The organism is Aeromonas sp. 25-248 (genome assembly GCF_053005425.1).
This window is the reverse complement of the sequence record NZ_JBRKTB010000003.1, coordinates 1-56,229: the sequence shown is the minus strand read 5'-3', so window position 1 is coordinate 56,229 and position 56,229 is coordinate 1. Positions and strand designations below refer to the sequence as shown.

Here is a 56,229-nt window from a genome sequence, read left to right as displayed (position 1 = left end):
CGCCATCCAGACCATGCGGCCATAAGAGAGGCGCAGCAGGGGAGCGAGGGCCGAGGTGAGCATGAACAGGAATGCGGCCTGGCCATTGGGGGTGGCGACCGACGGCAGGTTGGTGCCGGTGTTGATGGCCACGGCCAGCAGATCAAAATGCTCGCGGCTGATGGCGCCGTTGATCAGGGCGGTCTTCACCTCGTTGATGTAGACGGTGCCGACGAAGACGTTGTCACTGACCATGGAGAGCAGACCGTTTGCCAGGTAGAAGAGGGCAAGCTGATCCTCCGGCTTGGCCGCCAGTACCCACTGGATCACCGGCTTGAACAGCTGTTGATCGATGATGACAGCCACCACGCTGAAAAAGACGGTGAGCAGGGCGGTGAACGGCAAAGCCTCCTGGAATGCCTTGCCAAGCGCGTGTTCTTCAGTCACGCCGGTGAACGCCGTCGCGAGCACGATGACCGTCAGGCCGATCAGCCCAACTGCAGCCAGATGGAGGGCGAGACCCGTGATAAGCCAGGTGGCAATCAGCGCCTGGACGATCAGCTTGGCCTTGTCCTGCGGGGTACGTTGTGCGTCTTCGTCGCGCTCGTAGGATTCCATGATGTGACGCACGGGCTCGGGCAAGCGGGCGCCATAACCGAACCAGCGGAATTTTTCGACCAGGATGCAGGTCAGCAGGCCGCAGATGAAGACCGGAATGGTGACTGGCGCCATGCGAATGGCAAATTCACCGAAGTGCCACCCGGCCTGTTCACCGATGATGAGGTTCTGGGGTTCGCCGACCAGGGTGCAGACGCCCCCCAGGGCGGTACCGATGGCGGCGTGCATCATCAGGCTGCGCAGGAAGGCACGAAACTCGTTCAGATGCTGGCGGGAGAGCTCGTCAATCTCTTCGTCATCATGATGCAGATTGCCGGACTCATCCCGGGAGGCCACCTTGTGGTAGATGGCGTAGAAACCGGTGGCGACGCTGATGACCACGGCGATCACGGTCAGGGCATCAAGGAACGCGGAGAGGAAGGCAGACACCAGGCAGAAGGCGAGAGAAAGCAACGTTTTGGAGTGGATGCGCACCAGCATCTTGGTAAAGACGTAGAGCAGCAACTGCTTCATGAAGTAGATGCCGGCCACCATGAAGACCAGCAGCAGAAGCACTTCGATATTGGCCACCAGCTCATGCTTTATCTGGTTGGCGGAGGTCATGCCGATGAGCACGGCTTCGATGGCCAGGAGTCCGCCCGGTTGCAGCGGATAGCACTTGAGGGCCATGGCCAGGGTGAAAATAAACTCGACAACCAGCAGCCAGCCGGCCAGGAAGGGATCAACGTAGAAAATGATCGGGTTGATCAGCAGGAATAGAACGATGGCAATTTTGTACCATTGCGGAGCATTGCCCAAAAAGTTCTTTGTAAACGCGCGCCCTAGGCTGATTGGCATAATGATGGTTCTCTGTTCTGTTGTTGATATCTGCGTCTATGCAGTCGAGCCCGACCCGAGCCGAACATCCGGATATTCACCTGTATCAGATTGATTGCACATGATTTTAATCAAGGGAGCGATAACTATAAATAAGCTCGCTGAACTTGCCCAGCGAGCAAACGCTTATATCCCCATCATTTGGTGTTGGTTGACTCCCCACTTGTTGCTGTATACATATTCTTAACAAAAAGATCGGGGTAATGTGAGCAGAGGACCGACCTTCTGCTTGCCAGCATGACCGGCTTTGCTATTATTCGGGGGCCTTTTTACGCACTACAACAGAGTCATTACATGGTCATTAAAGCGCAAAGCCCTGCCGGGTTTGCCGAGGAATACATCATCGAGTCCATCTGGAACAATCGCTTTCCTCCTGGATCCATTCTGCCGGCGGAGCGCGAGCTGTCCGAATTGATCGGCGTGACTCGCACTACCTTGCGTGAAGTGTTGCAGCGCCTTGCCCGTGATGGCTGGCTCACCATCCAGCATGGCAAACCGACCAAGGTCAACAATTTCTGGGAAACCTCCGGTCTCAACATCCTGGAGACCCTGGCGCGTCTCGATCAGGACAAGGTGCCGGATCTGGTGGCACAGCTGCTCTCTGCCCGGACCAACATCTGCACCATCTTCATCCGTGGCGCCATTCGCAACAACCCGGAACAGGCCGCCGAGATACTGCGTGGTGCCGATGATGTGGAGAACACGGCCGAGGCCTATGCGGACTTCGACTACCGTTTGCATCACCAGCTTTCGTTTGCCTCGGGCAACCCCATCTATGCCTTGATCCTCAATGGTTTCAAGGGCTTGTACAGCCGGGTTGGCCGCTACTACTTCTCGGACAAGCAGGCGCGCGAAACCGCAGATGCCTACTACAAGACGCTGCGCAAGCTGGCCGAAACCAAGGATCACGAAGCCGTGTTCATGACGGTACGCCAGTACGGCATCGAGTCTGGCAAGCTTTGGACCCGTCTGCGTCAGGACATGCCAAGCAACCTGTGTGACAACTGATTGCCCTGACCCAAGAAAAACGCGCCTGATGGCGCGTTTTTTTATGCCCGGTACTGACGTCAGGTCATGCTCTTGCGGTCCGGACAACGGCCGATGATATCTGCGGATAGCTCGCCATTGTCCTGCTCCAGCACCACATCGAAGCCCCACAGCTGATGCAGATGCTTGAGCACCTCATGGCGTGACTCGCCAAGGGGGATGCGGTTGTGGGGAACATAGCGCAGAGTCAGAGAGCGATCGCCTTTCACTGCCACGTTGTAGACCTGAATGTTGGGCTCCAGGTTGCTCAGGTTGTATTGAGCGGACAGGGTGCTACGCACCAGCCGGTAGCCCTCTTCATTGTGAATGGCGGACACCTTGAGATAGTTCTTCAGATCGTCGTCATCGATGGCAAAGAGCTTCATGTCGCGCATTACCTTGGGACTAAGGAACTGGCTGATGAAGCTTTCGTCCTTGAAGTTCTGCATGGCGAAATGCAATGTCTCGACCCAGTTGGTGCCAGCGTAATCGGGGAACCAGTATCTGTCTTCCTCGGTCGGGTGTTCGCAGATGCGACGCAGGTCCGTGAACATGGCAAAGCCAAGGGCGTAGGGGTTGATCCCCGAGTAATACCGGCTGTTGTAGGGGGGCTGATAGACGACGTTGGTGTGGCTGTGCAGCACCTCCAGCATGAAGCGATCGCTGATTTTTCCCTCGTCATAGAGATGGTTGAGAATGGTGTAGTGCCAAAAGGTGGCCCAGCCCTCGTTCATCACCTGCGTCTGCTTCTGCGGGTAGAAGTACTGACTGATCTTGCGCACGATACGCACCACCTCGCGCTGCCAGGGCTCGAGCAGGGGGGCATTTTTTTCGATGAAATAGAGGATGTTCTCCTGAGGCTCGGCAGGATAGCGCCTGTCTTCCACCCCGGCAATCTTGTGCTGCTTGGGCAGGGTACGCCACAGCTCGTTGACCTGGGTTTGCAGATAATCTTCCCGTGCCTTCTGGCGTCGCTTCTCCTCGGCCAGAGAGATCTTCTGGGGCCGCTTGTAACGATCCACCCCGAAGTTCATCAGGGCATGGCAGGAGTCGAGCAGCTTCTCTACCGCATCGATGCCGTGTTTTTCCTCGCACTCGGTGATGTAGTTCTTGGCAAACAACAGGTAGTCGATGATGGAGGAGGCATCGGTCCAGGCCTTGAACAGATAGTTGTTCTTGAAGAAGGAGTTGTGACCATAGCAGGCGTGGGCCATGACCAGCGCCTGCATCGGCATGGTGTTCTCTTCCATCAGATAGGCGATACAGGGGTCCGAGTTGATGACGATCTCGTAGGCGAGTCCCATCTGGCCGCGCTTGTAGTTGCGCTCGGTATGGATGAAGCGCTTGCCAAATGACCAGTGTTGATAGCCGATGGGCATGCCCACGCTGGAGTAGGCATCCATCATCTGCTCTGCGGTGATCACCTCGATCTGGTTGGGGTAGGTGTCCAGCTTGTAGAAGCGGGCGACCCGTGCGATCTCCTGGTGATAGGTCTCCAGCAGATCGAAGTTCCAGTCAGGCCCGTCATCCAGTGGCGCTATCTTTCTTGCGGTTTCTACCATATGTGAACCCTCAAGCCGCTTGCTTCTTGAACAATTCCCGGAACACCGGATAGATGTCCTCGACCTTGCGAATGTGCTCCATGGCGAAGTGGGCGTATTGCTCTGCCACCGCCTCATATTCGTGCCACAGGGTCTGGTGGGCGCGGGTAGTGATCTCGATGTAGGAGTAGTAACGCACCCGCGGCATGATGTCGCGCATCAGGATCTCCCTGCACTGGGGTGAGTCATCGGCCCAGTTGTCCCCATCGGACGCCTGCGCCGCATAGATGTTCCACTGGTTGGCGGGATAGCGTTCGTTGATGATGTCATTCATCATCTTGAGCGCGCTGGAGACGATGGTGCCGCCGGTCTCCTGGGAGTAGAAGAACTCGTGCTCGTCCACTTCCTTGGCCTGGGTGTGGTGGCGAATGTAGACCACCTCGACATTCTTGTAAGTCCGGCTCAGGAATAGATAAAGCAGGATATAGAAACGCTTAGCCATCTCCTTGGTAGCCTGATCCATGGAGCCGGAAACGTCCATCAGGCAGAACATCACCGCCTGGCTCGAGGGGACGGGCCGTTTGACGAAGTTGTTGAACTTGAGGTCGAAGGTGTCGATAAAGGGGACTGCATCGATCCGCCGCTTCAGCTCCCTGATCTCTTTTTCAAGTTGCGCCATTTCGGCGAAATGGTCGTTGGGCTCGCAAGCCAGCTGGGCCAGGCGCTCCTCCAGTTCACGCAACTGACGTTTCTTGCCTGCCTGCAGCGCCATGCGCCGCGCCAGCGAATTTTGCAGGGAGCGCACCACGTTGATGTTGGCAGGCACCCCGTTGGAGGTGTAGCCGGCCCGGTAGGTCTTCATCTCCATCAGCTGGTTGAGCTGGGTCTTTTGCAGCCGCGGCAGTTCCAGATCCTCGAACAACAAGTCCAGATACTCGTCTTTGGAGATCTGGAAGACGAAATCATCGACGCCCTCTCCTTGATCCGAGGCCTGGCCCTCGCCACTCCCCTGGCCGCCGCCACCCCCTTTGGGCCGGTCAATCTTGTCACCGGAGACAAACTGGTCGTTGCCCGGATGCACCATCTCCCGTTTGCCGCCATGACCCTGATGAAAATGGGGTTCCCCGATGTCCTTGGTCGGGATGCTGATGCTCTCGCCCTTGTCCACGTCCTGAATGCTGCGCTTGGAGACAGCATCCGAGACCGCTTGTTTTATCTGCTTCTTGTAGCGGCGGATGAAGCGCTGCCGATTGACAGCGCTTTTGTTTTTGCCGTTGAGCCTGCGGTCGATAAAATGCGCCATAACTCCCCCTTGAACACGGCAGGGTCAGGATGACTTGCGTACCCTGAGATACCACTCGGAGAGCAGCCGCACCTGTTTACGTGTGTAGCCTTTCTCCATCATCCGTTCGACAAAGTTATCGTGCTTCTTCTGCTCCTCAGCCGAGGTTTTGCTGTTGAAGGAGATAACCGGCAGCAGCTCTTCCGTGTTGGAGAACATCTTCTTCTCGATCACGGTGCGCAGCTTCTCGTAACTGGTCCAGTTGGGGTTACGGCCTGCATTGTTGGCCCGGGCACGCAGCACGAAGTTGACGATTTCGTTGCGGAAATCTTTCGGGTTGCTGATCCCGGCAGGTTTTTCAATTTTCTCCAGCTCGCTGTTGAGAGACGCTCTGTCAAACAGCTGGCCGGTTTCTGGGTCACGATACTCCTGATCCTGGATCCAGAAGTCGGCGTAGGTGACGTAGCGATCGAAGATGTTCTGACCGTACTCTGAATACGACTCGAGGTAGGCGGTCTGGATCTCCTTGCCGATGAACTCGACGTAGCGCGGAGTCAGGTAGCCCTTGATGAACTCCAGATAGCGATCGTGCAGCTCTTGCGGGAACTGCTCGCGCTCTATCTGCTGCTCCAGCACGTAGAAGAGGTGCACCGGGTTGGCGGCCACTTCCGCGTGGTCGAAGTTGAAGACGCGGGAGAGGATCTTGAACGCGAAGCGGGTGGAGAGGCCGTTCATGCCCTCGTCGACACCGGCATAGTCGCGGTACTCCTGATAGCTTTTCGCCTTGGGGTCCGTGTCTTTGAGACTCTCGCCGTCATAGACCCGCATCTTGGAGTAGAGGCTGGAGTTTTCCGGCTCCTTGAGTCGCGACAGCACCGAGAACTGGCCCAGCAATTCCAGAGTACCCGGTGCGCATTTGGCCTCGGTCAGCTCGCTGTTGAACAGCAGTTTTTCATAGATCTTCACCTCTTCCGAGACGCGCAGGCAGTAGGGCACCTTGACGATGTAAACACGGTCGAGGAAGGCTTCGTTGTTCTTGTTGTTGCGGAACTGCTGCCACTCGGATTCGTTGGAGTGGGCCAGCAGGATGCCGTCGAAGGGGAGGGCGGAGAGCCCCTCGGTACCGTTGTAGTTTCCCTCTTGCGTCGCCGTCAGCAGCGGGTGCAGCACCTTGATGGGGGCCTTGAACATCTCGACGAACTCCATCATCCCCTGGTTTGCCTTGCATAGCGCACCGGAGTAGGAGTAAGCATCGGCATCATCCTGGGCGAAGTGTTCCAGCATGCGGATATCGACCTTGCCGACCAGGGAGGAGATGTCCTGGTTGTTGTCGTCCCCCGGTTCGGTCTTGGCGATGGCGATCTGATCGAGGATGGAGGGGTTCACCTTTTCCACCTTGAACTTGGTGATGTCGCCACCAAACTCGTGAAGGCGCTTGGCGACCCAGGGAGACATGATGGGACGCAGATAACGGCGAGGGATGCCGTACTCCTTCTCGAGGATTTCGCCATCTTCGTCGATGTCAAACAGGCAGAAGGGGTGATCGTTCACCGGTGAGCCCTTGATGCGATAGATGGGCACTTTTTGCATCAGGGATTTGAGTTTCTCTGCCAGCGAGGATTTACCGCCGCCAACCGGTCCGAGCAGATAGAGGATCTGTTTCTTCTCTTCCAGGCCCTGAGCGGAATGTTTGAGATAGGAGACAATCTGTTCGATGGCCTCTTCCATGCCATAGAAGTCTTTGAAAGCGGGATAACGCGCGACGACGCGGTTGGAAAAGAGACGGCTGAGACGTGGATTGGTCGAGGTGTCGATCATTTCCGGCTCGCCGATGGCGGTCAGCAGACGTTCGGCGGCAGAGGCGTAGCAGGATTTGTCCTGTTTGCACATATCCAGAAACTCCTGGATGCTGTACTCCTCCTCTCTGGCCTTCTCATACCGCTGTTGATAGTGCTCGAAGATGCCCATAACTTAGCCCTCGTTATAGTCGCTTGCCCTGAAAAAGAGTGGATCACTACTTTTGTTCTGTTTACCTCATAAGCCTAGTCAACAGCCCCCAGTAATCCATCGCCATCATTGGTTTAAGTTTGTGCGGGAGCTTCCCGATCCTCGTGCGGGAAGAAGCAGTAAGTGACATACCTATGTTACTGACTGTTAAATTATTTTTGCCACGACAGTGATGCAAATGTCAAAGACATAAAAAATAAATCTTTGCGTGCCAGAGGGAGAAAATGGTGACGCTCTGTTTTGTCAGGGGGCGGTGCCAGCAAGGGCAAGGGCGGCAGGGAATAGAGGGTGAAAGTTCATGTCGCTTACGTCAACGTAATGTCATTTGTTTAGTGCTTTTGCTCTAATTTTTACATTGACGCTACATTGTGGCTGCTCTAGATTGGCCCTGTGTCGAGCAGTCATCGCTTTAGCAAGAGAGTGGGTGATTGTGCAGATACTAAGCTCTGTTTAAGCACGTTTCCGTTGGCTTGACCCTCGCATCCGCGAGGGTCTTATTTTTTCAGCGCCTGAACGGCGCCAAACCTGCAAGCTCAGGATTCGGCGGGATAGAGGGCTGACACCGCCGCCAGCACCTCGGCGAAGGGATGGTCCGCCAACTGGCCAAAACCGGCCAGATCCCTGGCCTTGAGACGGGTCGTCAGCGGGGTGGCGATGCCACACAGGAAACGGGTCAGGATCCTGGGATGGCGCTGATGGCAGAGGGCGATCAGCGGGTCGCACCAGGCGCGCAAACCGTGCTCGTTGGGCAAGCCCGGTGATGCAAGCGGCGGCAACACGGCGATCTCTCCCCGGCAGATGGAACAGTGCCCGCACCGCTCGGGGGCCGCATCGTCGGCAAAATAGCGGGCAAGCTCATGGCTGAGGCAGGTGGTCGAGGTGAAAAAGGCCAGCAGCGCCTGAAGGCGGGCCAGTTCGCTCTGCTCTTTCTTTTCAAACAATCCATGCAGCTCTTCGGCCAGGGTCGCGGTATCGATTTGCTGGCTCAGCACCCGATAGACCTCGGTCATCTGCTTGCTTTCAAGCTCGATCCAACCCTGCTGCTGCAGGTAGTCCAGCGCCGTCGCGGCGCGCTGGCGTTCCCCCTGGTATCCCTGCCACAGCGCTTCGAAGTCCATGGTGCACCAGGTGCGCGCCTGGGGTGCGCAGGCAAAGACCTGCTCCAGGAACAGGCGGCGTTCGGAATTGAAACGAGCGAGGATCGCCTGTTTTTCCAGTACGAACCTGAAACGGTACTCGGCAAAGTAGCTGTAGGCCGGTGCAATGATCCCCGCCATCTCCAGATAGACCAGCAGGGTCTTGAGGGGCAGTTGGCGAATGTTGGTCTCGTTGGAGAGGCGCAGCAGGCTGAATTCCCACTCGGCGCCGCTCTGGCGCACGATATCGAGCAAGTGCGCGATGGCGTCCCTGTCCGGCGTATCCCCATAGACGAAGTTTTCCAGTACCGGCAACTGGGCGCGGCTCGCCAGCACGGTGCAGCGGGAGGGAAGCCCGTCACGTCCGGCGCGGCCTATCTCCTGGCTGTAGTTCTCGATGGATTTGGGCAGGTCGTAGTGAATGACCCGGCGAATGTCGGCCTTGTCGATGCCCATGCCAAAGGCGATGGTGGCCACGATGCAGTCGAGTCTGCCAGCCATGAAGTTGTGCTGGATCTGGCTGCGCAGGGCGGGATCGAGCCCCGCATGGTAGGCGCATGCCCGGATGCCGCTGGCCTGTAGCTGCGCGGCGCACTGTTCTGCGCTGTGTTGCAGAGTCACGTAGACGATGGTGGGGGCGGCCGGATCCCGGTGCAGCTCCTCGCGCAGCCAGGTATCGCGGGCACTGCCGGCCAGCGGGAGGACGGCCAGATCCAGATTGGGTCTGTAGAAACCGGTGACCACCAGATCGTCCCGGTCGATGGCAAATTTTGCCTGCATGTCCGCCATGACGGCCGGGGTGGCGGTGGCGGTCAGCAACAGCACCTGGGGAATGGCCAGTTCACGGCGATGATCCGGCAGCTTGAGGTAGTCGGGGCGAAAGTTGTGGCCCCACTCCGAGATGCAGTGGGCCTCGTCCACCACCAGCAGTGACAGGGGGATGTGGGCGATGAAGCGGCGAAAGCGCTCATTTTTGAGGCGCTCCACCGAGATCATCAGGATCTTGAGCTGGCCATCGCTGGCCTGCTGCATCACGCGCCGGCTCTCTTCCGCTGTCTGGCTGGAGTCCAGAGTGGCGGCGGCGATCCCCTTGCTGCGCAAAAAGGCGAGCTGATCGTGCATCAGGGCCAGCAGGGGAGAGATGACCAGGGTCAGGTGGGGCAGTGCGAGGGCGGGCAATTGATAGCAGAGGGATTTCCCCGCGCCAGTCGGGAAGATGGCTGCGGCGCTCTTGCCGGCCAGCAGACGACTGATCACCGCTTCCTGCCCGGGCCGCAAGCGATCAAAGCCGAAGTGTCGGGTCAATAAAGAGGTGATCATGGCAAGGCTCCCTGAAAAAGGGCGTCATCATATCACTTCTGGCCCAGTGGTGGCCGATGATCGGACTGGTTTGGTGACATTTTGACCGCGGTTGATATTGTGTTATCACATTGTTGTAGATTTTTTGTGAGGTAACCCTGATATTTTTCAGTGATTATGTGGAAAAAAACCATGGCAGATGGGATATTCCTGTCCGCAACCCCACGCGAACGGGACAGATCCACCAGAAGAGCTGCCCACGGCGTCACCGTCAACGAACCGGTGCCAATGCGCGGGGCTGGTTGCCAACAGGACTAATGATTCACGCACCATGAGTGCACAGGGACTACTTGATGACACAACAACACCCCCTCATTCGACTGGTCAACAGCACCAGTCTGGTTAGCCAGATCCTGGTCGGTCTGGTATTCGGTATCCTTCTTGCGATGTTCATGCCCGAGTGGGCCAAGGCGGCGGGTCTGCTCGGCAGTCTGTTCGTCGGCGCCCTGAAGGCCGTGGCGCCGCTGCTGGTCTTCGTGCTGGTGATGTCGGCGATCATCGGCCACAAGCACGGCCAGAAGACCAACATGAAACCGATCCTGCTGCTCTATGTGCTGGGTACCTTCCTGGCGGCTGCCGTGGCAGTGGTGGCGAGCTTCCTCTTCCCCTCCAACCTGCATCTGGTGGCAGGCGCTACCGAGATCACGCCGCCGGGTGGCATCACGGAAGTGCTGCAGACCCTGCTGTTCAACGTGGTGACCAACCCGGTGAAAGCACTGCTGGAAGCCAACTATATCGGCATCCTGGCCTGGGCCATCGGCCTTGGTATCGTCATGCGTCACGCCAATGAGAGCACCAAATCACTGATTTCCGATGTGTCTCACGGGGTTTCCGCCATCGTCAAGGCCGTGATCCGTTGCGCTCCGCTCGGCATCCTGGGTCTGGTTGCCTCCACCCTGGCTGAAACCGGCTTCGATGCGCTGTTCGGCTATGCCCAGCTGCTGGCGGTACTGATCGGTTGCATGCTGTTCATCGCCTTCGTGGTCAATCCGCTCATCGTCTTCTGGAAGATCAAGCGCAACCCCTATCCCCTGGTGCTGACCTGCCTGAAAGAGAGCGGTGTGACCGCCTTCTTCACCCGCAGTTCCGCCGCCAACATTCCGGTCAACATGGCTCTGGCCGAGAGGCTGCGCCTGCCGGAAGACACCTATGCGGTCTCCATCCCGCTGGGGGCCACCATCAACATGGCCGGCGCCGCCATCACCATTACCGTGCTCACCATGGCGGCGGTGCATACCCTGGGGATGGAAGTGGACATGGCGACCGCCATTCTGCTCTCCGTCGTCGCCACCATCAGTGCCTGTGGCGCTTCCGGTGTGGCGGGCGGCTCCCTGCTGCTGATCCCGCTGGCGTGCAGCCTGTTCGGTATCAGCAACGACATCGCCATGCAGGTGGTGGCCGTTGGCTTCATCATCGGGGTGTTGCAGGATTCCGCCGAGACGGCCCTCAACAGCTCCACCGACGTGCTGTTCACTGCGGCCGCCTGCATGGCCGAGGATGAGAGCCTGCTGGATACCGCCCCGGTGCCCAGCCGCGAAGCCTGATCCCCTAAGACTTTCCGCTCTGCACAGGCGCCCTCTTCGGAGGGCGCTTTTTATTTGCGCGGGCGTCAGGCGCCCTGCACCTTCTCGCCGTGTCATGGCATTGACAGTGCTCGGATCCCCCTGTGTGATTTCCCGGGAGGGGCCCGTTGGCCGCCTTCGTGTTCTCGCCACCGCCAACACGCCATTCCCTGTACCAACGTGCCCGGCGCTGCATTCGGCCGGGCATATCGGGCTGCTTATGCTGTCAGCATGGCGGCTTGTGGCATCCCCTCTGGTGACCGAAGGGGTCATCTGTTCTTCGGTCGCTGCACGAGAATCCCGGTCAAGGCCCTCTCGGCGGTTTGCTTGCGCCCTGTGGCCGGAATTTTCCTTGAATGCCTTGAAGAAAGGCTCCATTGGGTGGGGATGTCGGCTCTCTGGGCTAAACCCCGAAGAGCGGGCGTTCCTGGTAAGGGCAAGGGCTCTGGTGTTCTGCCTGGCAAGGCCGATGGCGCGCAGCAGATGACGGGATAACACAGTACGTCTTGGTCGTGTGTCATGGGGAAAGGAATATGAGCGGCAAGCTGTCACCAAGGGGAAAGAGAGTGGGTGAAAGGGCTGTCTCTGATTTGAGGGCAGGGGGCTCTGATCATCTGAGCCCAGTACCTGATGATCATAACGAACACAGCCCGGCAGAGGAGATCTGCCGGGCTGTGGGAGGCGCCGGGCCAGATGCTGGCCCGACGGTATCGCAGGAAGGCTTAGCCGACCAGTTGATAGAGGATGGCGGAGATGGCGATAAGGCCCATGGTCGCCACGAAGACGTTGCTGATCTGGCCCTGGTATTTCGCCATGGCCGGAACGCGCTTGATGGCGTACATGGGCATGAGGAACAGGATGGTGGCGATGATGGGGCCACCCAGGGATTCGATCATCCCGAGGATGGAGGGGTTGATCACGGCAACGCCCCACAGGGTCAGGATGAAGAAGGCGATGATGAACAGCTCCACCTTCTTGTGGTTCGGTGCCTTGCCGGAGCTGCGCATGTTCTGGACGATCATCCCTTTCAGACCTTCACGGGCACCCAGATAGTGGCCGAAGAAGGAGGAGACGATGGCCACGAAGGCAACCAGCGGACCGAAGTAGGAGATGATGGGGCTCGCATGCTGGTTGGCCAGGTAGGAGAGCACGGCGATGTTCTGGGACTTGGCTTCTGCCAGCTGGGCCGGCGTCAGACTCATCACGCAGGAGAAGACGAAGAACATCACGAAGCCCAGCAGAATGATGGCGGTGCGCTTGAGGATGGCGTCGGACTTGGCGACGGCATGCTCACCGTGATCACGGCGCTGGGCCAGAGCGAAGCTGGAGATGGCCGGGCTGTGGTTGAAGGAGAAGACCAGCACCGGGATGGTCAGCCACAGGGTGGTGGCGAAGTCCTTGGTGCTCGGCATTTCATTCAGGGCCGCACCGGTCCAGTCCGGGATCAGGTACAGGGAGATGCCCGCCAGAATGGCGATGAGCGGATAGACCAGGAACTCGGTCACTTTCAGCATCAGCTTCTCGCCAGCCAGCATCACGGACATCATGGCCATGATGAGCACGATGGAGAGGATCCAGCGCGGAGGCGGCGTCATCTGCAACTGGTTGACCAGGAAGCTTTCCACCGTGTTGGTGATGCCCACGCCGTAGATCAGCACGATGGGGTAGATGGCAAAGAAGTAGAGCAGGGTGATCAATTTACCGGCACCCACGCCGAAGTGCTCTTCCACCACCTGGGTGATGTCGGCATTGGGTTGCTTGGAGGAAAGCACGAAGCGCGCCAGACCACGGTGGGCCAGGTAAGTCATGGGGCCGACCAGCAGCGCCATCACCACCAGCGGCCAGAAGCCACCCATGCCGGCGTTGATGGGCAGGAACAGGATGCCTGCACCGACGGCGGTACCGAACAGGCTGATCACCCAGGTGGTGTCTTGTTTACTCCAACCGCGAGATTGGACCGAGCTGATTCCTTGCTCCTGTGCGGCTGCAACATCCTGTGCGCCAGTGACAGTATTGGACATGTGTCTCACCCCGAATGTGTGGTTTTAATTAGTCGGCGCAAGAATACTTTCTTTTTAATCAAAAATGTTGATCAAATTCACCTTTGTGCGGCTGAAACCCGTACTTTCTTGTAGAAATGTGATCAAAAGAATAAAAAATCAAAATTTATTTATCAAATGCAGTGTTATTTGAATGTTAACTGGATAATTTCTCACCTCATCATGTTGTCAAAATGTTATGTCGAGATGTGCTGGGCAAGCTGGCGGATCATGCTGGCAGTGGCCCCCCAGATGAAAGATTGCTCCCAAGGGATCCAATAGATGGTGTGACGTCCGTCCGCCCTTGGCAGGCTCAGGGCTATGTGCTGCCCCGGATCCAGCACGTGGGCGAGGGGGACTTCGAAGGCCTGGGCCACCTCGTCCTGGCTCAGGGTCAGCCCGTAGCCTGGGTCGAGCATGGCGAGGACCGGCAGCACATCGTAGCGTGAGACGGTATTGAGAGGGGTGAGGCTGCCGATGATCCGGATCTGGGAGGGGGGAATGCCAAGCTCCTCCTCGGTTTCCCTGAGCGCGGTGTGAATGAGGTCCCGGTCTTCCGGGTCCTGGCGCCCGCCGGGAAAGCTGATCTGCCCCGGGTGGTGGCGCAGGGTGGCGCTGCGGCGCGTCAGCAGCAGGTGCAGGCCCTCGGGGCGCTCCACCAGGGGGATCAACACGGCGGCAGGTTTGAGCCCGGCCAGTGCCAGGCGATGGGCGGGGGCGGGGCGCTGCAGCAAAAAGCGGGTCAGCAGCTCGGCACTCGTCATCTCCATGGGTCTCCTTGTGTCGGCCCCGCAGGGCCGGATGGGATCAAAGGGCATCGAGCAGTGGCAGGATGCGGGCCACCTTGTCGTAGGTCTCCTGATATTCGGCGTCGGGATCGGAGTCTGCGATGATGCCGCCCCCCGCCCAGCAGTGCAGCTGACCGGCTTCGGCGATCAGGGTACGGATGCAGATGCTGGTATCCATCCTTCCGTGCTGACTCAGATAACCGATGCTGCCGCAGTAGGCATTGCGCCGCACTGGCTCCAGCTCCTCGATGATCTCCATCGCCCGGATCTTGGGTGCCCCTGTGATGGAGCCGCCGGGGAAGCAGGCCCGCAGCAGATCCACTTCTTGCCAGCGCGCATCCAGTTCTCCGTGAATGGTGGAGACCAGATGATGCACCGCCGGGAAGGATTCCACGGCAAAGAGATGCGGCACAGTGACCGACCCCGGCCGGCTCACCCGGCCGATGTCGTTGCGCAGCAGATCGACGATCATCAGGTTCTCCGATCTGTCCTTGTCGGCGTTGGCGAGTGACTCGGCCACCCTGGCATCCTGGGCGGGATCCGGGTGGCGAGGCCGGGTGCCCTTGATGGGCTTGGTCTCGATATGGCGCTTGTCGAGCAGCAGGAAACGCTCCGGGGAGAGGCTCAGAATGGCGCTGTGCGGCAGGCGGACAAAGGCGGAGAACGGCGCCTTGTTGGCGGCGCTCAGGGCGAGATAGGCGGACCATTCATCCCCCTGATAAGGGGCGCTGAAGCGCTGGGTCAGGTTGATCTGGTAACAATCCCCCGCCGCCAGATAGGCCTGGATACGGGCAAACTTGTCGCCGTATTCGGCCCGCGTCATGTTGCTCTGCCAGGGGCCGGTCAGGCGAAGGGGGAGGGGGGTTCGTTCGCGCTGCGCCATCAGCCAGTCGAGCCTGCGGGCGAGGCCGGCTTCATCACCCCAGTGGGCCAGTTGCCAGTGTCCCGTCGCGACATTTCGCAGCAGCGCCCAGTCGTAGATCCCGACCGCCATGTCGGGCACCTGAATGTCCTGTTGTGCCACTGCGGGCAGACGCTCGAATCGCCGACCCAGATCGTAGCCAAAGAGTCCCAGGGCTCCCCCGATGAACGGCAATCCCGAGTCATCCTCAACGCGCTCCCCGAGCAGGGCTCGCTGGGTCTTGGCGATCAGGGCGAGGGGATCGCCGTCATGATGGTGCTGGTGGTTATCCTGGGTGAGGCAGGTGCTGGTACCCCGGGTTTCCAGGGTGGCAAGCGGATCGGCGCTGATGATGTCAAAACCGTTGTCAGCCCCCAGGGGGCCGGCGGATTCCAGCAGGATGGCCCAGGGTTGGTGTTGCAGGCAGGCGAACCAGGTGTGGAGCGAGACCTGCGGGTCGAAATGGTGGATATGCAGTCTTGGTTTCATTTTTTGTTACATAGGCAACAGTTTGCGCCCGGCTCCCTAGCCGGTTCGGGTGGTCAAGCGTATCATGGCCGCCGGCATTTTTAAGAAAAACACCGTTATAAAAACACGCCGCAGTCTGCCGGCTCCAGGTGCATTTGCCACCTGCCGAAGGCCCGGCTCATATGGAAGCCCTTGCTCGCGCAAGCGATAACAAGGACCAGTGAGGATGATATGAGCATCATTAGAAAACAGGACTTTATCGATTCCATTGCTGACGCCCTGCAGTACATCTCCTTCTACCACCCCCTCGATTTCGTGCAGGCCGCCAAGGCCGCCTATGACCGCGAGATCAACCCGGCCGCCAAGGATGCCCTGGCCCAGATCCTGATCAACTCCCGCATGTCTGCCGAAGGTCATCGCCCGCTCTGTCAGGACACCGGTATCGTCACCTGCTTCGTCAAGATCGGCATGCAGGTGCAGTGGGACAGCGACATGACGGTCCAGGAGATGGTGGATGAGGGCACCCGCCGCGCCTACACCAATCCGGACAACCCGCTGCGCGCCTCCGTGCTGGCGGATCCGGCCGGCAGCCGCAAGAACACCAAAGACAATGCCCCCGCTGTCGTGCACATCGACATGATCCCCGGCGACAAGGTGGAAGTGAGTATCGCGGCCAAGGGCGGCGGCTCCGAAAACAAATCGAAGATGGTGATGCTCAACCCCTCCGACGACATCGTGGAGTGGGTGCTCAAGACGGTGCCGACCATGGGGGCTGGCTGGTGCCCGCCCGGCATGCTCGGCATCGGCATCGGCGGCACCGCCGAGAAGGCGGCGGTGCTCGCCAAGGAAGCTCTGATGGAGCACATCGACATCCAGGAGCTGATTGCCCGTGGTCCCGAGACCACCGAAGAGAAGCTGAGGGTCGAGCTCTATGACAAGGTCAACAAGCTCGGGATCGGTGCCCAGGGGCTGGGCGGCCTGACCACGGTGCTGGATGTGAAGGTGAAATCCGCACCGACCCACGCCGCCTCCAAGCCCGTGGTGATGATCCCCAACTGCGCCGCCACCCGTCACGTGCATTTCGAACTCGATGGCTCCGGCCCGGCGGAGCTGACACCCCCCAGGCTGGAAGACTGGCCGGAGATCACCCGTGAGTCCGGTGGCAATGTGCGCCGGGTCAACGTGGATGGTATCACCAAGGCAGAGCTTGCCAGCTGGAAGAGCGGCGATACCGTGCTGCTCTCCGGCAAGATCCTGACCGGCCGCGACGCCGCCCACAAGCGCATCGCCGACATGCTGAAAAAGGGTGAAGGACTGCCCGAAGGGGTCGATTTCACCAACCGCTTCATCTATTACGTGGGCCCGGTCGATGCGGTACGTGACGAGGTGGTCGGCCCGGCTGGCCCCACCACGTCCACCCGGATGGACAAATTCACCGACATGATGCTGGGAGAAACCGGCCTCATCGGCATGATCGGCAAGTCCGAGCGCGGCCCCAAGACGGTCGAGAGCATCAAGCAGCACCAGGCTGTCTACCTGATGGCGGTGGGCGGCGCCGCCTATTTGGTGGCGAAAGCCATCAAGAAGGCGCGCGTGGTGGCCTTTGCCGATTTGGGGATGGAGGCCATCTATGAGTTCGAGGTGGAAGACATGCCGGTCACCGTGGCGGTCGACTCCCAGGGCAACAACATCCACGAGACCGGCCCGGCCTACTGGTCCGCCAAGATTGCCGAGCTGGAGACCAAGCTGGCTTGATCAATCGGGCTTCGGTGCAAACGCAGAGCGATTAGCCCCGTACAGCAGCATGTTGAAAGGCGACCCTCGGGTCGCCTTTTTTGCGGGTCCATTTGACGGTCTGGGCCTGAGCAAATTTACTGCTGCTGTGCTGCTGTGCTGCTGTGCTGCTGTGCTGCTGTGCTGCTGTGCTGCTGTGCTGCTGTGCTGCTGTGCTGCTTTGTCTTTGTCGCCATGACATCCCGGGTCGGAAGCCTGGATAACCCGGTGGGCAATGCCGGCGCATTGGCTGTCACGCCGAAGGGGCGATCAGTGGTTCAGGTAGACATCCTGGCCGCCGTAGCTCAGTGCCCCACCCAGAGGGGTTGAGGGCTCGAAGAAGCGGGTCAGGACACCGGCACGCTGGGCCAGGGTGCTCAATGTGCTCCGGTCCAGGGCGACCTGTTCGGGCAGCCAGGTCAGCACGGCGGCGCAGTGACCATTGATCAGGCTCTGCTCCAGCAGGCGCTGCCAATTCTTGATCTTGGGGGCGTGCACGACAAGCACCCTGGCAGGATTGATTCCTCTGGCCTGCAATTGCACGGCGGCGGGCAGGCCTGGCGGGGCGACGAGCAGGATCCAGCCACTGTCGGACTGACTCAGTTGCCCCAGGGCATCCAGCAGCGGCGCTTCCTGATGGAGAGGGCCGCGCCGCTGCTCTTGTCCCATCTTGCTCTGATGGCGAGTGGGCCAGGTGGTGATCAGACCGGCAGAGGAGGAGGGGGGGCAAAGACTCAGGGGCTGGCTCATATGTCGTTCCTGTATGAATAACCATGCTGTATGCGTATACAGTAGTTCTGTTCGCAAGGAGTGACAAGTCATTTGTGGCTAAAAATGTGAGCCGATTAACAGGGGATGATTTTAACTGAATGATTAAAAAGGATATTTATATCTTCCTTATACAGGGTGTTTTTTAACCTGTAGACAAACTTCGGGTCGGCGCTCATGGTTATACAGTCCTGTATAGGGAGAGGAGGGAGCGAGATGGACGTCAGTACCTTGCAACGACTGGATGCGAACATTCTGCTCGGGATCATCAACGAGAAGCTGCGGTTGGAGTGTGATGGTCTGGAAGAGCTGCTGGCTTACTACGACATGACAGAAGATCAGCTGGCTACCCGTCTGCAACAGATCGGGTATCACTACGACCCCATGAGCAATCAGTTCAAGGCGCATGGTTAATTGAAATCAAAGGGTGCTCCGATTGGGGCATCCTTTTTATTACCTGACGAGGAGGTGTGAATTGAAAACGCTTTCAATTTCTCCCTAGTCGGCGGTTATTTTCACGTATTTTCAGTCACAGGCAATCATTGAAAACCTATTCATAAAACTATCTTTTTTGTTTTCATGTATCACCATGATTTAAAACGAAATTTATATTTCATTCAGACTGGCTCAAGGAAAGGGTTTTCATGGTGAAACTGTCATTTTTATGCGTTAAAGTGTGACTCACGTTAACTTTTAAACCCTTGGCTTTAGCTAGTATGCCCCCGCCGGAGCATATTCTGAGATAACAACAGCGCCGGTCCCCCCGATGGGATGACATTTTTTATTTGTAACGAAGGAAAATGGTTTATGGCTACCAAGAAGAAGACAGACCAGGATCTCCAACTGGATAAAGATCAGCTCAAGGCGAGTATCGTGCGTCACCTGCGTTCTACCTTGGGTACAAGCGAACAGAAAGCCTCTCCGGATGCCTGGTGGAAAGCGACCGCTGCCGCCGTCAATGAACAGGTGTACGAGCGCCTGACCCGTACTCAGCAGACTCACTTCAAGAAAGATACTCGTGCGATTCACTATCTCTCTGCTGAATTTTTGATGGGGCGTTTGACCTCCAACAACCTGCACAACCTCTCCCTCTACAAAGTCTGTGAAGAGGCGCTGGGTGAACTTGGTCTGGAACTGACCGATCTGTGTGAACAAGAGCCTGACATGGCCCTTGGCAACGGCGGCCTGGGTCGTCTGGCTGCCTGCTTCATCGATTCCCTGGCCACTCTGAACTACCCGGCGGTGGGCTATGGCATCCACTACGAGCACGGCCTGTTCCGTCAGGAAATTCAGGATGGCCGTCAGATCGAGCGTCCGGACTCCTGGCGCGAATATGGCAACCCCTGGGAGATCTGCCGCCCGGAATCGGTGCAGGAGATCCCGCTCTACGGCTACGTGGAGACCGTGTTTGGTGACAAGGGTGGCCTGAAGAAGGTGTGGCACGCCGGTCGCAAGATCAAAGGGGTGCCCTGGGACATTCCGGTGGTCGGCTTCGGTGGTCACACCGTCAACATCCTGCGTCTGTGGGAATCCCGCGCCTCCGAGTTCTTCGACTGGGACGTGTTCAACGCCGGTGGTTATATCGACTCCCAGGCCGAGAAGGCCCAGGCCGAGACCATCTCCAAGGTGCTCTACCCGAACGATGAGACCGACGCCGGCAAGGAGCTGCGCCTGATCCAGCAGTACTTCTTCTGCGCCTGCTCCATCAAGGACATCATGCGTCGCTACAAGCGGGTGCATGGCAGTGACTTCAGCAACTTTGCCGCGCAAATCGCCATCCAGCTCAACGATACCCACCCCACCGTGGCCATCCCCGAGCTGATGCGCGTGCTGGTGGACGAAGAGGGGCTGAACTGGGATACCGCCTGGGGCATCTGCTATCAGGTCTTCTCCTACACCAACCACACCCTGCTGCCGGAAGCGCTGGAGAAGTGGTCCGTCAGCCTGTTCGAGAAGGTTCTGCCCCGTCACCTCGAGATCATTTATGAAATCAACGCCCGCTTCCTGAACGAGCTGGTGGAGCCCAAGTGGCCGGGCAACGATGCCATCAAGGCCAAGCTCTCCATCATCGAAGAGGGTGACGTGCGCAAGGTGCGCATGGGCAACCTGTGCGTCATCGGCTCCTCCAAGGTGAACGGTGTGGCCGAGATCCACTCCAAGCTGGTGAAGGAAGATCTCTTCCCCGAGTATGCCGAGCTGTGGCCCGAGAAGATGTGCAACGTCACCAACGGCGTGACTCCCCGTCGCTGGCTGCTGGCCTGCAACCCGGAACTGGCCGAACTCTACAACGAGGTAGTGGGCAAGGAGTGGCCGCTGCAACTGGACAAGCTGCGCAGCGTGGTGAAGTTTGCCGACGACAAGGCGTTCCAGCAGCAGTTCATGACCATCAAGCGCCACAACAAGGAGAAGCTGGTCAAGGTCATCAAGGCGGAAACCGGTATCGACGTGAGCGCGGAGGCGATCTTCGATGTCCAGATCAAGCGTCTGCACGAGTACAAGCGCCAGCAACTGAACCTCATCCACATCATGGCGCTCTACCGTCGCCTGCTGGCGAACCCGGACTATGACATGCATCCGCGGGTGTTCATCTTCGGCTCCAAGGCGGCGCCCGGCTACAAACTGGCCAAGGACATCATCTACGCCATCAACAAGCTGGCGGAGCGGGTCAATAACGACGCCCGTATCCAGGGCAAGCTGAAAGTGGTGTTCATGCCGAACTACCGCGTGAGCCTCGCCGAGAAGCTGATCCCGGCGGCGGATGTCTCCGAGCAGATCTCCACCGCAGGTTACGAAGCATCCGGTACCGGCAACATGAAGATGGCGCTGAACGGTGCCATCACCATCGGGACGCTGGATGGAGCCAACATCGAGATCGCCGAAGAGGCGGGTGCCGAGAACTGCGCCATCTTCGGTCTGAATGTGGACGAGGTGAAGTCACTGAAGGCGCGCGGCTACAACCCGTATGACTTCTACTACGCCAACTCCGAACTGAAAGCCGTGCTGGACTGGTTTGATACCGACTACTTCACGCCGGGTCGCCCGGGGGAGCTCGCCTCCATCAAGCGTTCCCTGCTGGAAGGGGGAGACCCTTACCTGACCCTGGCCGATTTCGAGTCCTACTCCGAGGCGCACAAGCTGATCGACGCCTGGTACCGGGATCCGGCCCTGTGGGCGAAGAAAGCCATCATCAACTCGGCCACCATGGGCAAGTTCAACTCCGACCGCTCCATCCAGGATTACGTAGACCGGATCTGGAAATTGACGAGCTGCAACGTCGGTTGATGTCTGCTCCTGTGAAAAACCCCGCGATGCGGGGTTTTTTTTCATCTGTCGGGTTGAGGGAGGCTCAGGGCCTGTCGACCACCCGGGTGTCCGCCGGCACCCGTTTCTTGCCGGTGATCATCGCCCTGACGAGATCGCCCCGTACCAGACGATCCAGGGCGATGACGGCCAGTACATGGACGAAGATGGCCACCTGCAGCCCCTTGGCAAAGAACTCGTGGATCTCTTCCATGCGATGGGTGCCGGAGAGCGGCCCGTATTCGGTCATGATCCCGCTGGCGGCGGTGCCGACAAGGCAGGTCAACAGCAGCAGTATCATCAAGGACCCCAAAGGATTGTGACCGGCGTAGTAGGGGTGGCGCCCCTTGATCGTCTCCTTGAGATAGGTGATGACGCCGGTCGGTGTCGGCAGCCACTGGGCGAAGCGGGCATGATAGGAGCCGATGAAACCCCATACGATGCGCAGTACCAGCAGTCCGGCCAGCGCATATCCCGCATAGCGGTGGTTGCGCGCTCCCTCTTCAAGGATGAAGAGATTCAGCACGCACAACAGCACAGTGGCCCAGTGAAATCCCCTGACCACCGGATCCCATACCTTGATTTCACGGTTGTTCTGCATCGTCTTTCCCATGAGGTGATCCCCTTGTCGTGATGTCCATGATCATCGCCATCGTCAGCCATGGCTGCGTGATGGCCGTTGTCAGCATCATGGAGGCGATTTCTTAAGTGCGAGTTAATGTCGCGGTGATGTCGCGGCGAGAAAAAGCCCCGGCGATGCGGGGCTTGTAGGGGCATTAGGGGGCGAACCTCAGTGGAGGATATCCCCCATGAAATAGGCCAGCATGGTCAGGATGACGGTGAACACCAGGTTCAGCACCAGGCCGGCCCGCATCATCTCCCGCTGCTGGATATGGCCGCTGGCGAAGACGATGGCGTTGGGGGGCGTGGCCACCGGCAGCATGAAGGCACAGGAGGCGCCGACGGCGATCAGCACGGAGACCACGATGGGGGAGACTCCCAGAGCCTCGGCCACCCCGGCGAACAGCGGCACCAGCAGCGCGGCGGTGGCGGTGTTGGAGACCAGCTCGGTCAGGAACACCACGAAGGCGGCCAGGCAGAGCAGGATCACGAAGATGGGCATGGAGGAGAGGCCGCTGGAGAGGTGCTCCGCCAGGAAGGCGTTGGCCCCGGTCTGCTTGAGGATGGCGCTCAAGGTGAGACCACCCCCGAACAGCAGCAGCACGCCCCAGTCGGTGTTCTGGTTGATGTCATCCCAGCTGGCGACCCGGCTGACGGCGATGGCCAGGATAGCGCCCATGGCGATCAGGGTATCGAACTGGGGAATGCCGCCCAGCGCCTTGGCAAGAGGCTGGGATCCAATCCACAGCAGCACCGTGGTCAGGAAGATGGCCAGGGTCACTTTGCGCTGACCTGTCCATTCGATGGTGACCTGCTCGGTGCTCACCTGGTGGGAGAGATTGGGACGGGTCACCCAGTAGAGCAGGCCGATGCCCACCGGCATGAAGATGATCACCACGGGGATGCCGAACTCCAGCCAGTCGGTGAAGCCCAAGCCCATCTGGGCGGCGGCGATGGCATTGGGGGGGCTGCCCACCAGGGTGCCGATGCCACCGATGCTGGCGCTATAGGCGACGCCAAGCAGCACGAAGACCAGGGTGCGGCGCTCCTTGTGAACGTCCAGCCCCTTCAGCATGCCGAGGGCCAGCGGCATCATCATGGCCGCGGTGGCGGTGTTGCTGATCCACATGGAGAGGGCGGCCGTGATGGTGAAGAGCACGATGGAAGCCCAGCCCAGGTGTCCCTTGGCGAGCTGCATCACCTTGCCGGCGATCTGGGTGTCGAGTCCCTGCTTGGAGAGGGCTGCCGCGAGGGCAAAGCCGCCAAAAAAGAGGAACAGGACGGGGTTGGCAAAGTCGGTCAGCGACTTGCTCATGTCGAACACCCCGAGCAGGGTGGCGAGCACCGGGATGGAGATGGCGGTGATGGTGATGTTCACCGCCTCGGTCAGCCAGAGGATGGCGATGAAGATCAGGATGGCCAGCCCCTTGTTGACCATGGGGTCAAACGGGAGCCATGCCAGCATGGCGCAGAGCAGGAGCAGATCCAGGATGACGATCCCGGACTTGATGTCCAGCCAGCGTGAGGGGGGAGTCGTAGGTACAGCCGATGTGTGCATAACGTTCTCTCGGTTAATTTATGGTTGTTGTTGTGATGCCGAGGTTACATTTATCCCCCTGTTTGAAACAGGGGGATATGGTCAAATCATGTGGCGACTCACAGAGTCAAGTGAAAATGGATCTTCAATCAAACAGAAATGAAACATTTCATTTTCATTTGACGGGGGAGGTGAAGGAGAGCAGCCACTCCTTGAACAGGCTCTTGGGCAGAGAGCCGCTGCGCTGTGCCAGGATCTCCCCCCGCTGGAAGACCATCAGGGTCGGGATGCTGCGGATGCCATAGCGACCTGCGATGGCGGCCTCCTGCTCGGTATCGAGTTTCACGAAGCGAAGGCGGGGCTCAAGCTCCCGGGCGACCTCCTGAAAGACGGGGGCAAACTGCAGGCAGGGGCCACACCAGCTTGCCCAAAAGTCCACCACCACCGGGATGTCGGACTGGATCAGGGCATCGAAGCTGGCCTGACGCCCCGCCACCGGGGTTTGTTCGAAGAGGGGGTGACGGCAGCGGCCGCACTTCGCGTTTGAGTCTGCTTTTTCGACAGGCAGGCGGTTGCGGGTAAAGCATTGGCTACAATAGGTGGTGACAAGTGACATAATTGCTTCCTTATTTCATGGCCCGGCAACATCTTTATTGCAATCAGAGCGCCGACTAACGGTAACATAGCACTCAGTGGTTTTTCACAGTTGGCCTCCGGCCGTGACCTGATGTCACCGGATGGCCGACCATGACATGAGAATCGAGACGGGATGAAGAGTGTTGCACGGGCCAATCGTGTTGTCTTTGGCCTTATCATCGTATCGCTGGTGGGCTTTTCTGCCTATTGCTGGCAGTTGCTCAGCCAGCAGCAGCGTGCCTTCGATTTGAGCGTGGCGGCTGAGATGGTGCTTAATCGGGTCAATACCGATACCGTCTATCTGCTGGGGCGCGAGAAGGCCAGCGATGGCAGCGTACAGCAGCGCCTGAGCCTGCTTTCCAGTCACCTGGACAGGTTCGTCAGGCTGGTGCACGAGGATCCGGAGTCGGTGGACGACCCCGGCTCCCAGGCGTTGCAGCGGGACATCGACGGTTATCTGCTGGATCTCGCCAGGCTCTACACCATGGAGATGACCATCGAGTATCTGGCTCCCCGCTTCCAGGGCCAGCTCAAGGCGTTGCAAGGCACCCTGCCGGTCGGTGAGGCGCAGTACCGCGACCTGACCGAACTCATGCGCCTGCACCACTACCTCAGACGCAGCTGGGATCAGAACGAGCAGCGGCAACTGCTGCAACTCCAGCAGCACCTGCTCGACCGCTATGGCGAGCAGCCGAGGGTCGCGGCCCTCGTTCGGCTGGGCCAGGAGTTCAATCAGCAGGTGATGGAGTACCATCGCCTGCGCAATCAGGTGGTGGAGATGAAGGGGCTGAGCTCGCTGCCCGCCTGGAAGCAGAGCAAGCTGGAGCGGGCCTCCTCCCTCAAGAGCCGCTTCTACCTGATGGTGCTGGGGGGGGCGCTGCTCTGCTTCTCGCTGGTGGCCGCGACCCTGTGGCGCCGCAACCAGAAGCTGAGCGAGCTCTCACGCCATGCCGCGCTGCTGGCCCAGGCCAAGAGCGACTTCCTGGCCAACATGAGCCACGAGATCCGCACCCCCATGAATGCCATCATCGGCTTCAGCGCCCTGGCACTGCAAACCAGCCTGGATCCCCAGCAGCGGGACTATCTCAACAAGATCAAATCCTCGTCGGACACCTTGCTGCTGCTCATCAACGACATCCTGGATCTCACCAAGGTGGAGTCCGGCAAGCTGACCCTGGAGGAGATCGACTTCGATCTCAGCGAGCAGCTCGACTCCCTCGCCGCCATGTTCGCGGATCTGGCGGAGCGCAAGCACATCGAGGTCATCATCAACAAGTCTCCCGCCGTGCCCGACTTTCTGCGCGGGGATCCGCTGCGCCTCGGTCAGGTGCTGGTCAACCTGGTGAACAATGCCATCAAGTTCACCGAGCGGGGCGAGGTGGAGGTGGCCATTACGCTCACCAGCCAGCATCCCATGCGGGTCTGTTTCAGCGTGCGGGATACCGGCATCGGCATCGCCCCGGAGAAGCAGGCCCAGCTGTTCCAGCCCTTTACCCAGCTGGAGGCGGGCAATACCCGCAAATATGGCGGCTCCGGGCTTGGCCTCAACATCTCCCAGCGACTGGTGGGGCTGATGGGAGGGGAGATCACCGTGCAGAGCAAGCCCGGGGTGGGCTCCACCTTCCTGTTCGAGATCCCCATCTCCCAGGCGGTGTACGGGGTCTCGGGGCGCAGGGTCTTCTTCGATCACCAGCCCCTGATCCTGATGATGGATGACAACGAGCTGGTGCTGGAACTGGCCAAGGACATCCTGGGGCGGGCGGGGGCGTCCGTCATCACGGTCAACAGCCTCTCCCGCGCCCGTCAGGTGCTGCGGGAAGAGGGGCATCACATCCGCCTCGCCATCCTCGACTGGCGCATGGGTCAGGAGGATGGCCTGGACTTGGCCCTCGAGATGTACCAGCACAGCCAGTGGCGGCGCCTGCCTGTCCTGATGACCAGCGCCTGGTCCAGGGAGGGGCTGCACGGGCGGATGGAGAGCATGGGACTGACCCATTTCCTGGCCAAGCCCATGACCGAAAACGCCTTGCTGGCCAAGGTGGACGAACTGCTCAACGGCAGCTCCCATGACAGCAAGGTCCGCCAGGCGGAGGCCCAGGGGGATCAGCAGCAGTTCCGGGAGCTGCTGCGCGGTACCCGGGTGCTGCTGGCCGAGGACAACCGGGTCAACCAGCAGCTCATTCTGGAGTACCTGCGCCGGGTGGAGGCCAAGGTCACCGTGGTGGACAACGGCCGCGAGGCGGTGGAGCAGGTGGCGGAGCAGCCGTTCGACGTCATCCTGATGGATCTGCAGATGCCGGTGCTGGACGGGCTGGATGCCACCCGCCAGATCCGCAAGATGGTGGACAAGCACGATGTGCCCATCATCGCCCTCACCGCCAGCGCCATGCCGGGGGACAGGGAGCGCTGCCTTGGCGTCGGCATGAACGGCTATGTCACCAAGCCGGTGAGCAAGCTCGATCTCTACAACAACCTGCTGCAATGGGTGAAGAGCAGCGGCGGGGAGCCCAAGGTGCCCATCGAGGTCAAGCCGCCGGCCCTCATGGGCGTGCTGGATCTGGAGGATGCCCTGCGCCGGCTGGAGCATGACAGGGAGGCGCTGCAGATCCTCTTCAAGCTGTTCCTCTCCGAGCACAAGGACGATCTGTGGGACATCCGCACCGCCCTGCGTCGCCAGCAGCCCGAAGTGGCGTGCCGGTTGCTGCATACCCTGAAGGGGGTCTCGGCCAACATCTCCGCTTCCCGCCTGCAACTGCTGGCCGGGGAGCTGGAGTGGCGGCTGCGGCTGCAGGAGGAGCTGAGCGAGGGGGAGCTCAACCAGTTGCAGCAGGTCTTTACCCAGACCCGGGAGGAGGTCTCCCACTTCCTGCTCACCGGGGAGCAGCAGGAGTCGGTCGCCTTCCCGTTTTCGCCCCCCGACAAGCGGCTCTGAGGGAGGGGAAGATAGCAATCGTTCTCAAGTCACCCGCTTCAGGCTATGATGACCCACTCGTTCGCCCCCGCCAGGGGGCGATTGTATTGAGCTTCTCTTCACGATCACGCGGCAGCGCGCCGCGACCAAGGACTTCTCTGTGAGCGTATTTTTGCGGCTTGGCTGGTTTTTCAAGGATCAGTGGCGGCGTTATCTGGTGGCCATCTCCCTGCTGATGCTGGTGGCCCTGTTGACCGTGATCCCTCCCAAGGTGGTGGGCTGGGTGGTGGATGGCATCGCCAAGGGTGACCTGGACAGCGGCACCCTGACCGGTTATCTGGCGGGGCTTTTTGGCCTGGGACTGCTTATCTACCTGCTGCGCTATGTGTGGCGGGTCATGCTGTTCGGTGCCTCCTACCGGCTCGCCTACGTGCTGCGCAACCGGCTGTTCACCCACTTCACTCGCATGAGCCCGGATTTCTACCAGCGCCACCGCACCGGTGATCTGATGGCCCACGCCACCAACGACATCCAGGCGGTGGAGATGACCGCAGGGGAAGGGGTGCTGACCCTGGTGGACTCCTTCATCGTCGGCATCCTGGTGCTCTCCATCATGTGCAGCCAGTACTCCTGGCAGCTGACCCTGCTCTCCCTGCTGCCCCTGCCGGTGATGGCCTTCTTCATGAACCGCTTCGGGACCCAGATCTACAAGGAGTTCAAGGCGGCGCAGGGGGCCTTCTCCCGCCTCAACAACAAGACCCAGGAGGCCCTCTCCGGGGTGCGGGTGCTCAAATCCTACGCGGTCGAATCCCTGGAGGACGAGGGCTTTGCCGAGCTGACCCGTCAGGCGGGGGAGCGCAACATGGCGGTGGCCCGCATCGACGCCAAGTTCGATCCCGTGATTTACCTGTGTATCGGCTGCTCCTATTTTCTGGCGGTCGCAGGGGGCAGCGCCCTGGTGCTGCAAGACAAGCTGACCCTGGGGGAGCTCACCAGCTTCACCATGTACCTCGGCCAGCTCATCTGGCCCATGTTCGCCATCGCCTGGCTGTTCAACATCATCGAGCGGGGCAGCGCCGCCTACTCGCGCATCGAAAGCCTGCTGGGGGAGCGCAGCGACATCGAGGAGCCGGCCCATCCCGTGGCGCTGGCCTCGGCCTTTCCCCTGCGGGTGCTGGGGCTGGGCTACCGGCTGGAGCAGCGCACCCTGTTGCAGGGGGTGGATGTCACCCTGCAGTCTGGCGCCATGCTGGGGATAGTGGGACGCACCGGGGCAGGCAAGAGCTCCCTGCTCAAGCTGCTGATGCGCCTGGCCAACCCCACGGCCGGGGAGATCCGCATGGGAGAGGTGCCCATCTCGCAACTGTCGCTGGGTGAGCTGCGCAGCCAGTTTGCCTATGTGCCCCAGGAGCCGTTTCTGTTCTCCACCACCATCGCGGCCAACATCGCCCTGGGCCGCCCCGAGGCGAGTCGGGAGGAGATTGAGCGGGTGGCGCGCATCGCCTGCGTGCACGACGACATCAGTCGCTTCCCCAAAGGGTATGAAACCGAGGTGGGGGAGAAGGGGGTGACCCTCTCCGGCGGTCAGAAGCAGCGTCTGGCCATCGCCCGCGCCCTGCTGCTGGATGCCCCTATCCTGGTGCTGGATGACGCCCTCTCGGCGGTGGATGCCCACACCGAGCAGCAGATCCTGCTGGCCCTCAAGGTCCACAAACGCACCCTGGTGCTGGTGAGCCACCGCATGACGGCGGTGGAGCAGGCGGACGAGATCCTGGTGCTGGAGCAGGGAGCGATCAGCGAGCGGGGCCGTCACGAGGCCCTGATGGCCAGGAACGGCTGGTACGCGGACATGGTCCGCTACCAGCGCCTGGAGCAGGACGTGGAGGAGAGCCTGTGAACAGGATGACAAGACCCCTGGTTTCCTTCACCCCCCGCCCGGCTCCCGCGATCGGAGAGGGGAGCAAAGAGAGTCAATTCCCGTGGAACGTTGCGCTGGAGGCAAGTCTGTGAATCCAACCATCAAACGGCTGCTCGCCTACTGCGCCAGCTACCCCCGCTGGCTGGTGCAGGCGGGCATCTGCCTGCTGCTCGCCACCGGCGCCGAGGTGGCGGGCCCCTTGCTCATCAAGCTCTTCATCGATGACTACCTGGCGCCGCGCCGGCTGGAGTGGGGCATCATCGCCGCCCTTGCCGCCGGTTATCTGGGGTTGCAGGTGTTGTCGGCGGCCGGCTTCTATCTGCAATCCCTGCGCTTCAACCGCATCGCCCAGGCGGTGGTGCAGCGCCTGCGTGAGCAGGTGTTCGCCACCGCCATCCGCCTGCCTGCCCGCTATTTCGACAAGCACCGCTCGGGCTCCCTCATCTCCCGCATCACCAACGACACCGAGGCGATCATGAACCTCTATGTCCAGGTGATAGGGCTCCTGGTGCAAAAAGTGGTGCTCCTGTGCGGCATCCTGCTCTCCATGGCGCTGCTGGACTTGCGCCTGATGCTGGTATGCGCCACCCTGCTGCCGGCGGTGGGGGCCGTGATGTGGCTCTACCAGAAACTGAGCGTGCCCGTGGTGCGGGCGACCCGATCCTTGCTCTCCGACATCAACAGCCGTCTCAACGAGTCGTTGCAGGGGATGCCGGTGATCCAGGCCATGGTGCAGGAGCGCCACTTCGCCAATGCCTTTGCCGGGGTGAACCAGCAGCACTGGCAGGCGCGGATCAAGAGCCTCAAGATCAACGGCATCCTGCTGCGCCCCCTCATCGATCTCTTCTACATGATGGTGCTCATCGGTCTGCTGGCCCTGTTTGCCCACGAGGGGCTGAGCACGGCGGGGGCCATCCAGGTGGGGGTGCTTTACGCCTTCATCAGCTATCTGGGGCGGATGATCGAGCCCCTCATCGAGATGACCAACCAGCTCAACCAGTTGCAGCAGGCCATGGTGGCGGGGGAGCGGGTGTTCGCCCTGCTCGATGAAACCCGCGAGAGCACCGATGGGGAGGTGCGCCCCCTGGAGGGATGGGTACGCTTCGACGGGGTGGGCTTCTCCTACGACGGGGAGCAGCAGGTGCTGCAAGATGTGAGCTTTGCCACCCGGCCGGGCCAGATGCTGGCGCTGGTGGGCCACACCGGCAGCGGCAAGTCCACCATCATCAGCCTGCTGATGGGTTTCTACCCCCTGGATCGGGGGAGCATCCACTTCGATGATCTCCCCATGAACGGCCTGGCCCTCTCGGCGGTGCGCCGCAGCATCGGCCTGGTGCAGCAGGATCCTTTCATCTTCGTCGGCACCCTGGCCGAGAACCTGCGCCTTGGGCGTGACGGCATCGAGGATGGGCGGCTCTGGCAGGCCCTGGAGGAGGTGCAGCTGGCCGATTTCGTGCGCCACCTGCCCGATGGTCTGGCCACCCTGATGGAGGAGGGGGGCAAGAACCTCTCCGCCGGCCAGCGCCAGCTGCTCTCCTTTGCCCGCGCCCTGGTGGGGGATCCGCGCATCCTCATCCTGGACGAGGCGACCGCGAGCGTGGACTCCCAGACCGAGCTCGCCCTCTCCCAGGCGCTCTCGGCAGCGCGCCGTGGTCGCACCACCATCGCCATCGCCCACCGCCTCTCCACCATAGTGGATGCCGATGAAATCCTGCTGCTCTCCCGCGGGCTGGTGAGCGAGCGCGGCACCCACGGCGAGCTGATGGCGCTGGGAGGACACTATGCCCAGCTGTTCGAGATGCAGAGCCAGGGGGCCTGGCTTGAAGAGAAACGGGCCTGAGGCCCACCTAAAAAAACAGCCGGCATCTGCCGGCTGTTTTTTTGACTGGCGGGGTTACACCGTGACCTTGCTGCGGCTGACCAGCTTGGGCTCCAGGGGCGGGAAGTCATCGTTGAAGAAGGTATCCGCTTCTTCAATTTGTGCCTTGCGCTGCTTCTGGATGAAGCTGTCGAAGTCGCGCTTGATCTCGGGGTCCTTGAGGGCCTCGTAGTCGAACACGTTGGCGGCATAGAGGTAGTTGAAGTAGATGTCGACGAACTCGGCGCTGGCACAGGCGGAGGTGAACTTGCTGTTCTGGCGGTCGAAGTTGACGCGGTACTGCTTGATCTTCGGCACATAGACCAGCTCGTTGCCCACCTTGAACACTTCCACCGTGACCCCCACCGTGATGGTCTTGTAGAAGTCCTTGTTGTTCTCCACCCCGAAGCGGATGGCATCCCCCTGCTTTTGCAGGAACTTGTTGAAGCTGGCCAGCGCCGTGGTGCCCTGGCTCACCACCACGTCCATGATGAAGTTGATGAAGTCGGTGGCGATGCTGAGCCCCTTGATGTGGCGGCTGTAGCTCTGCTGATCGATCTTGCTCGGCCCCATCAGGGGGATCTTGGAGAGGGCCCTGGCCCAGAGATCCGCGTCCGTCTTGTACTGCTCGCCATAGGCTTCGGCGTAACGGTTGATGTAGGCGGTGACCACGGAGGTGATGGCGATGAGGTAGGCCTTCTGTTCCGCCAGCTTGGCCATGACGGCGGGATCGTCCAGCAGCTCGTTGGCCACGATGAACTCCACCAGGCCGTCCTTGTCGGCATAGGGATCATTGCCCACCGCCCGGACGGTGTCGGGCAGATTGACGTCGTTGAAGAAGGCCTCGGCCTCGGCGAACTGATCATGGTTGCTCAGGCGGTTGGCCGGTGCCTCGCGCACCAGCTGGCAGAGCACCAGCTCGGCCTCGTAGTCCGACTCGCGCCACAGGGGGGCCTGCAACTGGTTGCCGAAGGTCTTCTTGTAGGCGAGGTTGAAGTCAAACAGCACCGAACTGCAGCCGCAATCCATGGCGAAGTCGACGGTGTAGCTCAGCGGCCCGGTGGGCAGGGGCTTGCTCATCTTCCCCTTGGCGCTGAGGTTGGCATAGCACTTGAGGTACTCCCGGCCAAACAGCTCGTAGGCACGGTTGTTGTTGAAGTTGAGCTGGAAAGTACCGGCGCTCTCGCCCCCGTTGAACAACTGTTGCACGTGACTCATCTCTCTATCCTTATGGTGAGATTGGTAGACGGGTTGACCCGGTGCCGAGTGGCTACTTCCGGGCCAGCAACAGCCTAGCGAGGGAGAGGGGGTTTGGTTACTGCGAATAATCCCAGTGGCGGGGGCGGGATCCTGGGCTAGCCCCCTGACGGGGAGTATTTCTTGTTGTGTTTCATTCGGATATGGCTGTCATGGTCCCGTCATCCGGGGCGGGACCTTGAAAAAATCCGGAAAAGGGAAAGAGAGGGGCGACCCGGGGTCAGGAAAGGCCGGTTTTATCATTTGCCAGACAAATAGAACCTGGCCATTGCATGAATTTTGCAAATACCCTTTGGGGGCCCGCTCACAGGGATGGCACGGGAGGCTTGTCTATCGGGATGCAGGCTGGCAACATTTGCGTCACATTCACTCATCGGATCAGTTTGCAATGGACCTGCAACGCCTCAAAGCCAACCTCGCCCTGCGTCTGTTCGCCTGGCGCTACATTCCCGTCATTGGTTTTTGTGCCCCCGTCATCGAGCAGATGGACGCCAGGGCGCTGCGCATCCGCATTCCGCTGGGCTGGCGCACCCGCAACCACCTGGGCAGCATGTATTTCGGGGCGCTCGCCACCGGTGCCGACCTGGTGGGGGGGCTCCTGGTCATGGAGAAGGGGCGGGCGCGGCGCAAGAAGGTGCATTTTGCCTTCAAGGATGTGCAGGGGGAGTTTTTGAAGCGCCCGGAGGGGGACGTGCAGTTTGATTGCGCGGCGGGGGAGCTTATCGACGCCATGATCGACGAGTCCCTGGCGAGCGGTCAGCGCATCAACCGCCCCATCCAGGTGGTGGCCACCTGCCCGTCGCGCAACGGCGACGAGGCCATGGCCCGCTTCGTGCTGACCCTCTCCATCAAGGCCAGCTGAAGGCCAGAGGGCGCTTGGCGCCCTTGTTCAAACCGGGATCAGAGGATCTCGGGACTGACGCCTTCCTTCACGACTACCTTCATGCCGTTGAAGTTTACCATCCGCTCGGCCACTGTGCTGGGTAGCGCTGGCGTGGCCGGGCGTCAGGATCAGGGGATCTCGGGACTGCTCCCTTCCTTCACCACGGCCTTCATGCCGTTGAAGTTGACCACCTGCGCGGCCACTGTGCTGGGTAGCGCTTGCGTGGCAGGGTGTCAGAATCAGAGGATCTCGGGGCTGACGCCTTCCTTCACGACTACCTTCATGCCGTTGAAGTTGACCACCTGCTCGGCGACTATCTTGCAGCGTTTGCGGGTCTCGACCTGACCGTCCACTTCCACCAGGCCCTCGGCGACCAGCGCCTTGGCGGCACCGCCACAATCGGCCCAACCCTGATGCTTGATCAGGTCACACAAGGCAACGAAGGGGTGACCTTCGAGCAGAAACGTCTCCATGGGAAATCCTCTAGCTGGATGAATGGCTGAAACAGCGGGGGCTCATTCTAGGCAGTTAGGCGGGGCAGGGAAAGGGCCCGGGCCCAATTGCCCCGAAAAAGGGGCTAGCACAGGCAAAAAAACCAGCCCGACCGGGCTGGTTGTGTCTCTGGGTGCCACTGGCGCTCAAGGGAGCTTCACCACCGCTTCCCCCGTCACGGCGAGGGCGCCGCCCTGGGTGAAGATGCGGGTGGCCAGGGTGGCGATGGGCTTGTCGCTTCGAAGAGCAATCACCTCCACCTCCGCCGTCACCTCGTCCCCCACGAACACCGGCAGTTTGAAGCCGAGGCTCTGGCCCAGGTAGATGCTCCCCTTGCCTGGCAACTGCTGACCGAGCAGCCCGGAGAAGAGGCTCGCCAGCAACATGCCGTGGACGATGGGGCGCTCGAACACCGTCCTGGCGGCGAAGTCCGGGTCCAGGTGCAGGGGGTTGAAGTCCTCCGACAGCGCGGCGAAGGCCGCCACCTCGGCCGGGCCGAAGCGCTTGGTCAGGCTGGCTTTCTGGCCCACGGCAAGGGGTTGTGTACTCATGCGGGTTCCTCTTCTTGCTTCCTGACGCCGGCAAACACCGGATTGAGCCGTACCTTGACGTAGCTGCCGGGGGCTGCCTCCAGCCCCTCGGCAGGCTGCCGGGCGGGGACGGGCTCTGCCTCGTCACGGTCTTTGATAAAGCGCATCATCTCGGGCCACCAGGAGCCGCTCTGGTGGGTCGCCCCCGCCAGCCACTGCGTCGGGCTGTCCGCCTCGGCCTCGCTCTGCCAGAAGCCGTATTTGTTGGCATCCGGCGGATTGATGATGCCGGCGATGTGCCCGGATTCGGCCAGAATGAAGCGCCGTTCGCCCCCGAACAGCGCCATGCCCTGCCAGGTTCCCTGCCAGAGGGCGATGTGATCGTCCACGGCGGACACCAGCAGCACCGGGGTCTTCACCTTGGCGAGATCGATGCGGGTGTGGCGGATCTTGAACTCCCCCTTCACCAGCTGGTTTTCCAGGTAGAGTCGACGCAGCAGGCTGTTGTGGGTCTTGCCCGCCACGTTGGTGCTGTCGCTGTTCCAGTGCAGCAGATCGAACGCCACCGGGCTCTGGCCCTTGAGGTAGCTGTCGATGTAGTAGTTCCAGTAGAGGCTGTTCTCCCGCAGCAGACTGAAGGAGACCGCCAGCTGGCGCCCGTCCATGATGCCCCTGGCCTCGTTTTGCGCCTCCAGTGCCGCGATGATGGGCTCGTGGATGAAGATGCCAAGCTCCCCTGGCTGGGAGAAGTCCAGCAGGGTGGTGAACAGGGTGGCGCTGCGCACCCGCTGCTTCTGGCGCCGCGCCGCCAGCCAGCCCATGGCGAGTGACAATGCAGTGCCACCGATGCAGTAGCCGATGCCGTGCACCTCCCGCTCGCCGGTGGCCGCCTCCACGGCGTCCAGGGCGGCGATGACCCCGTCCACCACGTAGTCGTCGAGATCGACCTGCCCCTGTGCCACCCCCGGGTTGCGCCAGGAGATCATGAAGACCGTCTGCCCCTGGGCGACCAGCCAGGCCACCAGGGAGTTCTGGGGGCGCATGTCCATGATGTAGTACTTGTTGATGAAGGGGGGCACGACCAGCACCGGGGTTTTGCCCACCGTCGCCGTGGTCGGGCTGTACTGGATGAGCTCAAAGAGCTCGGTGCGCAGCACTACCCGGCCCGGGGTGGTCGCCAGATCCCGGCCGAGCTCGAAGGCGGACTCGTCGGTCAGGCGGATGTTGAGGTGATCGGCGCTGCGCTCCAGATCTTCGGCCAGGAGCGCAAGGCCGCGCACCAGATTCTGGCCGTCGGACTCCAGGGTGAGCTTGAGCAGCTCCGGGTTGGTGGCCAGGAAGTTGCTGGGAGCCATGGCGTTGACGTACTGGCGGGTGAAAAAGCGCAGTCGCTCCCGGCTCTTCTCGGGCACGCCCTCCAGGGCATCCACCGCCGCCAGCAGGTGTCTTGCGGTCAGCAGATAGGATTGCTTGAGGTAGTCATAGAGGGGTTGCTCGCTCCAGGCGTCGGCCTTGAAGCGGCGATCGCTGCGATCCGGGGTGATCACCGGTTCGCTCGGCTGGCCTGCACTCTTGAGCAGGGTGTGCTGCATCAGCTTGAGCTGATCCTGCCACCAGTTCATCTGGGACTGGATCAGCTGCCAGGGCTGCTGGCTGCCCTGCTCCAGCACCTTGCCCAGATCGTCCAGACTGGTCTGCAGCAGGGCCTGGGCCGTGCGCTCGGTCTGGGCTCTGGCCATGGCCAGCAGCTTGTCGTTGTAGTGGGCCAGGGCCTCGAACAGCGGGCCGTAAGATGATTGGCTCATGTGTTCTCCTTCACCCACGCCCGAGGCGGGCACTTGCCCGTTCTGTCGAGTCGTGGGGAGATGTGGCTGCCCGCAAGACGGGCAGCCAGGGGTTATCAGGCCTTGCCCGTGCTCTTCTTGATGCCATCTGCGGTCAGGGCATCCAGCTCTTCCTTGAACTGCTGGCCGAGGGCGCTGAGCTTCTGGATGTCATCCAGCATCTGGCGGGAGAGCTGGCTGGCGCTCTCCAGCTGCACGGTGCCGAGGGCCGCCAGGCTCTGGGCATCCTGCACCTTGCCGACGGCCTGCAACTGGTTGAGCCCCAGTTCGGCGTAGGCATTGGCGGACGCCAGTTGCAACCGGGTCAGCTGTTCGATGTTGCTGGCCAGCAGCTGGTTGTAGCGGGTGAGGGGGGCGGCAAAGCCTTGCATCTGCTCGGTAAAGCTCTTGATCACGTCCATATTCATCATGGGTCTCCGGTTCGGCAGAACACTGTTTTTGCGGGTCAATCGACCCTTCTTGCGGGTACAGCACGTCATCCCTGTGTTACGTGTTGTTTGCTCTGTTCAAACACACGTTTGAGCATTCTGCAACCAATCCACCTTTGGTGTAAATGACATAAATGTTAGTTTCTGTTTGAATTTTCCAATCCGCCGAGAGAGCCATCCCCGGATTCAGACGAGAGGTGACGCAGGGAAAGGGTCGGGGTCTCGTCCCTCGGGGCCTGCGCTGGTACCCTTGAGCCACACCCTCTTCACAAGGAATCCCCGATGAAACCGTTCGCCCTGCTGCTCGGCTGTGGTGCCCTGACCCTCGCCGGTGTCGCCCAGGCCAGCACGCCGGTCCAGATCTCCCTGCCCGGTGTCAACCTGCCCTCGTCCAATCAGGTGGAAGGAGCACGGGCTTCCTTCCTCTACGGCCGCACCGGCCAGGTAAAGGGGATCGATCTGCCGGTGTTCGCCCTCTCCGATGTGGATCAGTTCACCGGCCTGCAGCTTGGTGTGTTCTTTGGCGCGAGCCGGGTGCGCCACCAGTTTGGCGGGGTCGCCATCAACGCCGTCAACTGGCACGAAGGGCAGGATACCGGCCTCAATCTGGGCTTCGTCAACCTGACCAACAATGTGAAGGGGCTCAACTGGGGGGCGGTCAACATCGCCCAGGGCAATGCCCTGGCCAACGTCGGCTTCGTCAACTATGCCGAACGCACCACCTTCCAGCTGGGGTTCGTCAATGCCACCAAGCACCTGGACGGCTTGCAGATTGGCCTGGCCAACTACGCCGAGAACGGCATCTTCCCCATTCTGCCCCTGATCAACTTCAAGAAATCCTTCTAGGGGCCAACTTGCCCTTGCTTTAGGAGGGGCAGCCATTACCCTGTGCTCCATCAAGGCTGCACAGAGGTAACAGGGGCATGACAACGGAACACATGGACGCCATCGGCATCGGTTGGGACGTGAGGGGCTGGCAGGGTAATGCCCAGGCGGTGGCGGTGGTGGGTTGGCAGGCCCGGGAGTCCCGTCTGCACTGGCTCGGGATCTCCCCCTTGTTTCGGCTGAGCTCCCGGGTCGCGCCGGATCTGGATGCCCTGCTGCGCCCGGCCCTGCAAGACGAGGTGGCGCTGATGCAGGTGCTGGCCTGCCCGCGCCTTGCTCTCGGCATCGATGCGCCCCTGGCCTTTCCCCGCGCCCTCGCCGATCTGCTGGCGGGGCGGGGGAGCGGCTTTCCCGTGCCTCAGCGGGAGATTGACAACCCTTACGCCTACCGGGATTGCGAGCGCTGGCTCCATCAGCACTATGGCAAGAAGCCCCTCTCCGCAACCTTCGACAGGCTCGGCAACAACGCCACCCTGGCCCTCTCCATGCTGCCGCGTCTCGGGGATCTGCAACTGGTGCCAAAACAGGCGAGGGCTGCCGGGCGCGCGGTGCTGGAGGTCTATCCCGCCTTGGCCAAAATGGGGGGCAAAGCCTCTGCGGTGCGGCCCGAGCTGCAACCCCACCTGCCAGCAATCCTCATCCCTGGAACGGATCCCTATGATGCCGCGCTCTGCGCCCTGATGGCCCTGCAATATGCGGCTGAAGGGGTCGTCACCTCGCTGCCTGCTCTGGTGGACCTGCCGGAGGAGATGGCACCGGACGAAGGCTGGGTCTACCACTTCGCCCGGGATTGAGACGCCCAAGGGCACCGCGCTCCCTCTGATGACTGCTGGCGACTTGCTGTCGCCACTTCGTATGGCTTGCCGTTGCCACGGTGTCAGGCAAGGGCAGGCCGCGTTCGTCCTTGTGATCTTCCGACGTCCCCTTGACCCTTGCCCTTGTTGCCTTATTTTGCGACTGCCGACTGCCGACTGCCGACTGCCGACTGCCGACTGCCGACTGCCGACTGCCGACTGCCGACTGCCGACTGCCGACTGGCGCCTTTTCATCGGACCTCATCCTTGATCCCGACTGTTCATGGTTGATTGAAAAATCACCTTGTATGCCATCAGACAAGAGGCGTACAAGTACATTTATCACCCCGCAGCCGCGGGCAGATGGCTCCAGGGTTGTGCAGAAACAGGGTTGCGGCGGTCAAATATGCGGCAGGTTAAGCCTGCGGAAGCATAAATAGGGAGTCAGGGCGTTAATTGCTGGAAGAGCCGTCTCTTCATCCGATATATTGCCTCTTTTCCTCAGGTTTCTTGTGCGGTGGTGTCGATGAAACGCATTCTCTCTATCCAGTCCCACGTGGTGTTTGGCTGTGCCGGCAACAGCGCCGCCGTGTTCCCCATGCGCCGTCTCGGCATGGAGGTGTGGCCCATCAATACGGTGCAGTTCTCGAACCACACCCAGTACGAGGCGGGTTGGCAGGGAATGGCGATGCCGGCGGGCCACATTGCCGCCCTGTGCCAGGGGCTTTGCAATATCGAGGTGCTGGCGCGCTGCGATGCGGTGCTGAGCGGCTATCTGGGCTCGGCGGAGCAGGGGGACGAGATCCTGGCGGTGGTGGCGGCGGTGAAGCGAGCCAATCCGGCGGCCCTCTATTTCTGCGATCCCGTGATGGGGCATCCGGAGAAGGGGTGCATCGTCGCCCCGGGCGTCACCCGCTTTCTCACCGAGCAGGCCCTGCCGGTGGCGGACATCATGGCCCCCAATCTGCTGGAGCTGGAGACCCTGTGCGATGTCCATCTGACAACCCTGGCCCAGACCCGGGTCGCCGCACACCAGTTGCTGGAGAGGGGAGTGAAGATGGTGCTGGTCAAGCACCTGGGTCGCGCCGCCAGTGTCCCCGGCCGCTTCGAGATGCTGCTTGCCACCCCCGGGGGTGACTATCTGATCGCCCGTCCCCTTTACGATTTCGCGCGCCAGCCGGTGGGCGTGGGGGATCTCATCAGCGCCCTGATGCTGGCCAACCTGCAGGCGGGATATGAGGGGGTGAGTGCCTTCGAGCGCACCAACGCCGCGGTGGATGCGGTGCTGAGACAGACCTGGGAGGCGAATGCCTACGAGCTGCAGCTCATCGCGGCCCAGAGCGCCTTTGCCGAGCCGCAGATTGCCCACAGGGCCGAGCGCCTAGCCTGACGCCATTGATCTGCCCGTGACGGGACGAGCTGATCAAGGTTCAGCTTGCGGCGCTGATCGGTGTTGCATCCTGAAAATGTTCGACCCTGGGGAAGGGGTCGTAGAAGTGGTGCAGCAGGGCCTTCCACTCCTGGTACTGGGGGGAGCCCCTGAACCCCCGGGTGTGATCTTCCAGCCGTTCCCACTGCACCAGCAGCAGGTAGTGATGGGGATCGTCCAGGGCACGCTGCAACTGGTGGCCCAGGTAGCCGGGCATGGCGCTGATGATGTGCTGGGCCCGGGCGAAGGCCTGCTCGAAATCAGTGGCCTTGTCGGGAATGATCTGCAGATGGGCGACTTCCAATATCATGATGGCTCCTTGCCGATGAGTCTGATTGAACCAAAAACCTATGTGCGCCGAGCCTTGGAGGGGCAAGACCGGCACGCGGTCCAGTCTTGCCAGGTCGTCTGCCTCAGAGCTGCTTGTAGAAGAACTGGGTGGCGGCGAGGGTGCCGTCCCCATTGCGGGCGAAGTCCGGGATCTGGCCGGCCTCCTGATAGCCGAGCTGGCGATAGAGGCTGGAGGCCACGTCGCCGACCCGGGTATCCAGCACCAGCAAGGTGCGCCTGGCGTCCCGGGCCCCTTGCTCCATGGCGTTCATCAGTGCGCGGCCCACCCCCTTGCCACGGGCCTGGCTGTGGACCATCAGCTTTTCCACTTCGGCCCTGTGGCCCCCGTTGGCCTTGGTGCACAGGGAGAGCTGCAGGGCGCCCACCAGATGGTGCTGATCAAACGCCACCCAGAGCTTGCGCACTCCATCCGCCAGCTCCCCCTCGATGCCTTGCCAGTACGCCAGCCCCTGCTCTTCCTGCAGGGGAGGCAGAAAGCCCACCGAGGCACCGCTGGCCACGCAATCTTGCAGCAGGGCGATCAGCGCCGGTTTGATGCCTCTGGTGCTCTCGACCTCAAGGATCTCCATTGAATGTCCTCATCTTCTCTCTTGGCCCACGTGGGGGATTAACGTCTCGGGCGCGGACTCTCCTGCCGGTGCCATCATCATCCGGTCAGGTGCGCCGTCTCTTAATGGATCAGTCCCTGCGCTGCCAGCCACTGGAACAGCAGGCGGGAGACGGGGGAAACTTCGGCCAGGTGGCGGCTGTCCAGCCAGCGCAGCTCTGCGATCTCCGCCGAGGCGACGGGTGTGCCGTCGGCGTCCCCCGTGTAGCAACGCAGATTGACATTCACCCCTTGCGGCTTGCCGTCCGCCTGGGCGCTGAACTCGCAAGCGAACGCCAGGGTGTCGGGTTTCAGGGTGACCGCGAGCTCTTCCTCGATTTCACGAACGAGGGCCGCCTCGTCGCTCTCTCCCGGCTCGCGCTTGCCCCCCGGAATGTAGTAGATGTGCTTGCCGTGGGAGCGGGCACACAGCAGCTGTCCCTCCTTGAAGGTCAGCCAGGCGAGTTTGTCGATCATGGGAAGATTCCTCTTGTTGCCGCTTGTCAAAGGGGGGCTCGCTGCTCGCACAGGGTGCGATAGGAGCGGGTTTCCCGCATCTCGGGCGCCAGTCCCAGCCGGCTAGCGAGCGCCAGCAACTGCGCGCGGTAGGCGGGCAGGGCGGCCTCGTCGTCAGTCATGATGGCGAGCTCGGCAAAATCACCGACACCTGCTAGGTGATCCACCGTGACGTGGAAGGCCCCCAGAAAATAGATGCTGCGCCGCTTGTCGATGGTCAGTACCGGCCGGTAGCCCAGGGTGCGCACCATGCTGGTCGCCTTGTCCGCATCGGTGATGTTGACCGCCTCGCAGCGATCGGGTCCGGGCCCTTTGACTATCCAGAGCCGGATGCCGCTGGGGGCCATGGTGCGGATGATCAGGCTCTTCTCCTCCCGGGCCAGGGCGCCGTCAGCCGTGTCGAAGTAGCAGTCCTGCTCATGATTGTCCGCCACCATCACCTCGGGGCCGAGGGCCGTGAGGGTATGCACAAAGGCGGCGCTGTCCGTCAGGCGGTATTTGAACTCCACCTCGAAGCGCCCCTGAAAGTGGGTGGTCATGGCCTTGCGACGGCTCCCGAACGGCAAATGAATAGGGCAGCCTAGCAAAAGTGCCGGGCTCTCCCAAGCATCGGGATCACAGCTTCGCATTGACTGCCGACTTTATGACCAGATGGTGAGGGAAAATCCGCCCTGGTGCACAGCTTGTGGCCCGGTGGCTGGGCGCCGTCCGGGGGCTGTGCTCTAATAAGCTCCCTCTTTGGCGGTATTGCCGCCCTGAACAACGACAACGAGGCGGCGGCCCCGGCCGCGCCAGTGGAGCCACAGATGCAGATCACCTCACAGACCCCCTTTATCGGACTGGGCGTGGCGGGCAACTTCGCCGGTCACCTGGAGCAGGCAGGGGAGGCGGCGGATTTCGTCGCCGTCAAGGTTGACGACAAGGTCGCCCCCAAGGCGCTGTTCCCCTTCTATGTGCCGAACCATCCCGGCCAGCTCGGGGTCTTTCCCCTGAGCGGCGAGGCCATCTTCCTGCCGGAGGCGGCGGTGAGCGGGGACGAAAAGGTGCAGATTGAACCCGAGGTGGCACTGTGGTGCGAGCTGGAGTACGCGGGGGATCAGGTGGTAGCCATCCATCCCAAGGCGTTTGGCGCCTACAACGACTGCTCCATCCGTCGTCCCAACGCCAACAAGATCAGCGAGAAGAAGAACTGGGGTGAAGAGAGCAAGGGGCTGGCCGCGAACCTGCTGCCCCTGACCCACTTTGCCGCAGGATGCGAGCTCGATGACTACCGCATTGCCTGCTACCTGGAGCGCGGCGGTGAGCTGCACCCCTACGGGATCGACAGCGCGGCGGTGGATTACAGTTACTTCCACGGTCAGTTGCTGGCGTGGGCCATCGACAAGTTCAACCATCAGCAGGACGAAGGCCCGGCCGAGCATATCCAGGGGCTGCTGGCCCAGGCGGGACGCCCGGCCCATGCGCTCATCAGCATTGGCGCCACCCGCTACACCCCCTTTGGCGAGACCCACTTCCTCGCTCCCGGTGACACCGCATGCGTGGTGGTCTACCCCGCCAGTCGCTACAGCGAGCGCGACATTCGCGAAGCGATCGCGACCCGCCGCGTTGGCGCCGACGTCTCTGTCCTGCTCCAGGCGGTCAAGACCCGCTAATCCTGTCGTCAGGCCCGCTTCGGCGGGCCTGACTGTTTTTAAGCACAGCGCAGCCCGTTCCCTGTCGGCTTTCTACCCCCTGTTTGCATACCCTCTATACCTACCGCACGCCATGCCAAGCGCATGATGTTCCTCGATCCTGTTCGCGCTCCGCCATCTGCCTCCCGTGCCCTGAACCGTGCACCTCGAAAGCCGATTGCAGTGGCTGGATATAACAGTATGATTTGCCACAAGAAGTCCATTCTGCCTGCAAGGATCCCGAGTATTCATGGTTGAACTCAAGACCCTGGCCCTGTTTCTGGTGACTGCGGTTGCCGAGATCCTGGGCTGCTATCTCCCTTATCTCTGGCTGACCCAGGGCAAGAGCGCCTGGCTGCTGCTGCCCGCGGCCCTGAGCCTGGCCCTGTTCGCCTGGCTGCTCTCATTGCACCCGACCGCCGCTGGCCGCGTCTATGCCGCCTATGGCGGCGTCTACATCTTCGTGGCCATTCTCTGGCTCTGGGCCGTGGATGGCATCAAACCCAGCCTGTGGGATCTGGTGGGGGCCGGGGTGGCCCTGATCGGCATGGCCATCATCATGTTTGCCCCAAGACCCGCCTGATATCGATGCCAAGGGAGATCAGCATGATGACGACAGTGGTGATAAGAGAGTGTGAGGCGCAGGACTTGGCCGGGCTGCTGGCCCTTTATCAGGAACTCAGGCCTCAGGACCCCGTGCTCGACGAGCAAGGGGCCCGCGAGGGATTGGCGGCGATGCTTGATCTGCCCCATACCCGCATCATGGTGGCCCTGGTGGAGGGCCAGCTGGCCTCCAGCTGCCAGCTCGGGGTGATCCCGACCCTCACCAACGGCGGCCGACCCTTCGGCATCATAGAGCATGTGATCACGGGCGCCGCGTTTCGCCGCCAGGGGCTCAGCCATCAGTTGCTGGAGCATACCCTGGCGCTGGCCTGGGAGCTGGATTGCTACAAGGTGATGCTGCTTTCAGGGGAGGGGCGGGAGGCCGCTCATCGCCTCTATGAGGGACTCGGTTTCAAGGCCGGCATCGAGAAAGGGTTTGTTATCAAGGCGCCGCAATAAGTCCCATGGACTGCTGCATCATCAAAGGCGTGGGCTGTTATCCGCAACATATTGAGGTAGCGATGAAAATTGACGCCGCACAAAAGTGCGATCACCCAACCCTTATCACCATCTGGGAGGCCTCGGTGCGCGCCAGCCACAACTTCCTGCAAGAAGCCGACATAGCGGCCCTGAGGCCCTTGATCCTGGAGCACTATTTCGATGCCGTGACGCTGAACTGTGCCAGAGTAGACAATGGTGTGATCGTCGGTTTTATCGGGGTGGCTGAGGGCAATATCGAGATGCTGTTCGTCGCCCCCGCCGGGATGGGGCAGGGGGTGGGTCGCCAACTGGTGGCCCATGCCATCGCCAATCTCGGGGCGCGCCGGGTGGATGTGAACGAGCAAAACGAAGGGGCCTGTGGGTTTTACCGACGGATGGGCTTCGAGGTGACGGGGCGCTCCCCCCTGGATGGCCAGGGCAAGCCCTATCCCCTGCTGCACATGGCCTTGGCCGCCGGTTAAGGGCGCCAGAGCATAAAAAAACCGCCCTCGGGCGGTTTTTTGTTGTTCAGGACGCAGGGCTCGCACCGTCTCACTCCTCGTTGGAGTTGTCCTGATAGTCGCCCCGCTGGGCCTTGGGCAGGCGGCGCATGGGGGCGAAACCGATGTCCTCGCCCACCACTTCCCGCTTGCGGGACTTGTTTTGCGCAGGCTGGGCCGGCTTCTTGGCGCCATCCCCCTTGCCTTTCCCGGCGGCGGGTTTGCCCTTGGCGTTGGCATGGCCACGGGCGCGGGGCGGGTTTTGCACCGGCTTGCTGCCCGGCAGGGTCTGGCGGCTCGGCTTGCCGCTCGGCTCGTACCCTTCCAGGATCTCCACGGTCAGGGATTGGCCGATCAGCGCCTCGATCTCCTTGAGCTGACCCAGCTCGTCCTGGCTCACCAGGGAGATGGCCTCGCCGCCGCGCCCGGCACGGCCGGTGCGGCCGATGCGGTGGATGTAATCCTCCGCCATCTGGGGCAGCTCGAAGTTGATCACGTGGGGCAGCTGATCGATGTCCAGACCCCGTGCGGCGATATCGGTGGCAACCAGCACCCGCACCTTGCCTTCACGAAAATCCGCCAGCGCCCGGTTGCGGGCCCCCTGGCTCTTGTCACCGTGGATGGCGACCGTATCCAGGCCATCTTTCTGCATCTGCTGGGCGAGCCTGTCGGCAATCTGCTTGGTGCGCACGAACACCAGCACCCGCTGCCAGTTGCCACGGCCAATCATGTGGGAGAGCATCTCCCGGCGGCGTTCCCGATCGACCTGGATGATGCGCTGGCTTACCTGCTCGGCGGCGGTGTTGCTGGGATCCACCTCGATGAGGGTGGGATCCTTGAGCAGATCGTCCGCCAGCGCCTTGATGTCATTGGAGAAGGTGGCGGAGAAGAGCAGGGTCTGACGCTCCTCCGGCAGGGCCTTCATGATGCGGCGAATGTCGGTGATGAACCCCATGTCGAGCATTCTGTCCGCTTCATCCAGCACCAGTACCTCGAGGGCGCTCAGGGTCAGGGCGCCCTGGGTCAGCAGATCCAGCAGGCGGCCCGGGGTGGCGACCAGGATGTCGACCCCGAGCTTGATGGCGTCCAGGTTCGGCTTGATGCTGACGCCGCCATAGGCGATCAGGGTACGAAACGGCAGGTGGTGGGCATATTTGATGATGCTTTCGCCCACCTGGGCGGCCAGCTCCCGGGTCGGGGTCAGCACCAGGGCTCGCACCTGGCGACGACCGCCACGGCCGTGGTTGGCCAGCAGTCGATGAAGCATGGGCAGGGTGAAACCGGCCGTCTTGCCCGTGCCTGTCTGGGCGCCGCCCAGCACGTCCTGCCCGGCCAGGATGGCGGGAATGGCTTGCTGCTGGATGGGGGTGGGTTGTTCGTAACCCAGCTCCTTGACGGCCCGCAGGATGTGCGGTGACAGACCCAGTTCATTGAATGACATGTTCGAGGGACACTCCGAGCCTTGGGCTCAACGGGTGACGGCAGCCTTGGTCCGTCACGACATGGAAAATAGGGTGGGCCGCCATCGAGGCTGGGCCTGAGCCCGGCAAAGCGACCGCACAAGAGACAGTGGGCGCGTAATATAGCAGATGCGAGGCGCACGCGCAGCAGCCGTGTCGCGAGCAGGGTTGCCACGGCCATCCCGGCAGGGAAAGGCCAGGGGGGCGCGAAGAGGGGCCCGCTTCGCCTCGGCGCACGCCCGTCAGAGCAGTCCCTCGATGGCCTGCACCAGATCCTCTGGCCTGGTCTGGGGGGCGAAGCGGTCCACCACCCGGCCTTCACGGTCAATCAGGAACTTGGTGAAGTTCCACTTGATGGCCTCGCTGCCAAGGAGCCCGGGCTTTTGCTCCTTGAGCCAGCGATAGAGGGGGTGGGCCCCGGCGCCGTTGACCTCGCACTTGGCCATCAGGGGGAAGCTGACCGGGTAGTCGAGAGAGCAGAAGCGGGCGATCTCCTCGGCATCGCCCGGCTCCTGATGGCCGAACTGATCGCAGGGAAAGCCCAGGATCTCGAAGCCTTGGGGGGCGAACTGGCGATAGAGGGCCTCAAGCCCGGTGTATTGGGGGGTAAAACCGCAGCGGCTTGCCACGTTGACCACCAGCACGACACGGCCCTGCAGATCGGCGGTGGACCAGGCCGTGCCATCGAGTCGTTGCAGGGGGATGAGGGGCAGGGGCATGGTTTCTCCTGATGCAAGAGGGGCGACAAGGCGCCCGGGGACAATCCTTGCACGTTAACGGGCCGAGGGCCGGGGAGCAAGGGGGAGGGCGTCTGTTCCCCCCAGACTCCTATTGATGGCGGGACTTCTCAAGAGAAGCAATCCGGTTTGTGCCGATGGTCCGAAGTCGCTACAAAGCGCACTCTCTCCCCTCGCTGCGAGCCTATCTTGGACTATCAAGCCGTCATGGATGCCATCTACACCCGGGGTTGGGTGATAGTGGATGATTTTTTAACCGCCGCCGAGGTGGATGCCCTCAAGGCCTGCCTGCCGGACGAGTGGCGACCGGCGGGGATCGGGCGCGAGACCCTGCATCAGGACAACCGCGATATCCGTCGGGATCAGATCCACTGGCTCGACGCCTCCCTCGGCGCGCCGGTGGCCGACTATCTGGCCCGGATGGAGTCCCTGCGTCTGGCCGCCAATCGCAGCCTGATGCTGGGGCTGTTCGACTACGAGGCCCACTTTGCCCGCTACCGTCAGGGGGACTTCTACGTCACCCATCGCGACGCCTTCGCCGGGCGATCCAACCGCCGGCTCACCTCGGTGTTCTACCTGAACAACGACTGGCAGCCAGAGGCGGGGGGAATATTGCGGGTTTATGACGACAGCGAGCAGTTTCTGATGGATGTCTCCCCCCGGGGCGGGCGGCTGGTGCTCTTCCTGTCTGAAGAGTTTCCCCACGAGGTGCTGCCCGCAAGCCGGGAGCGCTACAGCATTGCCGGCTGGTTTCGGGTCAACGGCAATGGCGCCGGGCGGGTCGATCCCCCCCGCTGAGCGCATTTCATCCTGTTTCTGACACAGGAAGAGACTTTTATCTGTCCGGGCAGGGGGAGGTGCGCCCCATCGGCTGACAAGGCTTCCCCTCCCTTGCTACACTGCCCGCACTTATGTTCGTTTCTGGCTTCGTCCGGTTTTCATGCGGTTGGGTTTGACATGGTGATGACGAAGCCGCTTCTCCCAAGGGATCACATCTAATGAAGAACATGCATGTCTTGCTGCTGTGCGGCGGTGGCGGCTCCGAGCACGAAGTCTCGCTGCGCAGCGCCAATTTCCTCGAAAAACAGCTCGGGCTCCTGCCCGGTATCGAAGTGACCCGGGTCGAGATGTTTGCCGACCGCTGGCTCTCCGCCGACGGTCGCGAGTGCAAGCTGGGGCTGGACAAGCTGCTCTCGTTCGACAGCGTGGCCCGTCCGGTGGACTACGTGGTGCCCTGCATCCACGGCTATCCCGGTGAGACCGGCGATCTGCAATCCTTCCTCGAGCTGGCCGGCCTGCCTTATCTGGGTTGTGACGCCGAGGCGAGCAAGGTGTGCTTCAACAAGATCACCACCAAGCTGTGGCTCACCGCCATCGGCATCCCCAATACCCCCTACCTGTTCCTGACCGAGCAGGGCGAGGCGAGCCTGACCGAGGCGAAAGCGGCGCTGGCCAAGTGGGGCAAGGTCTTCATCAAGGCGGCCTCCCAGGGCTCTTCCGTGGGTTGCTACTCCGCCAGCAACGAGGCAGATCTGGTGAAGGGCATTGCCGATGCCTTCGGTTACTCCGAGCAGGTATTGATCGAAAAAGCAGTCAAGCCCCGCGAGCTGGAAGTGGCGGTCTACCAGTATGGTGACGAGCTGGTGGCCACCTATCCGGGGGAGATCTGCGTACCCCAGGACAAGTTCTACACCTATGAAGAGAAGTACAGCAGCGCCAGTCACACCGAGACCGCGCTCAAGGCCGAGGGGCTGACTCAGGCCCAGGCCGATGCCATCCACGAGTACGCCTTGAAGGCGTTCCGTCAGCTCAAGCTGACCCATCTGTCGCGCATCGACTTCTTCCTGACCGAAGAGGGGGAGATTTTGCTCAACGAGATCAACACCTTCCCGGGCATGACCTCCATCTCCATGTTCCCGAAACTGCTGGAGCACCACGGCCACAGCTTCGCGCACTATCTGGAGCAGATCCTGCGAAAGGCGGTCTAACGTCGCCAGACCCGGTTGCAACGGATGGTGAGTAGGGGCCTCAGGGCCCCTTTTTTCATGGGGGGAAGCGGGCAGAACGCGGGGAGGGAAGGGGGCAGGGCACCGCCCGGCAAGCCTTGCCGCCAGGAGGGCGCACCGTTACAATCAGCCCCCTTTTGTCCCGCCACAGGCACCGTCAGAGCCGCGTTCCATGAAGCCCATCCCCGATCACGCCGTCAACCGCCTGCGCATCTGGCGCAAGAGCGTCTCGACCCGACCCTTTCTTGCCCGTGGCGGCAGCGTGCCACGCTGCGATGCCTGCCAGCTGCGCCACGACTGGTGTGCCTGCGACTGGCGCCCGGCGCTCAAGGCCGAGGCCGGTTTCTGCCTCATGATGTATGACAGCGAGCCCATGAAGCCCTCCAACACCGGGCGCCTCATCGCCGACGTGCTGCCGGACTCCACCTGGGCCTTTCTCTGGTCGCGTACCGAACCCCATCCCGAGCTGCTGGCCCTGCTGGCGGATCCCGCCTGGCAGCCCTACGTGGTCTTTCCCGCCTGCGAGAAAGCGCCCGACCGCCTGACCGGCGAGGTGGTTCTGGCCCCTGGAAAGAAGCCGCTGTTCATCCTGCTGGACGGCACCTGGCCCGAGGCGCGCAAGATGTTCAACAAGAGTCCCTATCTGGACGGCTTCCCGGTGCTCGCCATCAAGCCGGATGCGCTCTCTACCTACGGCATGCGGGTCGCCCACAGCGACGAGCACCTGTGCACCGCCGAGGTGGCTGCCTGCGTGCTGGAAGTGGCCGGGGAGCTGCGGGCGGGAGAGGCGCTGCAGCTCTGGTTCAATCTCTTTAGCAGCCGCTACATGGCTGGCCGGGTAAGCCGTGCACCCGGTGCTGATGAAGCGCCCCTGCTACAGGGGCTGGCGGTTATCAAAGCACAGGCCCTCTCGCACGCTGATTGATGAAAATAAGGAATCAGTTGGCTGCCATTGTTTCGTTGGCTTCATGAGCCCGCCCTCGCTAGGATAGCGACCTGTTGACTCCTTCAGGCTCCAGGCCATGCCGGGCGCCGCCAATCACACGAGGTCTATGGATGGAACTGGAACTGCTCACCCTGGTCGCCCTGTTCGGGGTGGCCCTCATCGCCGGCTTTATCGATGCCATCGCCGGGGGCGGTGGACTCTTGACGGTGCCGGCCCTGCTGGCCACCGGCATGCCGCCAGCCCTGGTGCTTGGCACCAACAAGTTGCAGAGCAGTTTCGGCTCCTTCTCCGCCACCTGGTTCTATGCCCGCAAGGGGCTCCTTGAGTGGGCCATCATCTGGCCGGCGGTCATCTGCACCTTCATCGGGGCGGCCATCGGCACCCTGGCGGTGCAGACCATCGATGCCGCCATCCTGGAGCGACTGCTCCCCTTCCTGCTGATGGCGTTTGCCTGCTACTTCTACTTCTCCCCCAGGGTGAGCGATGCGGAGAGCCAGCGCCGCCTCACTCCCATGGCGTTTGCCCTGCTGGTGGGAGGGGGCGTGGGCTTTTATGACGGCTTCTTCGGGCCGGGCACGGGGTCGTTTTTTGCCATCGGCTTCGTGGCCCTGGCGGGCTTTGGCATGGCGCGGGCCACCGCCCACACCAAGCTGCTCAACTTCACCTCCAACATCGCTTCCCTGCTCTTCTTCACCCTGGGGGGCAAGGTGGTGTGGAGCGTGGGGCTGTGCATGGCGCTGGGGCAGTTCATCGGGGCGCGCATGGGCTCCAAGCTGGTGCTCAAGAAAGGGGTGAAGCTCATCAAGCCGCTGCTGGTGACCGTCTCCCTGGTGATGTCCGCCAAGCTGGTGTGGAGCCAGTACCCCGAGCTCTTTGCCTGGCTGGGCTGAGCAGGTATCCCCCATGACGAGGGCCCGATCGCAGATCGGGCCCTCTTGCGTTTCAGCCCAGTGCCGATAGTTGCCGGAAATGGGCTTGCAGCGCCTGCACCAGGCGGGCAATGCGATCGCGCTTGAGGCTGTTTGGCCGATAGACCAGGTGGAGCGGGCGGCCCAGTCCCGGCAGGGGGCGTGCCTGTGTCCCCTGCTCACCCACCAGAGCCAGCAGGCCGGCGGGCAGGAGCACGGGGCCAATGCCTGCCTTGGCCAGCTCGATCAGCGCCAGGTAGGAATCGAGCTCCATGGCGGGGATAAGCCCGAGGGCGGCCAGGGGCTCGCGCAGATAGCGGTTGGAGGGGTTCTCCAGATCCATGGTCAGGATCTTGCGCACCTTGCCCTGCATCCCCTGACTCACGTCGCCTTCAGCCAGTTGCTTGCTGGCCACAGTTTCTTGCAAGGCGCCCTGGTGATCCGGCTGCGCCGCCTCATCCAGAGCGTCCCCCACCAGATAGAAGGGCTCCTCCAGCAGCCGTTCGGCACACAGCCCATGGCCCGGCGGCAGGCGACCGGCGCAGATCCCGAGCAGGGCATCCCCGCCGCGCACCCGGGCCAGAATGACCGGGGTGTGGTGGGTAGAGAGGGCAATGTGGGGATCCCGTTCAAGGTAGGCGTGCATGAAGCGGGCGAGGTAGCCCGCCAGCAGGGTTTCGGAGCAGGCGATGGACAGAGGGGTCTGATCCGTGAGGATCTGGCTGTCCGCCAGCACCCCCTTCATTTCGGCGAGGCTTGGGGCTACCCGGGCGAGCAGCTCACGGGCCTGGGGAGTGAGGCGGATATGACGGCCATCCGGCTCGATGAGCTTCTTGCCAAGGCGCTGCTCCAGCTGGGCGATGCGCTTGCTGACCGCCGACTGACTGATATAGAGGCGGCTTGCAACCTTGGCCATGGTGCCTTCGCTTGCCAGCAGGCAGAGTGTCTCCAGCCCTTCCAGTAACATGCGTCCTCCCTCCTCGTGTGTTGGACGCGGTTACCTTAGGGGCTGGTGGCATCAGGGGCAAGTACCGTTTGCGGCCCTTGATAGCGGCCAGCGCCACGCCTTGACGGGGGGCGCGAAGATCACCAGGTTGCCGATGAGGCTCACCACCACGCCGACGATGGAGACCGTCTGCCAGACAAAGCCTTCATAGAAGGTGGAGAGGGTGAGGGCCACCAGGGGGAAGAGCACGGTGGCGTAGGCCGCCTTGCTGGCACCGATGCGCCCGACAAGGGTGAGGTAGGCGGTGAAGGCGATGACGGAGCCGAAGATGGCCAGATAGACCATGGCGGCGAGGTAGCGCGGGTCGGTGGGCAGGGTGAGTGACTGACCGAGTACCGTGACCCAGCCCAGCAGCAGCGCCACGCCGTAGACCATGCCCCAGGGTACCATCTGCAATACGTGATAGCCCTGGCGCTGTCCCCGGGCGGAGACCAGGTTGCCCAGGGAGAAGCAGAGGGTGCCGGCGCAGGCAAAGAGCAAGCCCTTCCAGCCGTTTGCACCCAGTTGCGCATCCGCCAGCACCGGCCAGAAGAGCAGCAGGGTGCCAAGCAGCCCCAGCAACGATCCTTGCAGCCAGCGCAGGCCCGGTCGTTTACCCTCGAACAGCCAGAGATTGAGGCCGTTGAAGATGCTGGCGCTGGCGAAAATCACCGCCGACAGGCCGCTCGGGATATAGAGGGTGGCGTGGTAGAAACAGAGGAAGTTGGTGGAAAAGAGCAACGCGCCGAGCAGGGCAGCATAACGCTGGCCCGTCCAGGGCAGGCGCGGAAACTTGCCGCTCACCGTGAGCAGGGCGAACAGGGCCAGGGCCGCCAGGGCGAAACGATAGAGCACCGAGACCTCGATGGGGATGGGGCCGAGCTGCCAGGCGATGGCAATCCAGGTGCTGCCCCAGATGAGGACGGTGGAAACATAGAGCATCAGATTCATGGTGTGATCCCATCAAGAGAAGATGATGTGATCAGCATGAACCGTGAGGCGGGGTGCCGGCTTGCACCATCTTGCGGTTTTTTCAACGGAGGCGCAGCCTTTGACCATGAGGCGCGATAAGATGGCGACAGGAAAGGGGCGGCAAGTGCCAGAGAGGGACGCAAGCGTGCAGCATGCCATGCAGCAGACAAGACAGGCAGGGGTCTTTGATGCCCTGGTGAGCACCGGTGCCAGGCTGGAGGACTCCTGCTGGCTGGAGCCCGGACTCGGGGTGGCGAGCTGGTGCAACCGCTACGATCAGACCCGCTACCACAAGCCGGGCAACCACACCATCAGCGTCTACCTGCAGGGGGGCGAGCAGACCGAGCGGCTGGACGGCCCCGGTGGCCATGGCGGTGCCGGCAAGGTGTGCATCATGCCGGATCACCACAGGTCCGAGTGGCTGGTGCGCGAGGAGTTTCGCTTCTTCCACCTCTACTTCACCCCCGCCCACTTCACCCGTATCGCCGAGCAGGCGTGCGACAAGGAGGGGCGTCATCTGCAACTGGAAGACAAGACCTTCATCGACGATCCCCAGGCGGCGGCCCTGGTGCAGGGGCAATTGATGAAGCTCGACTGGCAGCACGGCATCGATCGCATGGCGCTCTCCCACGGTGCCTGGATGCTGATGCTGCACGCCTATCGCCATCACACCCGCGAGGCCCCGGCGCTGCCGGAGGTGCGCGGTGGCCTGGCCCCGGCCGTGGTGCGCCGGGTACAGGAGTATCTGCAGGCTCACCTGGCCGAACCGGTCACCCTGGGAGAGCTCGCCCGGGAGGCGGGTCTGAGCGAATACCACTTCGCCCGGATGTTCGGGCAGAGCCTGGGCTGTCCGCCCCACCGCTACCTGCTCGGGCTGCGGCTCAAGCGGGCCAAGCAGTTGCTGGCGGGAAGCGAGCCTCTGGCCAGCATCGCCGCCCAGTGCGGCTTCTCCTCCCAGGCCCATTTTGGCAACCGCTTTCGGGAGGCGTTCGGCCTGAGCCCGGGCCAGTGGCGAGCCCAGTTGTCATTCTCCTGTCACAGATAACCCTGAGACTCTGGGCAAAAGAGGTGTACCCTCTGTCTCTTGTCCATTGAAAGGAATGCCCATTGAATCATCGCAAACGTCAGACTCGTACTCGCCATCTCTGGTTCAACCACTGGAATGCCCCCCTCTATCGCGCCACCCAGCCGACGCCGCCCGAACCGCTCGTTCCTCACAGTTCCCGCTGAAAACGCCGTAACCCGGTAGGATTTTTCCGGCAACTTTGCCACTATTGCGCCATCAGGATGGACTGGATATGGCCGCATGTTTCTGGAACGCATTGAAGTCAAAGGTTTTCGCGGAATAAATCGCCTCTCCCTCGGGCTGGACAACACCACTGTGCTCATCGGCGAAAACGCCTGGGGCAAATCCAGCCTGCTGCGGGCCCTCTGGTGCCTGCTGGGGGATGCCGAGCCCTATCAATTTGGTCAGGATGATTTTCACCGGCCCGAAGATCCCGAGCTCGAACCCTCGCGCATGCTGCAACTGGTGCTCACCTTCAGCGAGTATCGTCCCCAGATGTGCCAGCACTCCCGCCGTCTGGCCCGCCTCGGGGCGGCCTGGATCCCCCACAAGGACAAGTTCCACCGGGTGCATTATCGTGCCAGTGCCGAGTTGCAGGACGATGGCAGCGTGCTCACCACCCACGACTTTCTCGACGGCATCGGCAAGAGCCTGACCATCGACAACAATGAGGCGCTGGTGCGTCTGCTCATCACCATGAACCCGGTGTTCAGGCTGCGGGATGCCCGTACCGCCAGGGAGGGCATCGAGCGGCTGCCCTGGGGGGATCTGTGCGAGCAGCGGCTGGACGAGCTGGCCGGCAAGCTCACCGACGAGCCCCAGCGCATCGGTGAGCCTGAACTCAAGGAGGCGCTGCAGGCGGTGCAGCAGTTGATGGAGCACTACTTCAGCGCCCTGGCGCCCATCAAGCACAAGCCTCGTAGCCAGCGGGATATCGTCAATCGCCCCATGACTCTGCGCAATCCCGGCAACCTGCAGGTACTGCTGCGCAATGCGGACAACCGGGCGCTGCAACTGGCCATGGCGGGCATGGCGGCCATGCTGCTCCACGCCCGGGGCAACCGGGAGCTGGAGGAGGGGGCCAGACCCATACTGATGCTGGAAGACCCCGAGAGCCGCCTGCATCCCACCATGCTGGCCCTGGCCTGGGGTCTGCTGGAGCAGTTGCCCGGCCAGAAGCTGCTCACCACCAACTCGGGGGACCTGCTCTCCTCCTTGCCCCTCAATCAGGTGCGCCGTCTGGTGCGCCGCCAGCAGGACATCCTCTGCCATCAGTTGGGAGGGGAGCGCTACAGCAGCGACGATCTGCGCAAGATTGCCTTCCATGTGCGCATCAACAGGCCCATGTCGATGTTTGCCCGCTGCTGGCTGCTGGTGGAAGGGGAGACCGAGATCTGGCTGCTCTCGGAGCTGGCCCAGATCTGCGGCTACAGCCTGCGGGCGGAGGGGGTGCGCATCATCGAGTTCGCCCAGTGCGGCCAGGCTCCCCTCATCAAGGTGGCCCGGGACTTTGGCATAGAGTGGCACCTGCTCACCGACGGTGACGAGGCGGGCGCCAAGTATGCGAGCTCCGCCCGCTCCCTGCTCAAGGGGGAGCGCGAGCGGGATCGGCTGACCCAGTTGCCGGCGGCAGACATAGAGCACTACCTCTACCAGAACGGGTTCGAGGGGGTGTTCCGGCGCGAGGCGGGGGTCGGGGGGCGCTCCACCCTCAACGCCGGGCGCATCATCGCCAAGGCGATCCACCATCGCAGCAAGCCAGGCATGGCCCTGGCGGTGGTGGAGGAGGCGGAGCGCCTCGGCAGCGAGCACATTCCCCCTGTGCTCAAGCAGATGTTTGCCCGGGTGGTCGCCCTTGCCCGGGGACAAAGCTGACCGGCGACGTTGGGAAGACGGGGGGAGTTTGGATATACTCCCTGCCTCTTGTCCTTCCTTACCCTGTGACGGGTGCACCCGCACCCGGACTGCTGCCGGAGACCCTATGTTCGTCCAACTTCCTTTTTGGCTCTTTCCCCTGACCGGTCTGATGGCTCTGGGGGCCCTGATCGCCGTGGGGCTCGTCCTGTGGCGCGGGGATCTCTGCCCGGGCCAGCGCTCGCGGATCACTACCCAGCTCTTCTCGGTCTGGGTGATCACCGGGCTCTCTCTGATGCTGGCGGTGGAGGCCAAGGTTGCGGGCTGGCTCATCTGGAGCGGGGGGGCCGCCCTGGTGCTCGGTATCGTGCTCTCCCTGGTCCAGTCTCGCCTGGAGGGCAAGCGCGCCATCCCCGCCACCCTGCTGTGGTTGCCCGCCATGCCGCTCGCCCTCTACGGGCTGGGTCTGATGCAGATCCAGGGCTGGCTCGGCGGCCTGCTGCAGATGGTGCTGCTGGGGTCGGCCTTTGCCCACCTGATGCTGCTGCGTGCCCGCCACCGCCTGCAAGCCTTCAATCTGCTGCTGCCCCTGGCGGGGCTCGTCTCCGCCATCCTGAGTCTTATCTGGCTGGCGGTGCTGGTGGGTTGGCAGGGGAGCAGCGCCGGGCTCGACCCGCTGATCCCCGGGGTAGTGACCCAGGCCGGCCTGCTGGTCGCAGCCCTGCTGCTCTGGTTCAGCCCCATCTACCGTCAGCAGGAGACGGCCCCCGTGGTGGTCTCCGTGACCCTGTGCGGCCTCATCATCGCCCAGATTGCGGCGACCAGCGTGTTGCACCAGCTGGCCTGATCCCGGCGCATCCTCCCGCCCGCACCTTGTCGTGCGGGCTTTTTGTATGGCAAAGAGGGGCAAGGCGGGGAGGGGCCTGAGGGGGAAGAGATCGCTAGCTGCCTGAAAAAACTGCGATTTGTTGCAAAAGAGCGCAGTATGTGACGGTTTAATCCCCGAATAAACTTTTTTTAGGATATTTACTTGCAATCTCAGCGTTGGCGCCTATTATGGGCGACCTCGGACGCGGGGTGGAGCAGCTCGGTAGCTCGTCGGGCTCATAACCCGAAGGTCGTCGGTTCAAATCCGGCCCCCGC

The 56,229-nt window shown here is 61.8% G+C and carries 49 protein-coding genes and 1 pseudogene (1 of these 50 only partly in view); 24 read left to right on the top strand and 26 right to left on the bottom strand.

Annotated elements, in window-relative coordinates:
* Positions 1–1,434, bottom strand: partial view of a Na(+)/H(+) antiporter NhaB gene (gene nhaB, locus ACVDHI_RS06735; protein ID WP_167826370.1) — the 5' portion only. 141 nt of this gene lie to the left of the window's left edge; only the first 1,434 of its 1,575 coding nucleotides appear in the window; it begins with the start codon at positions 1,432–1,434; its stop codon lies beyond the left edge, outside the window.
* A 333-nt stretch (positions 1,435–1,767) separates the two neighbouring features.
* Here nhaB and fadR point away from each other — a divergent pair, with 333 nt between their 5' ends.
* On the top strand, positions 1,768–2,481 hold the full coding sequence (gene fadR / locus ACVDHI_RS06730) for a fatty acid metabolism transcriptional regulator FadR (RefSeq protein ID WP_010674906.1): 714 nt from the start codon (positions 1,768–1,770) through the stop codon (positions 2,479–2,481).
* Positions 2,482–2,540: 59 nt separating this feature from the next.
* Here the strand turns inward: fadR and ACVDHI_RS06725 are convergent, their stop codons facing one another.
* The 4 genes from ACVDHI_RS06725 to ACVDHI_RS06710 form a co-directional block, all read right to left on the bottom strand.
* Entirely contained in the window at positions 2,541–4,061 is a 1,521-nt protein-coding gene (locus tag ACVDHI_RS06725; protein WP_042016549.1) for a SpoVR family protein, read from the bottom strand.
* Positions 4,062–4,071: 10 nt separating this feature from the next.
* Positions 4,072–5,343: a YeaH/YhbH family protein gene (locus tag ACVDHI_RS06720; protein WP_010674904.1), complete on the bottom strand. Its 1,272-nt coding sequence runs from the start codon at positions 5,341–5,343 to the stop codon at positions 4,072–4,074.
* A gap of 24 nt (positions 5,344–5,367) precedes the next feature.
* The gene (locus tag ACVDHI_RS06715; protein ID WP_010674903.1) at positions 5,368–7,290 is read right to left on the bottom strand and encodes a PrkA family serine protein kinase; all 1,923 of its coding nucleotides are present in this window, start codon (positions 7,288–7,290) and stop codon (positions 5,368–5,370) included.
* A gap of 572 nt (positions 7,291–7,862) precedes the next feature.
* Positions 7,863–9,785 carry a RecQ family ATP-dependent DNA helicase gene (locus tag ACVDHI_RS06710; RefSeq protein ID WP_324063425.1) on the bottom strand — a complete coding sequence of 641 codons (1,923 nt, stop codon included), beginning with the start codon at positions 9,783–9,785 and terminating at the stop codon, positions 7,863–7,865.
* 332 nt (positions 9,786–10,117) lie between these two features.
* Here ACVDHI_RS06710 and sstT point away from each other — a divergent pair, with 332 nt between their 5' ends.
* Entirely contained in the window at positions 10,118–11,368 is a 1,251-nt protein-coding gene (sstT, locus tag ACVDHI_RS06705) for a serine/threonine transporter SstT (RefSeq protein WP_447211882.1), read from the top strand.
* Between the two features lie 740 nt (positions 11,369–12,108).
* Here the strand turns inward: sstT and ACVDHI_RS06700 are convergent.
* The 3 genes from ACVDHI_RS06700 to pabB form a co-directional block, all read right to left on the bottom strand.
* On the bottom strand, positions 12,109–13,407 hold the full coding sequence (locus ACVDHI_RS06700; RefSeq protein ID WP_029314600.1) for a serine/threonine transporter: 1,299 nt from the start codon (positions 13,405–13,407) through the stop codon (positions 12,109–12,111).
* A gap of 215 nt (positions 13,408–13,622) precedes the next feature.
* Positions 13,623–14,189, bottom strand: coding sequence for a CoA pyrophosphatase (locus ACVDHI_RS06695; RefSeq protein ID WP_324022477.1), 567 nt, complete (start codon positions 14,187–14,189; stop codon positions 13,623–13,625).
* A 43-nt stretch (positions 14,190–14,232) separates the two neighbouring features.
* On the bottom strand, positions 14,233–15,603 hold the full coding sequence (gene pabB / locus ACVDHI_RS06690; protein ID WP_447211881.1) for an aminodeoxychorismate synthase component I: 1,371 nt from the start codon (positions 15,601–15,603) through the stop codon (positions 14,233–14,235).
* A 210-nt stretch (positions 15,604–15,813) separates the two neighbouring features.
* Between pabB and ACVDHI_RS06685 the strand changes: the two genes are divergently transcribed.
* Entirely contained in the window at positions 15,814–17,337 is a 1,524-nt protein-coding gene (locus ACVDHI_RS06685) for a fumarate hydratase (RefSeq protein ID WP_039040872.1), read from the top strand.
* Positions 17,338–17,625: 288 nt separating this feature from the next.
* Here the strand turns inward: ACVDHI_RS06685 and ACVDHI_RS06680 are convergent, their stop codons facing one another.
* Complete coding sequence (locus ACVDHI_RS06680) at positions 17,626–18,105, bottom strand: cell division inhibitor (RefSeq protein WP_182975767.1); 480 nt, start codon at positions 18,103–18,105, stop codon at positions 17,626–17,628.
* 234 nt (positions 18,106–18,339) lie between these two features.
* On the opposite strand from ACVDHI_RS06680, the gene ACVDHI_RS06675 reads away from it, so the two are divergent.
* Entirely contained in the window at positions 18,340–18,537 is a 198-nt protein-coding gene (locus ACVDHI_RS06675) for a DUF4250 domain-containing protein (RefSeq protein ID WP_005323525.1), read from the top strand.
* A 393-nt stretch (positions 18,538–18,930) separates the two neighbouring features.
* A complete protein-coding gene (locus ACVDHI_RS06670) occupies positions 18,931–21,405 on the top strand; it encodes a glycogen/starch/alpha-glucan phosphorylase (protein WP_103260226.1) in 2,475 nt (824 codons plus the stop codon).
* A gap of 64 nt (positions 21,406–21,469) precedes the next feature.
* Here ACVDHI_RS06670 and ACVDHI_RS06665 read toward each other — a convergent pair whose 3' ends face one another.
* From ACVDHI_RS06665 to trxC, 3 genes are all read right to left on the bottom strand, one after another.
* Positions 21,470–22,036, bottom strand: a complete 567-nt coding sequence (locus tag ACVDHI_RS06665; protein WP_223931271.1) for a cytochrome b/b6 domain-containing protein — start codon at positions 22,034–22,036, stop codon at positions 21,470–21,472.
* 177 nt (positions 22,037–22,213) lie between these two features.
* On the bottom strand, positions 22,214–23,602 hold the full coding sequence (locus ACVDHI_RS06660; protein ID WP_041215077.1) for an SLC13 family permease: 1,389 nt from the start codon (positions 23,600–23,602) through the stop codon (positions 22,214–22,216).
* A 154-nt stretch (positions 23,603–23,756) separates the two neighbouring features.
* Complete coding sequence (trxC, locus tag ACVDHI_RS06655) at positions 23,757–24,197, bottom strand: thioredoxin TrxC (protein WP_041215078.1); 441 nt, start codon at positions 24,195–24,197, stop codon at positions 23,757–23,759.
* A gap of 153 nt (positions 24,198–24,350) precedes the next feature.
* Between trxC and ACVDHI_RS06650 the strand changes: the two genes are divergently transcribed.
* The 3 genes from ACVDHI_RS06650 (at position 24,351) to ACVDHI_RS06640 (ending at position 30,886) form a co-directional block, all read left to right on the top strand.
* Positions 24,351–27,149 carry a hybrid sensor histidine kinase/response regulator gene (locus ACVDHI_RS06650; protein WP_041211503.1) on the top strand — a complete coding sequence of 933 codons (2,799 nt, stop codon included), beginning with the start codon at positions 24,351–24,353 and terminating at the stop codon, positions 27,147–27,149.
* A gap of 139 nt (positions 27,150–27,288) precedes the next feature.
* A complete protein-coding gene (locus ACVDHI_RS06645; RefSeq protein ID WP_447211880.1) occupies positions 27,289–29,025 on the top strand; it encodes an ABC transporter transmembrane domain-containing protein in 1,737 nt (578 codons plus the stop codon).
* Between the two features lie 109 nt (positions 29,026–29,134).
* A complete protein-coding gene (locus ACVDHI_RS06640) occupies positions 29,135–30,886 on the top strand; it encodes an ABC transporter transmembrane domain-containing protein (RefSeq protein ID WP_447211879.1) in 1,752 nt (583 codons plus the stop codon).
* Positions 30,887–30,940: 54 nt separating this feature from the next.
* Here ACVDHI_RS06640 and ACVDHI_RS06635 read toward each other — a convergent pair whose 3' ends face one another.
* Complete coding sequence (locus tag ACVDHI_RS06635; RefSeq protein ID WP_042016562.1) at positions 30,941–32,122, bottom strand: hypothetical protein; 1,182 nt, start codon at positions 32,120–32,122, stop codon at positions 30,941–30,943.
* A 427-nt stretch (positions 32,123–32,549) separates the two neighbouring features.
* On the opposite strand from ACVDHI_RS06635, the gene ACVDHI_RS06630 reads away from it, so the two are divergent.
* Positions 32,550–33,023: a DUF4442 domain-containing protein gene (locus ACVDHI_RS06630; protein WP_010674883.1), complete on the top strand. Its 474-nt coding sequence runs from the start codon at positions 32,550–32,552 to the stop codon at positions 33,021–33,023.
* A 38-nt stretch (positions 33,024–33,061) separates the two neighbouring features.
* Here the strand turns inward: ACVDHI_RS06630 and ACVDHI_RS06625 are convergent.
* The 5 genes and pseudogenes from ACVDHI_RS06625 to ACVDHI_RS06605 form a co-directional block, all read right to left on the bottom strand.
* Positions 33,062–33,136 (bottom strand): annotated as a pseudogene (locus ACVDHI_RS06625) (ribosome-associated protein); the annotation flags it as partial.
* A gap of 147 nt (positions 33,137–33,283) precedes the next feature.
* Positions 33,284–33,517, bottom strand: coding sequence for a ribosome-associated protein YbcJ (gene ybcJ / locus ACVDHI_RS06620; RefSeq protein WP_010674882.1), 234 nt, complete (start codon positions 33,515–33,517; stop codon positions 33,284–33,286).
* 165 nt (positions 33,518–33,682) lie between these two features.
* Complete coding sequence (locus ACVDHI_RS06615; protein WP_324063431.1) at positions 33,683–34,087, bottom strand: MaoC family dehydratase; 405 nt, start codon at positions 34,085–34,087, stop codon at positions 33,683–33,685.
* A complete protein-coding gene (locus ACVDHI_RS06610) occupies positions 34,084–35,871 on the bottom strand; it encodes a class I poly(R)-hydroxyalkanoic acid synthase (protein ID WP_447211878.1) in 1,788 nt (595 codons plus the stop codon). Before ACVDHI_RS06610 ends, ACVDHI_RS06615 begins: the two co-directional genes overlap by 4 nt.
* 95 nt (positions 35,872–35,966) lie before the next feature.
* Entirely contained in the window at positions 35,967–36,317 is a 351-nt protein-coding gene (locus tag ACVDHI_RS06605; RefSeq protein WP_039040883.1) for a phasin family protein, read from the bottom strand.
* Between the two features lie 303 nt (positions 36,318–36,620).
* Between ACVDHI_RS06605 and ACVDHI_RS06600 the strand changes: the two genes are divergently transcribed.
* The 3 genes from ACVDHI_RS06600 (at position 36,621) to pdxY (ending at position 39,407) form a co-directional block, all read left to right on the top strand.
* Positions 36,621–37,184 carry a VC2662 family protein gene (locus ACVDHI_RS06600; protein ID WP_010674879.1) on the top strand — a complete coding sequence of 188 codons (564 nt, stop codon included), beginning with the start codon at positions 36,621–36,623 and terminating at the stop codon, positions 37,182–37,184.
* 77 nt (positions 37,185–37,261) lie between these two features.
* Complete coding sequence (locus tag ACVDHI_RS06595; RefSeq protein WP_042863935.1) at positions 37,262–38,017, top strand: DUF429 domain-containing protein; 756 nt, start codon at positions 37,262–37,264, stop codon at positions 38,015–38,017.
* A 526-nt stretch (positions 38,018–38,543) separates the two neighbouring features.
* On the top strand, positions 38,544–39,407 hold the full coding sequence (gene pdxY / locus ACVDHI_RS06590) for a pyridoxal kinase PdxY (RefSeq protein ID WP_323903537.1): 864 nt from the start codon (positions 38,544–38,546) through the stop codon (positions 39,405–39,407).
* Between the two features lie 40 nt (positions 39,408–39,447).
* Here pdxY and ACVDHI_RS06585 read toward each other — a convergent pair whose 3' ends face one another.
* The 4 genes from ACVDHI_RS06585 to ACVDHI_RS06570 form a co-directional block, all read right to left on the bottom strand.
* Positions 39,448–39,756, bottom strand: a complete 309-nt coding sequence (locus ACVDHI_RS06585; protein WP_043155165.1) for an antibiotic biosynthesis monooxygenase family protein — start codon at positions 39,754–39,756, stop codon at positions 39,448–39,450.
* Positions 39,757–39,859: 103 nt separating this feature from the next.
* Positions 39,860–40,366, bottom strand: coding sequence for a GNAT family N-acetyltransferase (locus ACVDHI_RS06580; protein WP_010674875.1), 507 nt, complete (start codon positions 40,364–40,366; stop codon positions 39,860–39,862).
* 101 nt (positions 40,367–40,467) lie between these two features.
* The gene (locus tag ACVDHI_RS06575) at positions 40,468–40,860 is read right to left on the bottom strand and encodes an NUDIX hydrolase (protein ID WP_279474557.1); all 393 of its coding nucleotides are present in this window, start codon (positions 40,858–40,860) and stop codon (positions 40,468–40,470) included.
* Between the two features lie 26 nt (positions 40,861–40,886).
* Positions 40,887–41,438 carry a class IV adenylate cyclase gene (locus tag ACVDHI_RS06570; RefSeq protein ID WP_323903541.1) on the bottom strand — a complete coding sequence of 184 codons (552 nt, stop codon included), beginning with the start codon at positions 41,436–41,438 and terminating at the stop codon, positions 40,887–40,889.
* A gap of 267 nt (positions 41,439–41,705) precedes the next feature.
* Between ACVDHI_RS06570 and ACVDHI_RS06565 the strand changes: the two genes are divergently transcribed.
* The 4 genes from ACVDHI_RS06565 to ACVDHI_RS06550 all read left to right on the top strand — a co-directional run bounded on the left by ACVDHI_RS06565 (position 41,706) and on the right by ACVDHI_RS06550 (position 44,134).
* On the top strand, positions 41,706–42,551 hold the full coding sequence (locus ACVDHI_RS06565) for a DUF5718 family protein (RefSeq protein ID WP_319903778.1): 846 nt from the start codon (positions 41,706–41,708) through the stop codon (positions 42,549–42,551).
* 268 nt (positions 42,552–42,819) lie between these two features.
* A complete protein-coding gene (locus ACVDHI_RS06560) occupies positions 42,820–43,152 on the top strand; it encodes a YnfA family protein (protein ID WP_041211490.1) in 333 nt (110 codons plus the stop codon).
* A 23-nt stretch (positions 43,153–43,175) separates the two neighbouring features.
* Positions 43,176–43,631 carry a GNAT family N-acetyltransferase gene (locus ACVDHI_RS06555; RefSeq protein WP_223956621.1) on the top strand — a complete coding sequence of 152 codons (456 nt, stop codon included), beginning with the start codon at positions 43,176–43,178 and terminating at the stop codon, positions 43,629–43,631.
* A gap of 62 nt (positions 43,632–43,693) precedes the next feature.
* Positions 43,694–44,134: an acetyltransferase gene (locus ACVDHI_RS06550; RefSeq protein ID WP_319903777.1), complete on the top strand. Its 441-nt coding sequence runs from the start codon at positions 43,694–43,696 to the stop codon at positions 44,132–44,134.
* Positions 44,135–44,204: 70 nt separating this feature from the next.
* Here the strand turns inward: ACVDHI_RS06550 and ACVDHI_RS06545 are convergent, their stop codons facing one another.
* Together ACVDHI_RS06545 and ACVDHI_RS06540 are read right to left on the bottom strand one after the other, a co-directional pair.
* Complete coding sequence (locus ACVDHI_RS06545) at positions 44,205–45,593, bottom strand: DEAD/DEAH box helicase (RefSeq protein ID WP_010674869.1); 1,389 nt, start codon at positions 45,591–45,593, stop codon at positions 44,205–44,207.
* A gap of 261 nt (positions 45,594–45,854) precedes the next feature.
* Positions 45,855–46,331 (bottom strand): glutathione peroxidase, encoded by a 477-nt coding sequence (locus tag ACVDHI_RS06540; protein ID WP_183149903.1) that lies wholly within the window; start codon positions 46,329–46,331, stop codon positions 45,855–45,857.
* Between the two features lie 207 nt (positions 46,332–46,538).
* Here ACVDHI_RS06540 and ACVDHI_RS06535 point away from each other — a divergent pair, with 207 nt between their 5' ends.
* The 4 genes from ACVDHI_RS06535 to ACVDHI_RS06520 all read left to right on the top strand — a co-directional run bounded on the left by ACVDHI_RS06535 (position 46,539) and on the right by ACVDHI_RS06520 (position 50,191).
* Complete coding sequence (locus tag ACVDHI_RS06535) at positions 46,539–47,147, top strand: 2OG-Fe(II) oxygenase (RefSeq protein ID WP_029314582.1); 609 nt, start codon at positions 46,539–46,541, stop codon at positions 47,145–47,147.
* 200 nt (positions 47,148–47,347) lie between these two features.
* Complete coding sequence (locus ACVDHI_RS06530; protein ID WP_041215087.1) at positions 47,348–48,337, top strand: D-alanine--D-alanine ligase; 990 nt, start codon at positions 47,348–47,350, stop codon at positions 48,335–48,337.
* Between the two features lie 190 nt (positions 48,338–48,527).
* On the top strand, positions 48,528–49,280 hold the full coding sequence (locus ACVDHI_RS06525; RefSeq protein WP_447211877.1) for a tRNA-uridine aminocarboxypropyltransferase: 753 nt from the start codon (positions 48,528–48,530) through the stop codon (positions 49,278–49,280).
* Between the two features lie 131 nt (positions 49,281–49,411).
* The gene (locus ACVDHI_RS06520) at positions 49,412–50,191 is read left to right on the top strand and encodes a TSUP family transporter (RefSeq protein WP_010674863.1); all 780 of its coding nucleotides are present in this window, start codon (positions 49,412–49,414) and stop codon (positions 50,189–50,191) included.
* A gap of 52 nt (positions 50,192–50,243) precedes the next feature.
* Here the strand turns inward: ACVDHI_RS06520 and ACVDHI_RS06515 are convergent, their stop codons facing one another.
* Complete coding sequence (locus ACVDHI_RS06515; protein WP_201901116.1) at positions 50,244–51,176, bottom strand: LysR family transcriptional regulator; 933 nt, start codon at positions 51,174–51,176, stop codon at positions 50,244–50,246.
* Between the two features lie 51 nt (positions 51,177–51,227).
* Entirely contained in the window at positions 51,228–52,145 is a 918-nt protein-coding gene (locus ACVDHI_RS06510) for a DMT family transporter (RefSeq protein ID WP_447211876.1), read from the bottom strand.
* 178 nt (positions 52,146–52,323) lie between these two features.
* Between ACVDHI_RS06510 and ACVDHI_RS06505 the strand changes: the two genes are divergently transcribed.
* From ACVDHI_RS06505 to ACVDHI_RS06490, 4 genes are all read left to right on the top strand, one after another.
* The gene (locus ACVDHI_RS06505; protein ID WP_042016580.1) at positions 52,324–53,211 is read left to right on the top strand and encodes a helix-turn-helix domain-containing protein; all 888 of its coding nucleotides are present in this window, start codon (positions 52,324–52,326) and stop codon (positions 53,209–53,211) included.
* 62 nt (positions 53,212–53,273) lie between these two features.
* Positions 53,274–53,396 (top strand): hypothetical protein, encoded by a 123-nt coding sequence (locus ACVDHI_RS06500; protein ID WP_256094327.1) that lies wholly within the window; start codon positions 53,274–53,276, stop codon positions 53,394–53,396.
* 76 nt (positions 53,397–53,472) lie between these two features.
* Positions 53,473–55,107 carry an ATP-dependent endonuclease gene (locus ACVDHI_RS06495; RefSeq protein ID WP_447211875.1) on the top strand — a complete coding sequence of 545 codons (1,635 nt, stop codon included), beginning with the start codon at positions 53,473–53,475 and terminating at the stop codon, positions 55,105–55,107.
* Positions 55,108–55,213: 106 nt separating this feature from the next.
* Complete coding sequence (locus ACVDHI_RS06490; RefSeq protein WP_010674858.1) at positions 55,214–55,933, top strand: hypothetical protein; 720 nt, start codon at positions 55,214–55,216, stop codon at positions 55,931–55,933.
* Positions 55,934–56,229: the final 296 nt, after the last annotated feature.

What these genes read in the sequence shown, in the direction of transcription:
- fadR (WP_010674906.1), top strand. Translation starts at nt 1,768, where the DNA reads ATGGTCATTAAAGCGCAAAGCCCTGCCGGGTTTGCCGAGGAATACATC.
- ACVDHI_RS06725 (WP_042016549.1), bottom strand. Translation starts at nt 4,061, where the DNA reads ATGGTAGAAACCGCAAGAAAGATAGCGCCACTGGATGACGGGCCTGAC.
- ACVDHI_RS06720 (WP_010674904.1), bottom strand. Translation starts at nt 5,343, where the DNA reads ATGGCGCATTTTATCGACCGCAGGCTCAACGGCAAAAACAAAAGCGCT.
- ACVDHI_RS06715 (WP_010674903.1), bottom strand. Translation starts at nt 7,290, where the DNA reads ATGGGCATCTTCGAGCACTATCAACAGCGGTATGAGAAGGCCAGAGAG.
- ACVDHI_RS06710 (WP_324063425.1), bottom strand. Translation starts at nt 9,785, where the DNA reads ATGATCACCTCTTTATTGACCCGACACTTCGGCTTTGATCGCTTGCGG.
- sstT (WP_447211882.1), top strand. Translation starts at nt 10,118, where the DNA reads ATGACACAACAACACCCCCTCATTCGACTGGTCAACAGCACCAGTCTG.
- ACVDHI_RS06700 (WP_029314600.1), bottom strand. Translation starts at nt 13,407, where the DNA reads ATGTCCAATACTGTCACTGGCGCACAGGATGTTGCAGCCGCACAGGAG.
- ACVDHI_RS06695 (WP_324022477.1), bottom strand. Translation starts at nt 14,189, where the DNA reads ATGACGAGTGCCGAGCTGCTGACCCGCTTTTTGCTGCAGCGCCCCGCC.
- pabB (WP_447211881.1), bottom strand. Translation starts at nt 15,603, where the DNA reads ATGAAACCAAGACTGCATATCCACCATTTCGACCCGCAGGTCTCGCTC.
- ACVDHI_RS06685 (WP_039040872.1), top strand. Translation starts at nt 15,814, where the DNA reads ATGAGCATCATTAGAAAACAGGACTTTATCGATTCCATTGCTGACGCC.
- ACVDHI_RS06680 (WP_182975767.1), bottom strand. Translation starts at nt 18,105, where the DNA reads ATGAGCCAGCCCCTGAGTCTTTGCCCCCCCTCCTCCTCTGCCGGTCTG.
- ACVDHI_RS06675 (WP_005323525.1), top strand. Translation starts at nt 18,340, where the DNA reads ATGGACGTCAGTACCTTGCAACGACTGGATGCGAACATTCTGCTCGGG.
- ACVDHI_RS06670 (WP_103260226.1), top strand. Translation starts at nt 18,931, where the DNA reads ATGGCTACCAAGAAGAAGACAGACCAGGATCTCCAACTGGATAAAGAT.
- ACVDHI_RS06665 (WP_223931271.1), bottom strand. Translation starts at nt 22,036, where the DNA reads ATGGGAAAGACGATGCAGAACAACCGTGAAATCAAGGTATGGGATCCG.
- ACVDHI_RS06660 (WP_041215077.1), bottom strand. Translation starts at nt 23,602, where the DNA reads ATGCACACATCGGCTGTACCTACGACTCCCCCCTCACGCTGGCTGGAC.
- trxC (WP_041215078.1), bottom strand. Translation starts at nt 24,197, where the DNA reads ATGTCACTTGTCACCACCTATTGTAGCCAATGCTTTACCCGCAACCGC.
- ACVDHI_RS06650 (WP_041211503.1), top strand. Translation starts at nt 24,351, where the DNA reads ATGAAGAGTGTTGCACGGGCCAATCGTGTTGTCTTTGGCCTTATCATC.
- ACVDHI_RS06635 (WP_042016562.1), bottom strand. Translation starts at nt 32,122, where the DNA reads ATGAGTCACGTGCAACAGTTGTTCAACGGGGGCGAGAGCGCCGGTACT.
- ACVDHI_RS06630 (WP_010674883.1), top strand. Translation starts at nt 32,550, where the DNA reads ATGGACCTGCAACGCCTCAAAGCCAACCTCGCCCTGCGTCTGTTCGCC.
- ybcJ (WP_010674882.1), bottom strand. Translation starts at nt 33,517, where the DNA reads ATGGAGACGTTTCTGCTCGAAGGTCACCCCTTCGTTGCCTTGTGTGAC.
- ACVDHI_RS06615 (WP_324063431.1), bottom strand. Translation starts at nt 34,087, where the DNA reads ATGAGTACACAACCCCTTGCCGTGGGCCAGAAAGCCAGCCTGACCAAG.
- ACVDHI_RS06610 (WP_447211878.1), bottom strand. Translation starts at nt 35,871, where the DNA reads ATGAGCCAATCATCTTACGGCCCGCTGTTCGAGGCCCTGGCCCACTAC.
- ACVDHI_RS06605 (WP_039040883.1), bottom strand. Translation starts at nt 36,317, where the DNA reads ATGAATATGGACGTGATCAAGAGCTTTACCGAGCAGATGCAAGGCTTT.
- ACVDHI_RS06600 (WP_010674879.1), top strand. Translation starts at nt 36,621, where the DNA reads ATGAAACCGTTCGCCCTGCTGCTCGGCTGTGGTGCCCTGACCCTCGCC.
- ACVDHI_RS06595 (WP_042863935.1), top strand. Translation starts at nt 37,262, where the DNA reads ATGACAACGGAACACATGGACGCCATCGGCATCGGTTGGGACGTGAGG.
- pdxY (WP_323903537.1), top strand. Translation starts at nt 38,544, where the DNA reads ATGAAACGCATTCTCTCTATCCAGTCCCACGTGGTGTTTGGCTGTGCC.
- ACVDHI_RS06585 (WP_043155165.1), bottom strand. Translation starts at nt 39,756, where the DNA reads ATGATATTGGAAGTCGCCCATCTGCAGATCATTCCCGACAAGGCCACT.
- ACVDHI_RS06580 (WP_010674875.1), bottom strand. Translation starts at nt 40,366, where the DNA reads ATGGAGATCCTTGAGGTCGAGAGCACCAGAGGCATCAAACCGGCGCTG.
- ACVDHI_RS06575 (WP_279474557.1), bottom strand. Translation starts at nt 40,860, where the DNA reads ATGATCGACAAACTCGCCTGGCTGACCTTCAAGGAGGGACAGCTGCTG.
- ACVDHI_RS06570 (WP_323903541.1), bottom strand. Translation starts at nt 41,438, where the DNA reads ATGACCACCCACTTTCAGGGGCGCTTCGAGGTGGAGTTCAAATACCGC.
- ACVDHI_RS06565 (WP_319903778.1), top strand. Translation starts at nt 41,706, where the DNA reads ATGCAGATCACCTCACAGACCCCCTTTATCGGACTGGGCGTGGCGGGC.
- ACVDHI_RS06560 (WP_041211490.1), top strand. Translation starts at nt 42,820, where the DNA reads ATGGTTGAACTCAAGACCCTGGCCCTGTTTCTGGTGACTGCGGTTGCC.
- ACVDHI_RS06555 (WP_223956621.1), top strand. Translation starts at nt 43,176, where the DNA reads ATGATGACGACAGTGGTGATAAGAGAGTGTGAGGCGCAGGACTTGGCC.
- ACVDHI_RS06550 (WP_319903777.1), top strand. Translation starts at nt 43,694, where the DNA reads ATGAAAATTGACGCCGCACAAAAGTGCGATCACCCAACCCTTATCACC.
- ACVDHI_RS06545 (WP_010674869.1), bottom strand. Translation starts at nt 45,593, where the DNA reads ATGTCATTCAATGAACTGGGTCTGTCACCGCACATCCTGCGGGCCGTC.
- ACVDHI_RS06540 (WP_183149903.1), bottom strand. Translation starts at nt 46,331, where the DNA reads ATGCCCCTGCCCCTCATCCCCCTGCAACGACTCGATGGCACGGCCTGG.
- ACVDHI_RS06530 (WP_041215087.1), top strand. Translation starts at nt 47,348, where the DNA reads ATGAAGAACATGCATGTCTTGCTGCTGTGCGGCGGTGGCGGCTCCGAG.
- ACVDHI_RS06525 (WP_447211877.1), top strand. Translation starts at nt 48,528, where the DNA reads ATGAAGCCCATCCCCGATCACGCCGTCAACCGCCTGCGCATCTGGCGC.
- ACVDHI_RS06520 (WP_010674863.1), top strand. Translation starts at nt 49,412, where the DNA reads ATGGAACTGGAACTGCTCACCCTGGTCGCCCTGTTCGGGGTGGCCCTC.
- ACVDHI_RS06515 (WP_201901116.1), bottom strand. Translation starts at nt 51,176, where the DNA reads ATGTTACTGGAAGGGCTGGAGACACTCTGCCTGCTGGCAAGCGAAGGC.
- ACVDHI_RS06510 (WP_447211876.1), bottom strand. Translation starts at nt 52,145, where the DNA reads ATGAATCTGATGCTCTATGTTTCCACCGTCCTCATCTGGGGCAGCACC.
- ACVDHI_RS06505 (WP_042016580.1), top strand. Translation starts at nt 52,324, where the DNA reads ATGCAGCAGACAAGACAGGCAGGGGTCTTTGATGCCCTGGTGAGCACC.
- ACVDHI_RS06495 (WP_447211875.1), top strand. Translation starts at nt 53,473, where the DNA reads ATGTTTCTGGAACGCATTGAAGTCAAAGGTTTTCGCGGAATAAATCGC.
- ACVDHI_RS06490 (WP_010674858.1), top strand. Translation starts at nt 55,214, where the DNA reads ATGTTCGTCCAACTTCCTTTTTGGCTCTTTCCCCTGACCGGTCTGATG.